Consider the following 55,216-nt stretch of genomic DNA (forward strand, 5'->3'; position numbering starts at 1 on the left):
CCGAGATCGACCGGGCGGTGCAGGACATGAGCACGGGCAAGGCGATCAAGCCCGTGCTCACCTTCTGAGCCCGTCCCGGGGGCTCAGTCCACCACCAGGACCAGCTTGCCCGTGGTCCGGCCGGTGCCGCCCAGCTCGTGCGCCTTGGCGGCATCGGCCAGCGGGAAGGTCCCCGCGACCGTGGCCCGCAGCTTCCCCTCCTCGACCAGTGCGGCGACCGCCCGCATCCCCGCCCGGTCGGCGTCCACCAGCATCCGCACCGCCCGGACCCCGAGCCGCTCGGCCTCGTCGTACAGCTCCCTGGACCCCACCGGCAGGATCGACACCAGGATCCCGCCCGGCCGCAGCACCCGCAGCGAGGCCGTCGAGGTGTCACCGCCGATGGTGTCCAGGACGACGTCGGCGTCCCGCACCGCCTCCGTGACGTCCACGGACCGGTAGTCCACCGGCTCGTCCACACCGATCTCCCGCAGGAAGTCGTGCTTGCCCGCGCTCGCCGTGCCGATCACGTACGCCCCGCGCGCCTTGGCGATCTGCACCGCCACATGCCCGACCCCGCCGGCCGCCGCGTGGATCAGCACCCGCTGCCCCGGCCGTACGCCGGCGTTCTCCACCAGCGCCTGCCAGGCCGTCAGCGACACCAGCGGCAGCGCGGCCGCCTGGACGTGGTCGATCCCGGCCGGCTTGGGCACCAGCGCGCGGGCGGGGACGGTCACGTACTCGGCGTGCGTGCCGTGCCCGTACGGGTAGGACGCCATCCCGAAGACCTCGTCACCGGGCCGGAAGGCGGCGACGCCGATCCCGGTCTCCTCGACCGTGCCGGCGACGTCCCAGCCGAGGACGAAGGGCGGCTTGCCCAGGAAGCCGCCCGTCTCCCGGTGCTTCCAGTCGGTCGGGTTGAGGCCGGCCGCCCGCACCCGGACCAGTACCTCGTTGGGGCGCGGCTTCGGCCGTGCCGTCTCGATCACCTTCAGCACCTCGGGGCCGCCGAGGACGTCCTGGCTGATCGCACGCATCGTGTTCACATCGTTCATGGTCACCCAGCCTGCCGGGACCCGCCCGGCGGGAAAATGGCAAGATGGCCAACCTTCGATGGAATCGTGCCAGCACTCCCTCCTGGCGAGGACCGGCCCCCTTCACGGCAACGGCAACGGCAACGGCAGCGAGCGGCGGGGGCGGGCAGGCGCAGAGGATCGGCGGCCGTGCCGGAGCGCTCAGCGGCTCATGTGCAGGGCGACCAGCAACTGCCAGACCTGGTCCGCCACGTCGTCCGGACCTGCGTCGAGCAGGCCGTGCAGCCAGTCGGCCAGCACCCCGGCGAAGGTGGCGGCCACCGCCGAGGCCACCAGCGGGGCGTCCGCCGCGCCCACCAGCTCCCGCTCGGCCAGGCTGCGCGCCCGCAGGTCGCGGTGCAGCACCCGGCCCAGCGGACCCCCGCCGCCCGGCGCGAGCAACTCCCGGTACAGGGCCGCGTGCGGAACCAGCCCGGCGAAGAACTCCCGCAGCGCGGGCGGCGCGTGCACCGGGTCCGGCCGGCCGCGCCAGGCGTGCAGTGCGTCCACGGCCTCCCGTACGACGTCCGCGCAGGCGTCCACCGCCAGCGCCTCCAGGCCGTCGTAGTGGACGTAGAAGGTGGCCCGGCCCACCCCGGCCCGGCGCACCACCGCGGCCACCCCGGCCTCGGCCAGCGGCCGCTCGGCGCACTCGTCGAGGAGCGCCGCCCGCAGCCGTGCCCGGGTGCGGGCGGACCGCGGGTCCTCGGCGGCCGGGCGGCCGGTCATCGGGCGGCGAGGACGGCGGCCAGGGCGAGCGCGCCGGGCAGCGCCTGCGCGAACAGGATCCGACGGTTGGCCGTGACCGCGCCGTACACCCCCGCCACCACCACGCACGACAGGAAGAACACCTGGGCCCGGAATCCCGTCGGGTCGGCCGCGACCAGCCCCCACACCAGGCCGGCCGCCAGGAAACCGTTGTAGAGGCCCTGGTTGGCGGCGAGCGGCGCGGTCCGCCGGGCCAGTTCCGCGTCGAAGCCGTGGAAGCGCATCCCAGGGCTCTTCTGCCACAGGAACATCTCCATCACCAGGATGTACGCGTGCAGCGCGGCCACCAGCCCGACCAGCACGTTCGCCAGTATGTCCATGTTCGGCGGATCCTCCCCATCTCTTGAACAGGTGTCCATCATAGCTGGACAGATGTCCAGGAGGTCCGGAGGGTGCGTCGGCTCGGACATGGGGGTGCATGTCGGGAAGTCGCGGTCAGGAATGGGTATTTGTTGATTTGCCGCCAACTGGCGGAGCGTGACGGAACCCTCACTTCCTCTGCTCGCCGAGGTTGATCCTTTCGGGTTCAAACCCGATAAGCTCCCTTCCGTCACGGCGAGTTGACGCGCCCCACGGTGGGTACGTCCCGCCGTGCGCACTCATGAGTGCGGCCTTCGCACACTGCCCCTGTTCACTGCTGTTCGATTGTGTTGCTTCTAAGGATGCAGATGGAACTCGCCACTCCGCCGCCGGCGGCGCGGGCCCCTGTCGCCTGGTACAGCTGGTGGTTGATGCCACTGGCCTTAGGGGGAGGGACGGTCGCCGCCACGTTCATGAGCTCCGAGCGAATAACCGCGGCCGTCGCCGGCGCCGCGGCCACCGTCGCGAGCTCGGTGTGCGTACGGCTCCTGATTCGCTCACAGCGTCAACTGCGCAGCGCCGAAGGGTCGTTCCGCAGCTCGCAGGCCGAGCACTCCCAGCAGTGGCAGCAGCATGTCTCGGGCCTGGAGCGCAAGTTCTCCGCCGAGCGCGCCACGCTGGAGGCCCAGCTGGGCGAGCAGTCGGCCGCGTTCGACGCCCAGCTCGGTGAGCAGGCGTCGGCCTTCGAGGGCCGGCTCGCCGACCGGACCGCCCACTACGACGCCCAACTGGCCGAACAGTCACGGGCGTACGAAGAGCGGCTCGCCGACCAGCTGAAGTCCTCCGAGGCGCAGCTCGCCGACCAGGCCGAGGTCTGGCAGGAGCAGGTCACGCACCAGCGGGCCGCGATCTCCCGGCTCGCCGACGAGCAGCTGCCCGAGGCGCTGAAGCGGCTGCGCGACGGCGACGCCATCGACGACCTGCTGCCCGTCACCGAGCAGTGCGCCAAGGTCGACAAGGACGTCCAGGCCGACCTGCGCCGCATCCTGCGCACCGCGCTGATCGGGGTGGAGGAGGAGTTCAACCGCTCCACCTCCGCGGAGCAGGCCGTGATCAGCATCGGCAACCGGATCCACGTCCTGACCAGCAAGCTGCGCGGCCGGCTGCACGAGATGCAGGGCGAGCACGGCAGGCTGCCCGCCGTGGCCCGCGGTCTGATGGAGCTCGACCAGGAACTCGGCCCCGCCGACTCGCTCGCCGGCAGCATCGGGGTGCTGGGCGGCTCGGACCGGCCCGGCCGCCAGTGGCAGGAGCCCCAGCGCCTGCTCAGCGTGGTGCGCGGCGGCATCGGCCGGATCAAGGACTTCCACCGTGTCGAGGTCCGGCATCTGCCGGAACTCGGCGTCGACGGCGGTCTGGTGGACCACCTCACGCTGATCTTCGCCCACCTGCTGGACAACGCGGCCCGCTACTCGCCGCCCACCGAGCCGGTCATCGTCTCCGGCAAGGAGGTGCCGAACGGCGTCGGCATCGAGATCCAGGACTCCGGCAAGGGCCTGAGCGAGGAGAAGAAGCGCGAGGCCGAGCACTCGCTGGCCGGCACCGGGGCCGGACCCGGCATCGGCGGTATCTCCGAGGACGCCAACATCGGCCTGCGGGTCGTCGGCACCCTCGCCCGCCGCTACGGCATCCGGGTCACCTTCGCGGACTCGCCCTGGCTCGGCACCTCGGTGGTCGTCGTGGTCCCGCACAAGTTCTTCAGCCCGCTGCCCGTGGCCGCCCCGGCCCCGGTGGCCGCGTCGGCCGCCCCCGCCGCCGCGTCCCCGGTGCAGGCACACGGCCCGGTCGCCGTCGAAACCGTCACTCAGCAGGAGTCCGGCGAGGCCCTGGACACCACCCCGGGCGGACTGCCCCGGCGGCGCAGCCGGCGCCGCGAGGAGGAGCAGCCCGAGGAGCGCACCGCCCGCACGCAGGGCACCGCGTTCCCCACGGTCCCGCCCGAGGAGTCCTTCGCGGGTCTGGCCGCCTTCGCCACCGCGGGCCGCGCGCCCGTGACGGACGAAACGGCGGACAGCGAGGCCGAGTTGACCGGAGACGAAGACGACGTGGCACCCGCGACCCCGGACGGCGCCGATGACGCCGCCGCCGGACGCGAGTCCGCCGAGCACCGCACTGAAGAGAGCGACTAGTCCACATGACGCAACAGGGAACCGACGTGAGCTGGGCGCTCCGCGATCTGGTGGAGAGCATCCCGGAGATCCGATTCGCCCTCGTGGCCTCCAGCGACGGCAAGGCCATCACCTCCTTTGGCGCCGAAGACCCCGACGACGTGGACCGCTTCGCGGCCGTGGTGGCGGGGCTCCAGGCCCTCGCCCAGCCGGTCGCCGAGCAGTTCCCCAAGTACGCGGGGCAGCTGCGGCTGGCGATGATCGAGGTCGACGGCGGTCACCTCTTCGTCGTACGGGCCGGTGTGGAGACGTATCTCGGGGTCCTCGCTCGCGAAGGACTCGACCAGGGGCTGCTCGGGCATCAGATGAGGGACCTGTCCCGGCGCATGGGCGAGCTGCTCGGCACCTCTCCGCGCCTGGAGGAGCACTCTGGATGAGTGCTCCCCGCCGGCCGTCGGATCCGTCCGGTCTCGAACGTTATTACGTCCTCACCGGGGGACGCAGCGGACCGGGCGGGGCGGCGTCGAGTCTCGACGTGGCCACGCTCGTCGTCTCCCGCACCGCCCCCGTCCCGGGGATGCAGCACGAGCACGAGGAGATAGTCCGGCGCTGCCGTGATCCGCTGTCGGTGGCCGAACTCACCGCTCATCTCGGATTGCCCTTCAACATTCTCGCGGTGCTGTTGGCGGATCTGCTGGACGCAGGCCGTATTGAAGCCCGTGATCCCATCCCGGCGCACCACGCCGGACGCGGGCCAGACCTCGCGCTCCTCCAGGAGGTACTCAGTGGACTTGAAAGGCTTTGACCATCCCGGCGACCCCGGTGCCGGGGGGACCCGCTCGGTCAAGGTGATGATCGCCGGGGGGTTCGGCACCGGTAAGACCACCATGGTCCGCTCCGTCAGCGACATCAAGCCGCTCACCACCGAGGAGACCCTGACCCAGGCGACCGTCGGCGTCGACAACCTCATCGGCGTCGCGGACAAGGCCGAGACCACGGTCAGCCTCGACTTCGGCAAGATCAGCCTCAACGAGAGCCTGATGCTGTACCTGTTCGGCACCCCCGGGCAGGAACGGTTCTGGTTCCTGTGGAACGGCCTGTTCAAGGGCGCGCTCGGCGCGATCGTCCTGGTGGACACCCGGCGGCTGGCCTCCAGCTTCCGGGCCATCGAGGAGATGGAGCGGCAGAACGTGCCCTTCGTCATCGCCCTGAACGTCTTCCCGGACTGCAAGGAACACCCCATCGAGGAGATCCGGGACGCGCTCGACATCTCCCCGCACACCCCGGTCGTGGCCTGCGACGCCCGTGACCGCGCCTCCAGCCGGGATGTGCTCGTCGCGCTCATCCAGCATCTGCAGGAACGCTCGGCCGTCGCCCTGGAGTCCCGATGAGCGCGCCGCAGGATCCGGGCGCCGGGGGCGGCTGCCCGGTGGCACACGGTGCCGGGGCCACCCGGCTGTACGGTGCCGACGCGGAGAAGGACCCGCACGGCATCTACGAGCGGCTGCGGGACGAGTACGGTGCCGTCGCCCCCATCCTGGTGGAGGGCGACGTGCCCGCCTGGCTGGTGCTCGGCTACCGGGAGAACCGGCGGGTCCTGGACAACCCCTCGCAGTTCAGCCGTGATTCGCGTATCTGGCGGGACTGGCGCGAGGGGCGGATCGGCGAGGCCTCGCCGCTGATCCAGATGGTGGGCTGGCGCCCGGACTGCGTCTCCCAGGACGGCGAACCGCACCGCCGGCTGCGTGGGGCGGTCACCGACAACCTGCTGAAGGTGGCCGGGCGGGGCATCCGCCGCCATGTCACGCACTTCGCCAACAAGCAGATCGACGCCTTCGCCGGTACCGGCCGGGCCGACCTGGTCGCGGACTTCGCCGAGTACCTGCCGATGCTGGTGCTCACCCGGGTCTTCGGACTCGCCGAGAGCGAGGGGCGTACCCTCGCCGAGTCCAGCGCCCAGGTCATCAAGGGCGGCGCGGACGCCCTCGCGCACAACGACAAGATCGTGTCCATCCTCGCCGAACTCACCGCCCGCAAGCGGTCGGAGCCCGGCTCCGACTTCACCACCGGGCTCATCGGCCACCACGCGGGTCTGGACGAGGACGAGATCGTCCAGCACCTGCGGCTGGTGCTGATCACCGCCCACACCACCACCAGCAACCTGCTCGCCCGGGTGCTGGAGGTGGTCCTCACCGACGGCGAACTGCGTTCCGGACTGGTCAGCGGGCAGCTGAACATCTCCTCCGTGGTGGAGGAGGTCATGTGGAACACCCCGCCGCTGGCCGTGCTGCCGGGCCGGTTCGCCACCTCCGACCTGGAGCTGGGCGGCTGCCCGATCAAGGAGGGCGACATGCTGCTCCTCGGCCTCGCGGCCGGCAACGTGGACCCGGTGATCCGGCCGGACATCGCGGCCTCCGTCGCCGGCAACCACTCCCATCTGGCGTTCAGCGGCGGTCCGCACGAGTGCCCGGGGCAGAACATCGGCCAGGGCATCATCGAGACGGCCGTCGACGTCCTGCTGCACCGGCTGCCCGGGCTGCGCCTCGCGGTGCCCGCCGAGGAACTCACCTCGACGGCCTCCACCTGGGAGTCCCGACTGGACAGCCTGCCGGTCGAGTTCGCGGTCTGAACGCACCGCGTCGGGCGGATCCCACCACGCGGATCACTTCACGCGGGTGGCACCACGGGTGGCATCACGGGTGGCAAACGGGGCCAACCCACGGGCCACACCCGGGTGTGGGCCCGTTGACGCGCCGTACCGGGGCCCCACACCGTTCCCGTCTCACACCGCGAGCAGGTCGTCCACCGAGCCCTGCCCGGCCCGTTCGGCCGCGACCGCCGGACCCTCCTTGGCCGCCGCGTACCGGCCCGAGGTCAGCGCCCACACGTAGTTGCCGTTGATCCAGTGCTGGATGGCCTCCACGCCCATCCGCACGCTGTCCCGCTGCCTCTCGTCGAGTTGCAGCTCGTCACACATTTGGGGCACCTGCGCCTCCAGCTCGACGTACTCGTCGAGGCAGGCGGTGGTCATCCGGTACGCCTCCTTCATGGCGTCCTCCCAGGAGCCGCCCCGCTCCCGGTGCAGCACGGCTATCAGGTTGTGGCCGTCGCCCCGGCGCCGCTCGCGTTCGAAGGAGTGGATGTCGTTCATGAACCCGATGGTGTCGGCGGCCAGATCACGCATCCGCTCCATCAGCGGGTGCGCCTGCACCTGGGCCGGCACCTCGAAGCCGCGGCTGCGCTCGCCCGCGTCGATGCTGTGGTGGATGCCGACGGTACGGCGCCGGAACTCCGCGTACTCGTCCAGGCCGAGCGTTCCGGCCAGCCCGCGCGCCGCCAGGTCGACCTCCTCGCAGTGCGCCACCAGGAACCGGCCCCAGGAGGCCGCGAACCGGGTCCGCCACGTCAGGGACATGCCATCCGAGAGATGCTGCCAGACCTCCGCCCAGGCCAGCGTGATCGGGCAGGCCACGCGGGGCCGGATACCGGCCGGGCGCAGCGGGGTCACGATCAGCTCCCGGGCCACGTCGGCGATCCGGTCGGCCCGGTCCGGCCGGTTCGCGTCGAACTGGTCGTCGAACAGGAAGGCCAGCGAGAACCAGTTCATCAGGACGACCATGTCCTCGGCCGAGGCGTACGGATAGGTCCGGGCCGCCGCCTGTGGCAGGTCCCACGACTTGTACTCCTCGAACCCGGCTTTGCTCCGCACCAGGTCCATGTCCCAGATCCAGCGCAGATGGCGGGCGCGCGCGAACTCCAGATGCTCACTGACGGGGGTCTCGAAGGGCAGGTCGAAGGTGACGTCCTGAGGCATGTGTTTCCTTTCGGGAGACAGTGCGCAGAGTCCCCCCGTCCCTGCGAACGGGTGGCCTGTCGGCCACCCGTGCACTCGAACTGGCCTTCGTGGCTCGAAAGTTGAGCCGTGGGCGCTACGAGGCTGCCCAGAGCGTAAATGATCTACGCGTGACCCGACCGTGATGTGTGTTACTGCTCACGCCTCATGAGCTGAGTACACTCGCGCGCCCCCGACGTATGTGTGCGCGACGCGTGTGTCCGCGATGCGCTCCGGGGGGCCGGCGAACGGGTCGCGGTCCAGGACCACCAGATCCGCGAGCGCCCCGGCCGCCACCCGCCCGGTGTCGTCGAGGTGGTTCACGTACGCCGAACCGGCCGTGTACGCCGTGATCGCCGCGCCGAGCCCCAGCCGTTCCCCGGGCAGGAACACCGGCGTGTCGCCGCCCGGTTCGACCCGGTTCACCGCGACATGGATGCCCTGGAGCGGGTCGGGGCTGCTCACCGGCCAGTCGCTGCCGCCCGCGAGCCGCGCCCCGGAGCGCAGCAGCGACCCGAACGGGTACTGCCATCCGGCCCGTTCGGAGCCCAGGAAGGGGATCGTCAGCTCGTCCATCTGCGGCTCGTGCGCGGCCCACAGCGGCTGGATGTTGGCGGTGGCCCCGAGCCGCGCGAAACGCGGTACGTCGGCAGGGTGTACGACCTGGAGATGCGCCAGGTGGGGCCGCGTGTCGCTCGTCCCGTTGGCCGTCCGCGCCGCCTCGACCGCGTCCAGCGCGTCCCGCACCGCCCGGTCGCCCAGCGCGTGGAAGTGGCACTGGAAGCCGAGCGCGTCCAACTCCGTCACGTACTCGGGGAGTCGAGCGGGGTCGACAAAGCTCTTGCCCCGGTTGGCCGTGGCGCAGCCGCACTTGTCCAGGTAGGGGTCGAGCAGCGCCGCCGTGCCGTTCTCGGCGACCCCGTCCAGCATCAGCTTGACCGTGCCGGCCCGGAACCGGCCGTGGCTCAACGCGGCCCGCTTCTCGACGAGTTCGGGGATCTGCTCGGCCCCGCGCGCCCGGTCCCACCACAGCGCGCCGACCACCCGCGCGGTCAGCGAACCGTCCCGGGCCGCCGTGAGATACGCCTGCGACGGGTCGTCCATGCCGAGGAACTCCCCGACCAGCGCGTCCTGCCAGGCCGTGATGCCGAGCGCGTGCAGATGCCGCTGGGCGTGCAGCAGCGCCGCGAGCCGCTCCGCCGGGCCGGCCGGCGGGGCGAGCCGGCCGACGACTTGCATCGCGCCCTCCTGGAGCGTGCCGCTCGGGGCGCCGGAGGCGTCCCGCTCGATCCGCCCGTCGGCCGGGTCCGGCGTGTCGCTTCCGATCCCGGCGAGCTCCAGCGCCCGGCTGTTGACCCACGCCCCGTGATGGTCCCGGTTGGGCAGGTACACCGGCCGGTCCGGTACGACGGCGTCCAGCAGCTCCTTCGTCGGAGTGCCGCCCGCGAACGCCTCCATGGACCAGCCGCCGCCCAGGATCCACGCCCGCTCCGGATGCGCCTCGGCGTAGGCGCGTACGGCGGCCACCGTCTCCTCGGCGGTCCGCAGCCCGGTCAGATCGCACTGGGTCAGTTCGAGGCCCGCCGGGACCGGATGAACGTGCGCGTCCTGGAACCCGGGCAGCAGCAGCCGCCCGGCGAGGTCGACCACCTCGGTGCGCGGCCCGGCCAGCTCCCGCAGCTCCCCGGCGGGGCCGACGGCGGTGATGCGCTCACCGGTGACGGCGACGGCAGCGGCCACGGGACCCTCGGGGGTGAGGACGGGGCCGCCGGTGAAGAGCAGATCTGCGTGCATGTTTCCTGTTCCTAGTGGGAGGTCGTGAGCAGTTGGGGCGCGTCGGCGTCGGTGCCCTCGCCGGTGCGGAAGTACGGCGAGCGGCGCACGTACTTCGCCCACCCGGCCGCGACGAACCCGGACACGATCATCGCCAGCGGGGTGGCCAGCAGGAACCAGCCGTTGTCCGCGCTGACCTCGAAGTGGTCGGCGGAGGTGTAGAAGGACCAGCCGAGGTAGCCGCCGAGGCCCAGCAGGGCGAGGGCGCTCAGCGCCGGCAGGACCACGGCCCGGACGCCCTGCCGCAAGTCCTCCCGGAGCAGGGTGCGGAAGCGCGCGGCGGCGGCGAGCGCGGTGAGGGCGTACGAGACGGCGACGACGATCCCGACGGCGTTCACCGTCGCCATGATCATGTCGGCGAGCCGCGGGATCACCAGGGCGAGCGCCGCGACCGCCGCGGCCAGCGCGCCGATCAGCAGCGTGCCGGCCGCCGGGGTTCCGTACCGGGCGCTGACCCTGGACCACACCGGCCCGAGGGTACGGTCCCGGCTCATCGCGAACATGCCCCGGGCCGTCGGGATCACCCCGGCCTGGAGCGAGGCCACCGCCGAGAACATCAGCGCCACCAGCGGCAGCGCGGCCCACGGCTGGGAGGCCAGCCGGTCCCCGAAGAACGCCAGCCCCTCGGCCCCGTGCCCGGCCAGCTCCTTCTCGGACAGCACCCGCTGGAACGCCACCGAGCCCAGCAGGAACAGCCCCAGCATGGTCACCAGCGTGATCAGTCCGGCCCGGGAGGCGTCCCGGGGGTCGCGGACCTCCTCGTTGACGCTGAACGCGGCCTCGAAACCCCAGTAGCAGAACACCGAAAGGAGCAGGCCCTGTGCCAGCGCCGTCGCCGACGGGATCGCGAACGGGTCGAACCAGCTCAGGCTGAAGGGGTGCGGTCCCATCAGGATGCCGTAGCCGCAGAAGCCCAGCAGGACCACGTACTCGAAGACGAGCAGCCCGGTCTGCAGGCGGGCCGCGGTGCGGATGCCGGTCACGGCGGTGAGGGTGACGGCGACCAGGACGACGATGCCCACGGCCGTGGTCTGCGCCGTGGAACCGGGGTCGAGGGCGAGCCCGCCGACGCGGTGCACTCCGGCCTCACCGGCCAGCTGGAGCAGGGCCGAGCCGGTGACCGCCGTGGTGTACGCGAGAAAGGCCACCGTCGCCACGATGTTCACCCAGCCGACCATGAAGCCGAGCCAGGGATTGAGCGAACGGCCCACCCACACGTAGCCGTTGCCCGCGTTCGGCTCCACCCGGTTCAGCCGGGAGTAGGCGCCCGCGATGCCGAGGACCGGCAGGAACGCCAGCAGCATGACGGCCGGCAGATGCAGCCCGACCACCCCGGCCGTCACCCCGAGACCGATGCCGATGCTGGTGGTGGCGGCCGTACTGGACGCGGCGACCGCGATGCCGTCGAGGACACCGAGGGATCTGCGCAACTCGGGGGGATCCGCTGTGTAGGGCTGGTCGGTCATGGCCGGCACACTCCGCTCGCACCTGGGGGCCGGACTGGTCGGCCCCGGTGACGGGACATGAAACTGCCGGTGCCCTTCACAGGTCAACAGTGTTGTCATAAGGTGCCCGACACGTCATGAGGAGGCCCCTTGAGCGAACGTGTCGTCCCGGCCGCCGCCCGGCAGCGCCGGCGTCCCACCAGACAGGGCGTGGTCCTCTCCGAGGAGCTGATAGTGGAGACCGCGATGCGGCTGATCGAGGAGCACGGCGCCGACGCCCTGTCCGTGCGCCGCCTCGGCCGCGCCCTGGGCGCCGACCCCAGCTCCCTCTACCGCTACTTCCGGCACACCGACGACCTGATGCTCGCCATCGCCGACGAGCTGATCGGCCGTACCCTGCGCGTCTGGCGGCCCACCGGCGACTGGCGCGCCGACCTGCGCGACCTCGGCCTGCGCATGCACGCCGGTGCCCTCGCCCAGCCCCGGGCGGCGGTGCTCAGCGCCCACCGGGTGACCGGGCGGACGTACGAGATCCAGGCCGTCGAGACCATCCTCGGGGTGCTGCGGAACGCCGGTTTCCCGGACGCCGAGGCGGTCCGCGTCTACCACGCCTTCGTCGACCAGGCCCTCGCCTACGGCGCCCTGGACTCGGCCACCACCGCCCTGCCGAAGCCCGCCCGCGAGGCCGAGGCGGACGTCTGGCGGGCGACCTACGCCCGGCTGCCCGCCACCACCCACCCGAACATCGCGGCCACCGCCCGCCATCTCGTGGCCTCGATGCGGGGCAGCTCCTATCCGGCCGCCCTGGACCTGCTGCTGACGGCGGCCGAGGCCCGGCTCGCGCAGATCCGCGGGGCCGCGGGCGCCTGACGGCCGCGCCGGACCCGAGGGCGGCCGACTGAATCCGGTGATCGGGGACAGACGCACCGCAAGGACCCGCCCGAGGAGGAAGCATGGCACTGGTGACCGCGGCCGTCGTGGTGCTCGACTGCGCCGAGCCCGAGAAACTCGCCCATTTCTACCGAGAGTTGCTGGACGGCGAGCCGGGTGACACGTCCACCGGCCTGGTGGAGGTCCGCCGCGCCGACGGCATCCGGATCGCCTTCCGGCGCGACGGCGTCTCGACCCCGGCCAGCTGGCCGCGCCCCGAGAACTCCCTCCAGTCCCATCTCGTCTTCCTCGTCGACGACATGGACGAGGCGGAGCGCCGGGTGGTCGGCCTCGGCGGGCTGCCCACCGAGACCCGGGACCCGACCATGCCGTACGAGGAGCGCGGCTACTCCGACCCGGCCGGACACCCCTTCACGCTGCGTCCGGCCCTGCCGGCGGCGGGCTGACCCGGTCCCGGCCGCCCTTGCGGGCCGTCGGCCACACCCCGGTGGAGCGCTCTATGGCCGTCGCGCCGGTGCGGTCCACGGCGCTGCGCACCACCGCGAAGACCGCGCCCTGGACCGCCGCGGCCAGCAGCACCTCGCCCCAGCCGCGGTCCCGGTCCAGGGCGTCCGGCGCGTCCTCCTCGCCGCGCAGCGCCTTCCAGGTCCGGCGGAAGGCCAGCGCGCCCAGCGCCCCGCCGGCCCAGCTCAGCACGAAGCCGAGGGGTGCGTAGACGAGCGGGAGTCTCAGTTTCTTCCTGCTCTTGGCCATGCCTGCCTCCGCGTTCTCAGGGCCGTCCCGCGACCGCGACCTCCTCGCCCGCCGGCACCGGGCCGGGCGGCGTCCCGTCCCCGAAGGGCCGGCCACCGAGCTCCTCCCGGTGATGGGGCGTCAGCCACCCGGCGAGATCCGGGCCGAGGGGCACGATGCGGGTCGGGTTGATCCCGGTGTGGACCTGGTAGTAGTGCCGCTTGATGTGGTCGAAGTCGACGGTGTCACCGAATCCCGGTGTCTGGTAGAGGTCCCTGGCGTACGCCCACAGCACCGGGTTCTCCGCGAGCTTGAAGCGGTTGCACTTGAAGTGGCCGTGGTAGACGGCGTCGAACCGCACCAGCGTGGTGAACAGCCGGATGTCGGCCTCCGTGAGGGTGTCCCCGACCAGGTAGCGCCGCCCGGCCAGCCGCTCGGCGAGCAGCTCCAGCCGCCGGAACACCCCCGCGCACGCCTCCTCGTACTTCTGCTGGTCGTGCGCGAACCCGGCCCGGTAGACCCCGTTGTTGACGTCCTCGTACACCTCGGCCATGACCGTGTCGATCTCGTCCCGGTGCCGTGCCGGGTACAGGTCCGGCGCCCCGTCCCGGTGCAGTGCCGTCCATTCGGTGGCCAGGTCCAGGGTGATCTGCTGGTAGTCGTTGGTGACCAGCTGGCCGCTCGGCACGTCCACGACCGCGGGCACGCTCACCCCGCCCGGGTAGTAGGCCTCCCGGCGGTCGTAGGCCTCGCTCAGGTACCGGATGCCGAGCACCGGGTCCCGGCCGCCGGGGTCGAGGGTGAAGCGCCAGCTGCGGTCGTCCTGGATCGGGTCGGTGACGGCGAGCGACAGGGCGCCCTCCAGGCCGAGCAGCCGCCGCGAGATCACCGCCCGGCTCGCCCACGGGCAGGCGCGGCTGACCACCAGCCGGTAGCGGCCGGCCGCCACCGGCCAGCCGTCCCGCCCGTCCGCGGTGATCCGGTCCGCGAAATGGCTGGGGGACCGGCTGAATGCCTTGTGTCCCAGCGCGCTGTTGCCGTCGCCGCCGCTCATGCGTCCTCCTTGTCCGGGGGCCGTCCGCGTTCGACCGGGGCCCTGCCGGAATGCGTTCCCCCTGTTTCGGCTGTTTCCGCCTCCCGCACGGAGTGATCAGTCCCTGCCGGGGCAGTCGGCGGTGATGAGCAGGACGACGTCGCACAAGCATGCGGACCGGCCGGAGGCCGACCGCAGGACACGCGTGACGGTGTTCGTGGCGCTTGCCGCCAATCTGGTGATCGCGGCCGCCAAGGCCGTCGGCGGGGTCGTCGCCGGCTCGCCCGCGCTGCTGTCGGAGGCCGCGCACTCCGTCGCCGACAGCCTGAACGAGGTGTTCCTGCTGGCCGCCCTGCGCCGCAGCCGCCGCCCGCCCGACGTCCGGCACCCCTTCGGCTACGGCAAGGAGCGCTTCTTCTGGTCGCTGCTCGCGGCCGTCGGGATCTTCGTCATGGGCGGCTGCTTCTCCTTCTTCCAGGGGATCGAGGCGCTGCGCACCGGCGCGGACGAGAAGCTCAGCGGCTATGTGACCGGCCTGATCGTGCTGGGCGTCGCCCTGCTCGCCGAGGGCGCCTCCCTGGTCCGGGCGCTGCACCAGGCGCGCCGGGAGGACCGGGGGCTGCGGGATCCGGCGCTGCGCACGGTGGTCGCCGAGGACGGTACCGCGGTGCTCGGTGTCTGCCTCGCGATCGTCGGCATGGCCCTGCACATGGTCACCGGCCAGGTCGCCTGGGAGGCGTCGGCCTCACTGGCGATCGGCGTCCTGCTGGTGTACGTCGCCTACCGGCTGGGCGCCGACGCCCGCGGCCGGCTGATCGGCGAGGCCGCGGATCCGGAGCTCAGCGGCAGGATCCGGGAGCAACTGGAGGCGGAGCCCGAGATCGACAGCGTCGAAGCGCTCTTCACGATGCAACTGGGCCTCGACTCGACCCTGGTCGCGGCCCGGGTCGACCTGGTGCCGGGCATCGACAGCGAGGAGGTCGAGGAGGTCCTGGTGGGCATCAAGGAGGCGCTCGCCGAGTCGTTCCACGAGGCCGGCCAGGTCTTCCTGGACGTGACCGACCGCTCCGCGCGGGAGGCACAGGAAAGCCCCGCCGCGACGGGGGAACGCGGCGGGGCCTGATATTCGGCTGCCCGGCGGGAAGCCGGTTCATGCCTCCCGGAAACAGATTTTTCTAAATTCCGACGGTCCCCGGCCGGAAAGAATTCCCGGAACCGTCAGTTCCCCCTACTGCGCTTCGAGCACGAATACGGGGATCTCCCGGCTGGTCTTCTTCTGGTAGTCGGCGTACGGCGGATACGCCGCGACGGCCCGCTCCCACCACTCGGCCTTCTCCGCGCCGGTGATCTCCCGGGCGGTCATGTCCTGCTTGACCGGCCCGTCCTGGAGCTCGACCAGCGGGTGTGACTTGAGGTTGAAGTACCAGACCGGATGCTTGGGCGCACCGCCCTGGGAGGCGACCACCGCGTACTTCCCGTCGTGCTCCACGCGCATCAGCGGTGTCTTGCGGATCTTCCCGCTCTTCACCCCGAGCGTGGTGAGCAGGATGACGGGCATCCCGGTGTCCATCAGGGTCGTGCCCTCCTTCCCGCCCGAGCTCTCGTACAGCTCGACCTGCTCGCGCACCCAGGCGGTCGGGCTGGGCTCGTACTCGCCCTCAAGAGGCATGAGATCCGTCCCCTCGTCTCGTCGCTTCCATGACTGACGGCATGATTCAACACCGGGAGTGCCCCGGATCATCCACACGACACCGGTGCCCTGACGGGATCTCGCCCGCGGGCGCGCGGGCGGTCAGCCGGGCGACAGCGCCATCCGGGCCGCCAGCCCCAGCATCACGCAGCTCGACAGCAGCGCCGTGACCAGGCGGCCCCGGTGGCCGGTCAGGCTCCGGCCGAGGAGCGCGCCACCGCCCGCCAGCAGCAACTGCCAGCTCGCGGACGCGGCGAAGGCCGCGAGGACGAAGACGCCCTGCTCCAGCGGCCGTACCGGATCGGCGGAACGCGTGCCGACCACCAGGGCCGCGAAGTAGATCACCGTCGTCGGGTTGAGCAGGGTGATCCCGAGAAGGCCGAGATACGCCCGCCCGGGGCCGGGTACCGGCCGCTCGGCCCGGGTCGTGAGCCGCCGCTCCCGGTACTGGCGCAGCGCGGCCGCCGCCCCGCGCACGGCGAGCGCCACCAGCACCAGCGCCGAGACCAGTCGCAGCGGCCCGAGCACCGGCAGCAGCGCCGCCGCCAGCGCGGCCCCGCCGACCGTGGCGAGCAGGGCGTACAGGCCGTCGGCGCTCGCGACACCGAGCGCGGCGCAGGCGCCGGTCCGCAGTGACGTGCGAGCCGTGAGCGACACTAGATATGTGCCGACCGCACCGACCGGGACGGCGATCCCGTACCCGGCAAGCAGGCCGGCGACGAGCGCGGCCGTCACGCGCGTGCGGGCTCGGGCCTCCGGGGACGCCCCGGCTGCTGCTGGACCCGCACCCGACGGACGGTCGCGGTGGTCAGCGGCACAACGGCGTCAGGAGTGTTCATGCGCAGATCCTGGGGCCTGCGTCGCCGCACCGGCAAGCAGATTTCGGCGCGGAATCGTCCCCCGACCGCGCGCGGTTCGGCCAGATCACCCGATTCACCGATCTGGCTGAACTTGCGGTCGTCCCATAGGTGCCCCGGGCATCTAATGAAGATCGGCACGACGTACGACATTCGTCTGCGAGGTCTTCCATGAACGAACTGACGGACGTGACGGAAACCACCGCCCCGGCCCACCCGGCCCACCAGGCCGACCCAGTGGCCTGGCCGCAGGACCGCACCTGCCCCTACCACCCGCCCACCGGCTACGACCCGCTGCGGGACGGGAGCCAGCTGTCCCGCATCCGTCTCTACGACGGCCGTACCGCCTGGGCGGTCACCGGCCACGGCGCGGCCCGGGCGCTGCTCGCCGACCCCCGGCTCTCCAGCGACCGCCGGCGGGAGGACTTCCCGATCCCGAACGCCCGGTTCGCGGTGGCCCGGGAGCGCCGCCTGACCGCCCTGCTCGGCCTCGACGACCCCGAGCACCAGGTCCAGCGCCGGATGCTGATCCCGGACTTCACCCTCAAACGGGCGACCGGGATGCGGCCGGCCATCCAGCGGATCGTCGACGACCTGCTCGACAGGATGATCGATGCGGGACCGCCGGCCGACCTGGTGAGCGCCTTCGCGCTGCCCGTGCCGTCCATGGTCATCTGCGACCTGCTCGGTGTGCCGTACGCCGACCACGAGTTCTTCGAGGCGCAGTCCCGGCGGCTGCTGCGCGGTCCTGGGCCCGCCGACTCGCTGGACGCGCGCGACCGGCTGGAGGCCTATCTGGGCGACCTGGCCGACCGCAAGAGCCGGGACGAGGTACCCGGCGACGGAGTCCTCGACGACCTCGTCCACCAGCGGCTGCGGGACGGCGCCCTGGACCGCGACGAGGTCGTCTCGCTCGCCCTCATCCTGCTGGTCGCCGGGCACGAGACCACCGCCAACATGATCTCGCTCGGCACCTTCACCCTGCTCCAGCAGCCCGAGCGGCTCGCCGAACTGCGCGCCGACCCCACGCTGGTGCCGGCCGCCGTCGAGGAACTGATGCGGATGCTGTCGATCGCCGACGGCCTGCTGCGGGTCGCCCTGGAGGACATCGAGGTGGCCGGCACCACCATCCGCAAGGGCGACGGGGTGCTCTTCGCGACCTCGGTCATCAACCGCGACGAGTCCGTGTACGACGACCCCGACACCCTCGACTGGCACCGCCCGGCCCGCCACCACGTGGCCTTCGGCTTCGGCATCCACCAGTGCCTGGGCCAGAACCTGGCCCGCACCGAGCTGGAGATCGCCCTGCGCACCCTGTGGGAGCGGCTCCCGGACCTGCGGCTCGCCGCACCGCCGGAGGAGATTCCCTTCAAACCCGGCGACACGATCCAGGGGATGCTGGAACTCCCCGTGACCTGGTAAGAGGCTCCTGCCATGCACATCGAGATCGACCAGGACGTCTGCATCGGCGCCGGGCAGTGCGCGCTGACCGCCCCGAACGTCTTCACCCAGGACGACGACGGCTTCAGCACCCTGCTCCCCGGCAAGGAGGACGGCGGCGGCGACCCGCTGGTCCGCGAGGCGGCCCGGGCCTGCCCCGTGCACGCCATCACCGTCAAGGAACCGACGGGCTAGCGGCCGTCGGGCCAGGGGCGGCCGGCACATCCAGTGCCGCAAGCTCCAGCCCGCGCAGCCGCACCGGGTCGGCGACCACCTCGTAGGCAGCCACCCGGTCGCCCTCGACGGTGACCCGCAGGACGAACCGCAGCCGTCCCCGCGGGGCGACGACGAGGCCGACCCGGCCGTCGACCAGGGCCGGTACGGCGAACCGGGCGCGCTCGCGCAGCAGCACCGTGCCCTCCGCGACCGCCCGTGCGCCCCGCAGCTCCGCCGCCGCTCCCGGCGGCAGGGCCGCGGGGTCCGCGTGCCGGACCACGTCCGGGGCCAGCAGGCCGAGCAGCGCGCCCAGGTCACCGCCCCGGGCGGCGGCCAGGAACGCCTCGACGACCCCGCGGTGCCGGTCCTGCTCGGCGGCCGGCAGCGCGGGCGTGCCCCGCACCTTGTGCCGGGCCCGGCTGGCGAGCTTCTTCGCGGCCGGCAGCGAACGGTCGGTGATCGCCGCGATCCGCTCGAACGGCACCCCGAACAAATCGTGCAGCACGAACGCCACCCGCTCGGCCGGGCTCAGCGTCTCCAGCACCACCAGCAGGGCGAGCCCCACCGACTCGGCCAGCACGGCCTCCTCCTCGGGCCCGCCGCCGGCCGCGCGCTCCGGGAGGTCCTCGCCGTACGGCTCCTCGCGGTGGGCGGCGCGGGCGCGCAGCAGGTCCAGGCAGATACGGGAGACGACCGTCGTCAGCCAGGCGGTGAGGTTGCCGATGTCGGCGCCACCCGCTCGGCTCAGCCGCAGCCAGGCCTCCTGGACCGCGTCCTCGGCGTCCCCGGCCGAGCCCAGCATGCGGTACGCGATCGCCCGCAGCCGCCCGCGCCGCGCCTCGAACTCCGCCGCCAGCTGGTCGTGCCGGTCCATGGGGTCACCTTTCCGCCGCGTGCTCCGTCACCCCGTCGACGTATCCGACCCGACCGAGGTGACCACCCCATGCTGCTGCACATCGACTCCAGCGCCGACGCGACCGCCGACTCCGTGACCAGGCGCCTCACCCAGGACTTCGCCCGGGCCTGGTGTGCCCGGCACCCGGCGGGGGAGTACCGCCACCGCGACCTGGCCACCACCCCGGTGCCCCCGCTCACCGGCGCCTACACCACCCTGGGCCGCCGGGTGGAGCGGGAGGGCTTCGTGCCGCCAGCCAAGGTGCCCGCGCTGATCGGGAGCCCGGCCGAGGCCCGCGAGTGGGAACTGACGCTGCCCCTGATCGCCGAGCTGGCCGCCGCGGACACGGTGCTGCTCGGCGTCCCCATGTACAACTTCGCGGTGCCCGCGGCCCTCAAGGCCTGGATCGACCGGGTGACCTTCCCGGGCGCCTTCGCCCACCCGGACACGGGGGAGAGCCTGCTGTCCGGCACCCGGGTGGTGGCCGTGCTGGCGCGCGGCGGCGCATACGGCCCGGACACCGGCCGGACGGCCCTGGACTTCCAGACCCCGTACCTGAAGGCCTGGACGAGCCGGCTCGGCGTCCGGCCCGAGCACCTCCACCCGGTGGCCGCCGAGCTGACCCGCGTCGACGTGCTGCCCCACCTGGCCGGCCGGGAGGAAGCGGCCGCCGCCTCCCTCGCCGGGGCTCGCGCCACGCTCTCCCGGCTCGCCGTCGTCGGCTGACCTCACCCGGCGCGCAGCAGCACCCGGGCCGCCGCGCGGGCCTCGGCCGCGGGTTCCGTGCTCCCGGTGACGCCCGCGGTGACCATCGCCCCCTCGGCGAGCAGGAACAGCGGCCCGGTGAGCGCGGCGTCCAGTCCGGCGTCGGCCACCAGCTGGGCGAGGTAGTCCCGGAACGCCCGCTTGTGGCCCCGCACCTGGGCCACCACCCGCGGGGAGGTGGCGCCCAGCTCGCCGTACGCGTTGATCCAGGCACACCCCCGGAAGTCCGGCTCGCCGAACCACCCCTCCAGCCAGTCGAAGACCGCGGGCAGCCGCTCCCGAGGGTCCTCCTGTTGCCGGACGTGCTCGGCGAGCCGCTGCCGCCAGCGCACGTCCCGCCGCTCCAGATAGGCCTCCACCAGCTGCTCCTTCGCGGGGAAGAGCTGGTAGAGCCGCTTGAGGGAGACACCGGAGGCGCCCCGTATGTCGTCCATGCCGACGGACTGCACCCCGCGCCCGTAGAACAGCCGCTCGGCGGCGTCCAGGGCCTGCTCGCGGGCGACCGCGCTGTCCATGACCACTCCTTGACGAGAGAACGTGCGTTCTCATAGGTTATCAGCGACCGGGAGAACGCTCGTTCTCCACCTGAGGAGGAAACATGGCCGACCGTCCGCCCCTGCCGCCCTTCACCCGGGGGACCGCCGTCCAGAAGGTCCAGGCCGCCGAGGACGCCTGGAACACCCGCGATCCCGAACGGGTGGCGCTCGCCTACTCCGAGGACTCGGTCTGGCGCAACCGCGGCACCTTCGTCACCGGCCGCGCCGCGATCGTCGAGTTCCTCACCGCCAAGTGGGCCCGGGAACTCGACTACGCGCTCCGCAAGGACCTCTGGGCCTTCGACGGCAACCGCATCGCGGTCCGCTTCCAGTACGAGTGCCACGACGCGGACGGCCGCTGGTGGCGGTCGTACGGCAACGAGCTCTGGGAGTTCGACGGGCACGGACTCATGACCCGGCGCGAGGCCAGCATCAACGACGTCCGGATCGAGGAGTCCGAGCGCCGGATCCACGGTCCGCGCCCGGAGTCCGAGCGGGGCCTGTCCTTCCCGCTCCGGTAGCACCCGCATAGGGTTCCCGGATGACCGACGAGCCCCGCAAGCCCTTCCTCTACCTGGTCGTCTGCGCCGCCGGCATCGCCGCGGGCGTCGGCAGACTCATCACCGCGGCCCAGGAACGCGGCTGGGAGGTCGGGGTCATCGCCACGCCCGTGGCCATGAACGGCTTCTTCGACACCGCGGAGGCGGAGGCGCGCACCGGCCGTCCGATCCGGTCGGCCTGGCGCCGCCCCTCCGATCCGCGCCCCTTCCCCGCGCCGGACGCCGTCGTCGTCGCCCCCGCCACCTTCAACACCGTCAACAAGTGGGCGGCCGGGCTGGCCGACACCCTCGCCGTCGGCACCCTGTGCGAGTCCCTGGGGCTCGGCGTCCCGATCGCCGTCCTGCCCTGCGTCGCCGGCGCGCTGGCCGCCCACCCCGCCTACCAGGAGAGCCTGGCCCGGCTGGGCGCGCTCGGCGTCCGCTTCGGCGACCCCTACGCGGGCGAGGCCGAAACGGGCGGCGGGCGCCCCGAGTTCGCCTGGGAACGCGCGCTGGACCTGCTGGACCGGCACTGACGACACCCTGCCGGCGTCCGATAACCGCCGCCACGACAGGAGACCGGACGGCCCGCCGACGTACGCTCGCCTCTGTACGACGTGATCTCGACGGTGGGAGACAACGATGGAGTACGTGAAGCTCGGCCGTACCGGCCTGGACGTGTCCCGGATCTGCCTCGGCTGCATGACCTACGGCCTGCCCGACCGCGGCACCCACGAGTGGACCCTCGACGAGGAGGCGTCCCGCCCGCTGATCCGGCAGGCGCTGGAGGCCGGCATCAACTTCTTCGACACCGCCAACGTCTACTCCGACGGCACCAGCGAGGAGATCGTCGGCAAGGCGCTGCGCGACTTCGCCCAGCGCGACGAGATCGTCCTCGCCACCAAGGTGCACGGCCGGATGCGCCCCGGCCCCAACGGCGGCGGGCTGTCCCGCAAGGCGATCCTCACGGAGATCGACCACAGCCTGAGCCGCCTCGGCACCGACTACGTCGACCTCTACCAGATCCACCGCTACGATCACGCCACGCCGGTCGAGGAGACGATGGAGGCGCTGCACGACGTCGTCAAGGCGGGCAAGGCCCGCTACATCGGGGCGAGTTCGATGTACGCCTGGGAGTTCTCCAAGGCCCAGTACACGGCCGAGCGGAACGGCTGGACCAAGTTCGTCTCCATGCAGAACCACTACAACCTCCTCTACCGCGAGGAGGAGCGCGAGATGCTGCCGCTCTGCGCCGACCAGGGCGTCGGCGTGCTGCCGTGGAGCCCGCTGGCCCGGGGCCGCCTCACCCGCGACTGGGGCACGGTCACCGAGCGCAGCTCCACGGACAACTTCGGCAACCGCCTCTACCAGGAGGGCGACCGCGCGATCGTCGAGGCGGTCACCCGCATCGCCGACGACCGGGGCGTCCCGCGTGCCCAGGTGGCCCTGTCCTGGCTCCTCCACCAGAACGCGGTGACGGCCCCGATCATCGGAGCATCGAAGCAGAACCACATCGAAGATGCGGTGGCGGCCGTCGAACTGAAGCTCAGCGACAAGGAACTGGAAGAGCTGGAGCAGCCCTACGGCCCCCATCCCATCTCCGGCCACTGAGACGCGCCCCTGTTTTTCAGGGGCGCGGGGCTGTGTCGAATTTGCGGCTCCGCCGCGTGGGCGCGACTAGCCCCCACTCACCCGCACCCGAATCACAACCGCTCAGTCCCGCACGGACCAGCCCCCTCGCTCTCCAGCAAGGGAACCCTCTCCCCACCCATGCTCAACGTCCGGTAGTACGCCCCGATCCGCTCCGCCGACCGCCCCACATAGTGCCCGATGAACGACCGTCGGCACCGCCCGGCGGAGCGATTGGGCTGTGACCCGTGCACCAGACTCCCGTTGAAGAACAGCACATCCCCCGGCCCCATATCGACCGGCACCGCCGCGAGCCCCTCCGGCGGTGCCACGTACTCCCGCGCGAACGACAGCCCCGCATCCGACTCCTCCGGACAGAACAGGTCCATCCGGTGCGTCCCCGGCACCACCTCGAGCCCGCCGTTCTCCCGGTCGATCGGTTCACAGGCGACCCACGCGGCGACGCACGTCCCCGGCTCCACCCGCAGATAGAAGTTGTCCTGATGCAGCGCCTGCCCCCGGGCCCCCGGCGGCTTGAAGTAGAACATGCTCTGCGCGGCCAGCACCTCCTCCCCGAACAGGCCCTCCAGGACGACCCGCAGCCGCGCGTCCAGCAGGAACTGCCGTGCGAGCGCGCTGATTTCATGGGGCTGCATCACCCGGGGATACCGGTGCAGCGGATCCGCCGTCGGCTTCGGCTCGAAGTGCCCCGGCACGACCCGCCCCGCCGCGTGCAGCGCCGCGAACTCCGCGCACAGCCGGTCGATCTCGTCGTACCCGAACAACCCCCGTACGACGGTGAACCCGTCCTCCTCGAACTGCCGCAGGATGGTGGTGTCGATGCCCGTGGCCGTCATGCCCGCACTCCTCGGTCCGCTGCCCTGGACCTGTCACGCTAGGCCGACGCACCCGCGGAGAGGATGCCCATGAGCGCTGCGGAGCTGCCCGGCACTGCTGCCCCGGCCCCGCCGCCGGGCATGGTCGTCACCGGCCGCTACGACGAGGGTCCCGGTTACCGGGTGAACCGCCCCGAGGGGTCGGGCAGTTGGCTGCTGACCTGGACGACGGACGGCTGCGGGCTGCTCCGGCAGGGGGCCGTGGAGACCCGTGCGCGCCCCGGTGACCTCGTCGTCCTCGCCCCCGGCGTCCCGCACGGCTACGCCGTCGGGCCGGGCGCGCCCCGCTGGCGGTTCTGGTGGGCCCACTGCGAGATCCGCCCGCACTGGACCCCGTGGCTGGGTCCCCGCGCCCTAGGCGACGGCGTGTACGCCGTCGGCGCCCCGGGCGACACCCACGCCCGGATCGAGGCGGCCTTCCGACGCGTGCTCGCCGACTCCCGCTGGACCGGCGCCGGCGCACCGCCCGCCGCGGCACCCGGTGACGCCCCCGTCGCCGTCGCGCACGGCAGCGCGGCGCGCGAACTCGCCCTGTGCGCGCTGGAGGAGGTCGTCCTGCTCGCGACCGCCGGCGCACACCGGCCGGCGCCCGGCCCGGGTGCCGGGGACGGACGGGTGCGCCGTGCCGAGGAACTGATCGCCGCCGACCCGGCCGCCCCGCACACGGTCCGCTCGCTCGCCGCGCGTGTCGCGCTGTCGCCGTCCCGGTTCGCCCACCTCTTCACCGGGCAGACCGGCGTGCCTCCGATGCGCGCGCTGCGCGAGGCGCGGCTGCGACACGCCGCCCGGCTGCTGGAGAGCACTGACCTGACCGTCGAGCGGGTCGCCGCCGCGTCCGGATTTCCCAGCCCGTTCCACTTCAACCGGGTTTTCCGAGAAAGATACGGTGTCCCGCCCGGTGCCTACCGCTCCGGTGAACGCCTCCAATAACCGGGGCTATTGGTTCACGGGCGCCGACGCCCGGGCGGCTTGTGCAGGTCGGACCATGGTTCAATGGTTCCTGTGGATACCGGGGCGGTCGGCCCTGAATCCCCGTGTCAATTGCGATGTCGATACGGCGACAATGCGCGGACCCGGCCATTGACGTTTCGTCAAATTACCGTAACCGCCGGGCGGTGCGCAAAACCCCGGTATCCCTTGTTCCGCCCTGCTGGCCTGTGCAAAGGTGTGCCGTGTCGGCATGCGGACAATTGTTTTCAACCGCCGCATGCGCGAGGCCGCTCCCGTACGCCCCCCACGCTTCAAAAGAGCTGCCGACGGCGGACGTTCGCGTGCCGAACCCCCAACAAGCCCATCCGACCTCGGTGTCGGCCGGGTCGCATACCGGTCGCATACCAGATGGTATGGACCGAATCCCGCGTTGCGTCTGGAAGGAATGCCGCCGTGAATGACGCAGGCCTGGGGAATTCCCCTACCCCCGCCCGGCCGTTCGACGTCACCGACGAGCAGCTCAGCGCCGAGCTCAAGCAGTGGACGGGCACCGCACCCGCCCTGCACCCCGTAGGTGAACTTCTCGACCGGCACTGGGAAGCGGCCTTCGCCTACGCCCGCCTGTGCACCGACGGGACGCGCGGCGCGGGAATGCTCACCACCGCCGCATTCACCAGACTCTTCGGTGAATCCCTCCGCCAGGCCGGCCCGACCGCCGCCTGGCGTCCCCAGCTCCTTGTCACCGTCCGCCGTATCGCCGCCGAATGGGACCACGACGGCCGCGGCGATCTGCTCCACCCCCAGCTGCGCGTCGGCAAGGGCGAGCGGGCCGCCTCCCGGCTGCTCCCGCCCGCGAACCGGCGGCTGCTCTCCCGCGCCTTCCAGCGGCTCACCCCGTCCTCGCGGACCGTGCTGTGGCACACCGAGGTCGAGTCCGAGCCGCTGGCGGCCCCCGCCGCACTGCTGGGCCTGGACGAGCAGGACGCGCAGGTGGAACTGCGCCGGGCCCGCGAGCGGATGCGCGAGGAGTGCCTCCAGGTGCACCGCGAACTCGCCCACGAGGACGAGTGCCAGCGCTACGTCCGGATGATCGACGTGACCTTCCGGCGCGGCGGGCTCGACATCGACCGGGACCTCCAGCAGCACCTGTCCGGCTGCAAGCACTGCCGGTACACCGCCGACCAGCTCCAGCAGTTCAACGGCGGACTCGGCATCGCCCTCGCCGAGGCCGTGCTCGGCTGGGGCGCCCGCGCCTACATGGACTCCCGGGCCGCCGGCCCGGCCGAGCAGGCCGCCGAACCCGCGGCCGTGCCCGCCGGGGGGTTCGCGGGCGGCGAGGCGTTCGTGCCGCCGGCCGCCCCGGGCAAGGACCTGATCGTGCACCCCGCCGCCTCCCGCCGCGCCAAGCAGCGGGCCGCCCGCCGGGTGCGGCGCCGCAACCTCACCGTGGCGGTGGCCACCGTGAGCGGCCTGGTCGTGCTGCCGCTGGTGCTGTGGTCGGTGCTCGGCTCCGGTGACGACGGCAGCTCGGCCGCCGCCAAGCCGTCCGCCACGCCGGCCGGCACCGCCACCTCGGGCCCGTCCTGGATCGGCACCAGCCGGACCACGCAGGGCACCCTGCGCGGCCGGCTGCACAACATCGCCTCCGGCCTCTGCATCGGCGTGGTCGGCAAGAAGGCCGTCAAGGGCGCCGAGACCGCGCTCACCGAGTGCTCCTCGGTCGCCAGCCAGCAGTGGACGTACGAGGGCGACGGACTGCTGCGCAACGCGGCCGCCCCCGAGCTGTGCCTCGACTCGCACCTCGGCTACTCCGTCCAGCTCGCCCCGTGCACGGCCGCGACCGCTTCCAAGGCCGGCAAGAGCGTCCACTACGACTTCACCCTCCAGGGCGCGCTGATACCCCGCTGGGACCAGGACCTGGCGCTCGCCCCGGCCGCCACCGACGGCGGCGGCGCCCTGGTGGTCAAGACCCGCGCGAGCGTCAGCGCACAGCGCTGGGTGATGGACACCTCCCAGCCCGACCTGCAGATGCAGATCGTCAACTGGGACGCCGACACCACCCCGACACCGACCGCGACCCCCACCCCGACCACCAAGGCCGCGAAGCCCGCCACGCCGACGCCCACCCCGTCGGCGTCGAAGACGACCGCGCAGCCGACGCCGTCGAGCACCTCCAGCTACAACCCGTGCGTCGAGTACCCGGGCTACTGCTACGGCCAGGGGGACGGCCAGTACGGCGGCGGCTGGGGTGACGGCGGCGGCTACGGCGGGGGCGGGGGCCACCACGGCGGTCACTGAGCCCGCGCGGGCTCAGGGGTGCGGCGGCGGAGGCGGCATCGTCGTCAGGTCCGGCGCCCCCTCCGGCCACACCATCAGCACCGGGCAGGGCGCGTGGTCGACGACGAACCGCGCCGCCTTGCCCAGGCTGTGCGGCCCGAGCCGGGACCGGTCGCCGTCCCGGGCCAGCACCAGCAGGCCGGCGTCACCGGCGGCGGCCACCACCTCCCGCTCGACCCGGCCGACCCGCTCCAGCCGGGTGCACGGCAGCCCCAGCCGGGCCGCGGCCGCGGCCAGCAGCTCCGCCCCCGACGTCCCGCCCAGCTCCACCAGCCGCCGCTCCGGGTCCGGTTCCGAGCCGGCCCGGCCCAGCAGCCCCGCGAAGGCGCCGTGTGCGAGCCCGGCCACCCCCGGCTCGGCCACGTGCAGCAGCACCACCTCGGACGCGCCCCGCGCGTAGTCGCGCGCCGCGTCCACACAGGCCGGCCAGGTCCCCTCGACCAGCCAGACGATCACCCGCATGTCCATGGCCTCCCAGCTAGATCCTGACCGGACACCCGACTAGATCCCGACCACCTGGAGCGCACCCCACAGTGCCACCACCGCCCCGCACAGCGCGGCCGGCACGGCGAGCAGCCCCAGCCGGGTGAACTCGCCGAGGTCCACCCCGTGGTCGTGCTGGTGCACGATCCTGCGCCACAGCAGCGTCGCGAGCGACCCGGCGTAGGTGAGGTTCGGGCCGATGTTCACCCCGAGCAGCACCGCGAGCACCGCGCCCGGACCGGCCGGCGCGGCCAGCGGCAGCAGCACCAGCACCGCGGGCAGGTTGTTGACGATGTTCGCCAGGACGGCGGCCAGCGCGGCGATGCCGAGCAGCGCCGGGAGGCCGGTCCCGCCCGGCAGCACATGACCGAGCGCGTCCGCGAGTCCGTTGTCGACGACCGCCCGCACCACGATCCCGAGCGCCAGCACGAACGCCAGGAACGCGGGCGCGGCCGCCCTCACCACCGTCACCGGGGTCGCCCGCCGCCGCAGCAGCGCCCGCCCGGCCAGCACCAGCGCACCCGCGCACGCCGCCCACGCCGGGTCGATCCCCACCGCGGAGGTGAGCACGAACCCGGCGAGCGTGCAGGCCACCGTCACCAGCGCGAACACCGGCAGCCGGGGCGGCTCGCCGGGATCCTCGGAGCCCGGGGCCGCCGAGGACAGGTCACGGGCGAAGAACCGCCGGAACACCATGTACTCCGCGCCGATCGCCACCAGCCAGGGCAGCACCATCAGCGCCGCGAACCGGGTGAAGCTCAGCCCGCTCGCCGCGAACGCCAGCAGGTTCGTCAGATTGGACACCGGCAGCAGCAGCGAGGCCGTGTTGGACAGGTGCGTACAGGCGTAGACGTGCGGCTTCGCCCGCACCCCGGACCTGGCCGCCGTCGCGAACACCACCGGCGTCAGCAGCACCACCGTCGCGTCCAGGCTGAGCACCGCCGTGATCACCGACGCCAGCGCGAACACCGCGGTCAGCAACCGCACCGGCCGCCCGCCCGACCACCGGGCCATCCATGCCCCGCAGGCCTGGAACAGGCCCTCCACGTCGCAGAAGTGGGCGAGCACCAGGACGGCGGCGAGGAAGCCGACGACCGGCCCCAGCTGCTCGGCCTCCGCCCGTGCGTGGTCGAGCGAGATCGCCCCGGTGGCGACGACGATCCCCGCCGCCGGTACGGCGAGCACCGCCTCCGGCCAGCCGCGCGGCCGGATCACGGCCCAGGCGAGGACGGCGGCGAGCAGGAGGACGGACAGGGACTCGGCGAGCGGGGTGTTCAGGGTGTGTTCCTCGGGGCGTGATCAGGTACGGCCCGCCCATGAAAGCAGATGAAGGCGGACGGACCCGGTTACGAGGTCCGGGTACCCGCCGCGCCCAGGAACTCTCCCCACCCGCCCACCGGCTCCTGCCCCGGGTTCAGCGTGCGCATCTTCCGCAGCACCGCAGGGTCCTGCGCCTCCAGCCACGCCACCAGCTGCTTGAAGGAGACGAAGCGCACGTCGTCGTACTGGGCCATCCGGCCGATCGCCTCCTCGACGGCGTCCATGTAGATGCCGCCGTTCCAGCGCTCGAAGTGGTTGCCGATGAAGAACGGCGCCCGGTTGGTGGTGTACGCCCGCTCGAAGCCCGCCACGTAGCTGTCGCGGGCCTGGGTGCGCCAGGCGTCGTACTGGGTCTTGTCGCCCAGCGGGTTACCGGCGGACTGGTTGTACATCATGTTGTAGTCCATCGACAGGACCTGGAAGGAGTGCCCGGGGAACGGTATGGACTGGAGCGGGAAGTCCCAGATGCGGTTGCCCTGCACCTTGGCCGGCCAGATCTGCAGACCGCCGGGGGAGCTGGCGTCGTACTTCCAGCCGAGCGCGGCGGCCGTGGGCAGCAGGTTGCTCTGGCCCTCCAGGCACGGGGTGCGGCCGCCGATGAGCTCCTTGCGGTAGTCGAAGGGCAGCGGCTCCAGGTCGGTGAAGCCGGTGTTGGTCTTCCACTTGGTGACGAAGTCCATGGCCTGGTCGATCTCGCTGCGCCACTCGGCGGGGGACCAGTTGCGCACGCCGTCGGAGCCGCAGAAGTGCCCGTTGAAGTGGGTGCCGATCTCGTGGCCCTCCAGCCAGGCCGCGCGCACCTGCTGGAGTGTGTTGTGGATGTGCCGGTCGGAGAGGTAGCCGATCGCGGAGGCGCCGACCGCGTGCTGCGGGGGACGGTAGAGGTCCTTCTTGGACTCGGGCAGGGTGTAGATGCCGGAGAGGAAGAACGTCATCTTCGCGCCGTGGTCCGCGGCCACCTTCCGGAACCGGGAGAACAGCTGGTTGCTGAGCTCGCCCGCGCCGTCCCAGGAGAAGACCACGAACTGCGGCGGCTTGCTGCCGGCCGCCATCCGCGTCGCCTTCGGCTGGTGCGGCTGCGCGCCGGTGTCGGCGGTGGAGCCGTCGCCGATGAGCTTCAGCGGCTTGGCCGGCGCACCGCCGTCGCCGTCCTTGACGCCGTCGGCCGAACTGCTGCCGCCCAGGTTCCAGCTGCCGTTCGAGCATGCGGAGAGAGCGCCGAGAGCCCCCGCCGTCGCGCCCGCCGCCAGCACCTGCCTGCGAGAGATGCCGCTCATGTCCGTCCCCGATTCCGTCGTCCCGGCCCCTCGCGGAGCCCCGTTGCTGTGTGGTCGACGGGTTCGATGGGCGGTCCGGCGAAAAAGATCGGAGCCGGCCGTGCGTGTTGCACGTCTGTGACAGTCGTGGCCCGGACATGACGGACCCCGCTGCCCGGGGGAGTGGCAGCGGGGTCCGGTCAGGGGGTGATCAGGCGCCGGTACCGGCGCTGAACACGTTCAGGCGCACCGTGGAGGAGTTGCCGGACACGGGGACCGGGCCGCCCTTCCAGGCCACCTTCAGCGAGTCCTTCTCGTCCGGCGGGGTGACAAGCAGCGCGGCCGGGGTCGCCGTCTTGGCACCGCTGATGTCCGGGCTCGAGAAGGTCAGCCCCGCCCAGGCGCTCTGCCCGGACTTGAGGGTGACCGTCTGGGCGGTGGTGCCGGACTCCCGCTGCGGGTCGGGGCCGAGCTGGGTGCCGGCTGCGTTCACGAAGGCGGCGCCCGGATAGCCGCGCACGGTGCAGGTGCCGGGTGACGTGTTGGTGATCACGATCGGGAAGTTCTCCTGGCCGGCCCCCGGGTTGTTGCCGCCCACCGTGATGTTCAGGTCGGAGGTGTGGCAGCGGGTGCTGCTCGCGGCGGTGGTGCCACCGCCCGTCGTGGACCCGGAGTTCCCGGAGCTCTGGGACGACGTGGAGGACGTGGACGACGTGGGGGACGTCGTGTTCGTGCCACCGGACCCGGAGCCGGTGTCCGAGGTGCCCGAACCCTGAGAGCCGTCCGTCGCGGGTGCCGCCGTGCCCGACACGGACTCCGGGGACTTGCCCGGGCTGTCATTGCCACAGGCCGTCAGGAGGCCCAGGGCCGCGACCGCGCTCGCAAGCAGGGCCGCCCCGCGCCGCAAGGACTGGGACGTGTGCGCCATGTCTTTCCACACTCCTGGTTGTTCGTGGCACGCCGTGAGGTGTACCCGGAGGCGCTCCGTGCGCCGTCACTACCATCCGATACGGAAAGCGCTGGAAAAGTTCGGGGCCACGCCGAGATTTTTTCCCTCACGTGACCTTGATCGAGCCGAGGACGGCGTCCGTGGTGGCCTTGTCGACGGCGTTCTGCCGTACCTGGACATACACCTGGGGCTGGTCGGAACCGTCGGCCGGGCCGAGGGCCGCCTCCTGGATCGAGCCGCCGGAGCCCGGGCAGGCGCTCCAGGTGCGGATCCGGCCCTTCCAGTCGCTGCTCGTGAACGCGCGGCTGCCGTCGTAGTGGCACCCGGAGTGGGACAGCTTGTCCACCTTGGCCGCCACGTCGCCGTGCTCGCTCACGCCGATGAACACGCCGTTCACCGCTTTCGTCAGGTCCTGCCACCCGGACACGTCGTCGGCGACCTCCAGACCCGGCTGCTGCCCGGAGGCCAGCCCCAGGGCCTGCGGGTTCCAGCCGGAGTTGCGCAGCTCGCCCGCCCACCCGGACGGCACCTCGGCCACCACCCGCCCGGTGGAGTCGGCGACCCGCGTCTCGTCCCCCGCCGACCCGCCCCGGTCGGCCAGCGTGACCGCGAGGGCGGTGCCCCCGGCCGCGAGGACCGCGGCGACGGTCAGGGTGACCGCGTTGAGCCGCCTGCGGACCCCGTCCAGCCGCCGGACCCGCCGCGACCGGCGGCCCGCGGTGGCCGCCGCCAGCCGGTCCAGCTCGTCCGCGAAGGCCTGCGCGGTCGGCCAGCGCCGCTGCCGGTCCGGCTCCAGGGCCCGCATCAGCGCCCGCTGAACATCGTCTCCGAGGTCCGGCCGCAGCCGCTCGGGCCGGACGACCTGCCCGGGCGCCGCCGGTACCGTGCCGGTGACCAGCTCGTAGCCCACCGCGCCCAGGGAGTAGACGTCGGCGCGGGCGTCGATGCCCTCGCCGGGCTGGGCCTGCTCCGGCGGCTGGTACCCCGCCGAACCGGCGGCCAGGGTCAGCCCCGACGCCTGCGCCAGGCTCTTCGCCAGCCCCAGGTCGGCCAGCAGCACCCGCCGGGTGCCGTCCTGCGCCGTGCGCAGCAGCACGTTCGTCGGCTTGATGTCCCGGTGCACGATCCCCGCCCCGTGCAGGTCAGCCGCGCCGCGCGCCGCCAGCGCGGTCAGCCGCAGCGCGTCGGAGACCGGCAGCGGGCCGCCGCCGAGCAGGTCGGCGAGGGTGCCCGCGTCGGCGTACTCCATCACGAAGTACGGCCGCCCGTCCGGGAGTTCGCCGATGTCGTAGACCTGCACCACACGCTTCGAGTCGGCCCGCCGCAGCAGCCGGGCCTCGGACAGGAAGCGGTCGTGGATGTCCAGGCGGTGGGACCAGTTGTCGGCGAGCACCTTGACCGCCACCGGGGCGTCCAGCTGGTCGTCGTAAGCGAGCCAGACCGTCCCGAAGGCACCGGTGCCCAGGCGCCGTTCGAGGAGATAGCGGCCGATCCGCTCCAGGGGTTGCATACGACTATCATGCCTGTCCTGAGATCGACTTAGAGGGGGACCTCCCGTGCCGGACGTCGCGCTGACCGAAGACCTCGCCCGGCGGGCCGCCGCCGGCGACCAGGTGGCCCTGAACCAGCTGCTGAGCGCGGTCTGGCCCGACGTCGTACGACGCTGCGGACGGTTCCTGCCGTGCCGGGAGGACGCCGAGGAGGCGGCCCAGGACGTGCTGCTCCAGATCTCCCGGAAGATCTCCACTTTCGAGGGCCGCAGCCGCTTCAGCACCTGGCTGTACACGGTCGTCGCCAACTGCTCCCGGCAGAAGTACCGGGACCTGAAGCGGCGGGCGGCGGAGCAGCCGGCGGCCATCGAGCCGACCGAGCACGTCGACCCGCGCACCACGAGTGTGATCGCCGGGTCCAGGATCGACCTGCTGGAGGCGCTGGACCGGCTGGAGCGGGAGCACCCGCAGCTGGTCGCGCCGCTCGTCTACCGGGACATCTGCCAGCTGGACTACGCCGAGGTCGCCGAGCGGGTGGGGATCCCGCTGGGCACGCTGAAGTCCCGGCTGCACGAGGCACGCAAGCAGGTCCGGCCCTGGCTGAGCGCGCCGTGACAGCAGAACGGGCCGCTCGGCGCGGCCCGCGGAAAACACAGAGGGCGGGGAGTTCTTCCACTCCCTGCCCTTCTTAACGTATAGCGCACCGGGGGGCTTGCGGCAAGGCCCCCCTCGTCCCGCAGAATCGCAGGCCGAAGCCAGGAACTGCGGTATTTGGGGGATGCGCTGCATGCGTGTGCTTTTGATGGGATACGGGTCGCGCGGCGATGTCGAACCGCTGGTGGGACTCGCCGTGGCGCTGCGGGAACTCGGCGCCCAGGCGCGGGTGTGCGCCCCGCCCGACGAGGAGTTCGCGGCGCTGCTGGCACGGGCGGGCGTACCGCACGTGCCGTTCGGGCCGTCGGTGCGCGCGCTGGTGACCCGGCCGAAGCCGGCGCCCGAGGACGCGTTCAAGCTCGCGCCCGAGCTGGTCGCCGCGTACTTTGACACGGTCGGCCCCGCGGCCGAGGGATGCGACGCGCTGGTGGCGAGCGGCCTGATGCCGGCCGGCGCCCGGTCGGTGGCCGAGAAGCTGGGCATCCGCTACCGGCCGGCCTTCTTCCAGCCGTTCGGGCTGCCGTCCTCGCACTTCCCGCCGCCGGGCAGGCCGGGCGGCCCGTTCCCCGCCGACGCCGACCTGCGGACGCTGTGGAAGGTGGACGCCGAGCGGGTGAACGCGCTGTACGGCGAGGCGCTCAACACCCACCGGGCCGCGCTCGGTCTGCCGCCGGTGGACAACGTCCGGGACCATGTCCTCACCGACCGGGGATGGCTGGCGGCCGACCCGGTGCTGGCCCCGTGGCAGGACCTGACGGATCTCGACCTCGTGCAGACCGGCGCCTGGCTGCTCGCGGACGAACGCCCGCTCCCGGCGGAACTGGTGGCCTTCCTGGAGGCCGGCGCACCGCCGGTGTACGTCGGCTTCGGCAGCATGGCCATGCGCGGCGCACCGGACGCCGCCCGGGTGGCCGTCGAGGCGGTCCGCGCCCAGGGCCGCCGGGTGCTGATCGGCCGCGGCTGGGCGGATCTCGCACCGGTCGACTGCAGCGCCGACTGCTTCGCCGTCGGCGAGGTCAACCACCAGGCGCTGTTCCGCCGGGTGGCCGCCGTCGTCCACCACGGGGGCGCGGGCACCACGACCACGGCCGCGGTGGCCGGTGCGCCACAGGTGGTCGTACCCCAGATCGTGGACCAGCCGTACTGGGCCGCCCGGGTGGCCGAGCTGGGCATCGGCGCGGCCCACGACGGCCCCGTTCCGGACTTCGAGTCCCTGTCGGCCGCGCTCGCGACCGCCCTCACCCCCGAGACCCGCACCCGTGCCGCCGCCGTGGCCGGCGCGATGCGCACCGACGGAGCGACCGTGGCCGCCCGGCTGCTCCTCGACGGCGCCTGAGCCGCACGCCGGCCCCACGCGGCCCATCGAACACCCGGACACCCGGACACCCCCACCCGTACACCCCGCCACTCGCACACCGCCGCGACCCGAACCGGCGATTGTCCCGGTGCGCACGTCGGACGGAGCACTGCCCGTCCCGGCCACCAGAGCCGTCCCGCCGGTCCGGACGCCCCGCCGTGCCCGCCTCCGGCGCCCGGCCTCCCCACGGAGCTGATGCATTGAACCCCCTGAACACCAGGACCACAAGGACCACCAGCGCCTTCGAACTGCCCGAAGGCCTCTCCGCCAAGGCCGACCCCGCCCTGATCGCCGCCGACGAGCGGCACCTGGCCGCCGTCGCCGAGTGCCTCGCCCAGTCCATCGCCGAGCTGTCCGACCGCCTCGACGCCGAGCTCAGGGCGCCGGGCGGCACCGGCCGGGCGGCGATGGACCGGGACATCGAGGTGCACCGGCTGACCGGACGGCTGCGCACCCTGCGCCGCTTCGGACTGGACCTCTGCCTGGGCCGCATGGTCGGCGCCGACGACCCCGAGCCCGTGTACATCGGCCGGCTCGGCCTCACCGACGGCGAGGGTCGCCGGCTGCTGATCGACTGGCGGTCGCCCGCGGCCGAGCCGTTCTTCGCGGCCACCCACGCCGATCCGATGGGGCTGCGCAGCCGCCGCAGATACCGCTGGACGGACGGCAGGATCAGCGACTACTGGGACGAGGTGTTCACCGCCGACGGACTCGACGGGCACGCCGCGCTCGACGACCAGTCCGCGTTCATCGCCAGCCTGGGCGCCGACCGGTCGGAGCGGATGCGGGACGTGCTCGCCACGATCCAGGCCGACCAGGACGCGATCATCCGCGCGGGTTCGCGCGGCGCCCTGGTCGTCGACGGCGGCCCGGGCACCGGCAAGACGGTCGTCGCCCTGCACCGCACGGCCCACCTCCTGTACTCCGACCCGCGGCTGGGCCACCGGCGGGGCGGGGTGCTGTTCGTCGGCCCGCACCGGCCCTACCTGAACTACGTCTCCGACGTCCTCCCGAGCCTCGGCGAGGAGGGCGTGCAGACCTGCGTCCTGCGCGACCTCGTCGAGGAGGGGGCCGCCGCGACGGCCGAGGCCGACCCCGAGGCGGCCCGCCTGAAGTCGTCCGCGGACCTGGTCCGGGCGATCGAGACGGGCGTCTCCTTCTACGAGGAGCCGCCGGCCGCGGGGATGACGGTCACGACCGACTGGGCCACCCTCCGGCTGACCGCCGACGACTGGGCCGACGCGTTCCGGGCACCGGCCCCCGGCACCCCGCACAACGAGGCACGCGAGCAGATCTGGGAGGAACTGGCCGCCATCCTGCTGGACAAGTACGACGGCGACGACGTCACGCCCGAGGAGTTCCGCGAGTCGCTCCAGCAGGACCGGGACCTGGTCGACACACTCGACCGGGCCTGGCCGCTGCTGACGGCGACCGACCTGGTCGGGGACCTCTGGTCGGTGCCCGCCTACCTCAGGCTGTGCGCCCCCTGGCTGGACCGCGACGAGGTACGCAGGCTCCAGCGCGCCGACGCCCAGGCCTGGACGGTGTCCGACCTGCCGCTGCTCGACGCGGCCCGGCAGCGGCTCGGCGACCCGGAGGCCGACCGGCGCAAGCGGCGGCAGGCGGCCGTGCTCGCCGCCCAGCGCGAGCGCATGGCCCAGGTCGTCGACAACCTGATCGGGGCCGCCGCCGACTCCGGTGCCGACGGGGACGACGGCGAGGGGCTGGTGAGGATGCTCCGCGGCGCGGACGCCAAGGTCAGCCTGGTCGACGAGTCCGAGCTGTCCGTCCTCGCCCCGGACCTGCTGGCCGGCCCGTTCGCGCACATCGTCGTCGACGAGGCCCAGGAACTCACCGACGCGGAGTGGCAGATGCTGCTGGGGCGCTGCCCGTCCCGGAGCTTCACCATCGTCGGGGACCGCGCCCAGGCCCGGCACGGGTTCCCGGAGACCTGGCGGGAACGCCTGGCACGGGTCGGGTTCGACCGCGTCGACCTGGCCTCGCTCAGCATCAACTACCGCACCCCGGAAGAGATCATGGCGGAGGCCGAGCCGGTCATCAGGGCCGTGCTCCCGGACGCCAACGTGCCGACCTCGATCCGCGCCAGTGGCCTGCCCGTGGTCCACGGATCCGTGGCGGAGCTGGACGAGATCCTCGGCACCTGGCTCGCCGCCCACGCCGAGGGCGTCGCCTGCGTCATCGGCGACCCCCGCTTCACGCCGACGCCCCGGGTCGCCTCCCTCACTCCCGAGCTGTCGAAGGGGCTCGAATTCGACCTGGTCGTCCTCGTCGACCCGGAGAGTTTCGGCACGGGCGTCCCGGGCGGCGTCGACCGCTACGTCGCGATGACCCGCGCGACCCGGCAGCTGGTCGTCCTGACGAGCTAGGGGATGTCGTCCTCGAAGAGGGACAGCTCGGCCCAGATCGTCTTGCCCTCCGCGGTGTGCCTGGTGCCCCAGCGCCGGGTGAGCTGGGCCACCAGCAGCAGGCCCCGGCCGCCCTCGTCCCAGGTCTTGGCCCGGCGCAGGTGCGGGGCCGTGTGGCTGGTGTCGGAGACCTCGCAGATCAGGGTGGTCGTGTCGTGGATCAGCCGGAGCCGGATGGGGTGGGCGCCGTAGCGGATGGCGTTGGTGACCAGCTCGCTGACCACCAGCTCCGCCGTGAAGGCGGCCATGCTCAGGTCCCACACGTCGAGCTGTTCCACGGCCTGCTTGCGGATCGGCGCGACCAGGGCGGGGTCGGCGGGGATGTCCCAGGACGCCACCCGGGCCGCCGGCAGGCTCTGGGTGCGGGCCAGCAGCAGGGCCACGTCGTCGGCCGCGCCGCCCGACGGCAGCAGGGCGTGCAGGATCCGGTCGCAGGTCTCGTCCAGGGAGTCGCTGTACGCCGCCAGCGCCTCGTGGAGGAGCCGGCGGCCGGTGTCCGGGTCGCGGTGCCGGGAGGTGATCAGCCCGTCCGTGAACATCGCCAGGACCGTGCCCTCGGGCAGGGTCACCTCGGCCGACTCGAACGGCAGCCCGCCCAGGCCCAGCGGGGGACCGGCGGGCAGGTCAAGGCGCTGGGGACGGTGGCCGGGCCGGAGCAGCACGGGCGGCGGGTGTCCGGCGCGGGCCAGCGTGCAGCGCCGGGACACCGGGTCGTAGACGGCGTACAGGCAGGTCGCGCCGACCTCGCCGGGGCTGCCCTCGCCGCCGTGCTCCGCCGAGAGCCGGAGCACCAGGTCGTCGAGGTGGGTGAGCAGCTCGTCCGGGGCCAGATCGATGTCGGCCAGGGTGCGCACGGCGGTCCGCAGCCGCCCCATGGTCGCGGAGGCCTGCACACCGTGGCCGACGACGTCCCCGACGACCATGGCGACCCGCAGCCCGGACAGCGGGATCACGTCGAACCAGTCGCCGCCCACCCCGGCCCGCGCCGCCGGCAGGTAGCGGGAGGCGGCCTGGAGGGCTGCGGTGCGCGGCAGCGTCCGGGGCAGCAGGCTGCGCTGGAGGGCCAGGGCGGTCTCACGCTCGCGCGAGTACCGGCGGGCGTTGTCGATGCAGACGGCGGCCCGGGCCGTGATCTCCTCGGCGAGCAGCACGTCGTCCGGGCTGAACGGGTCGAGCCGCCGGTGCCGCCTGAACACCGCGACCCCCAGGGTGGTGCCGCGGGCCTGGATCGGCACGGACATCGAGGAGTGCACGCCGAACTCGCGCACCCGCTCCGCGCGTGGCTTGTTCCAGGTCAGCCACTCGTCGAGCTCGCCGGACGCCACCGAGGCCACGATCGTGTGCCCCGCGGCCAGCGAGTCGGCCTGCGGCGAGGTGGCCGGGTAGACCTCGGTGTGCCCGGGCTTGAGGATCGCCTCGGGGATGCCGGGCAGCACGGACTGGTGCGCGGTGCGGCGCAGGGTGACCGGCGCGGTCAGCCGGGTCGGCAGATCACCGCCGTTCTCCGGCGGGTCCAGCAGGTCGACGGTGACGAAGTCGGCGAGCGCGGGCACACAGACGTCCGCCAGCTCCTGAGCCGTACGGGTGACGTCGAGGGTGCTGCCGATGCGCACGCTCGCCGCGTTGACCAGCTGGAGCCGCTCCCTGGACAGGTAGTTCTCGGTGAAGTCGTGGGCGGCCAGGCTCACGCCCCGCACCCGCCCGGCGGCGTCGGTCACCGGCGCCATCCGGGCCAGCCAGGCGTGCGCCCGGTCCTCGCCGCCGGTGCGCATGTACGTCTGCACGTCCAGCGGCCGGCCGGAGGCCAGCACCCGGAGCATGTGCTGCTCCAGGTCGGCGCTCTCCGACTTGCCGCCGATCTCGGTGATCCTGAGCCCCCGGATCCGCTCCTCGGGCAGTCCGATGACCTCGGCCATCGCGTCGTTCACCCGGTGCAGCCTGAGCTGGTCGTCGTAGACCGCGAGGGCGCACGGCGACTGGGTCAGCACGGCCGTCGTCAGCGGATCGTCCAGGGTGCGGGGGCCGCCGCCGTCCAGCGGGGAGACCACCAGCCAGTGGCCCGGCTGTTCGTCGAGTGCCGTGTTGTGGTGGGCGAGCCGCCAGACCGGGACCGTACGGCCGTCCCGGTGGCGGAGTTGGACGGTGCCGTCCCAGCGGGTGCCGACGGGTGCGCGCGGGGTGTCGTCCCCGGCGAGCAGGAGCACGGCGGGCCGGCCCACGACCTCTTCGGCCGGGTGGCCGAGGAGCTGCCGCGCGCCCTCGTTCCACTCGGTCAGTGTGCCGTCCTCGTCGATGACAGCCCGGGCCGTCGCCGCATCGTCGAACGGATAGACCCGGCTCATCTCGCCACTCCCAGCGCACACTCACAGTCAACAGGTGCACCACTCGTGTTCAGGGTAGTGCTTCGGACCCGCTCTCGACCGGCAAGCGGCGGCAGCCGTTCGATCGAGGCCGGCGGTCTGTCCGGGGTGCCGAACGGGGACCGGCCGTCGGGACGAAAGGAGGGGGAGGAGGCTTCCGGACCCTTGACGGGCACATGTGTCACCCCGTCAGAATCTGTTTGTTGTCGATCAGTTGTGAGTAGTTCTGGGCCCTGATGAGGGAGAGCCGCACCATGACGGTCACACGCAGATCGGTTCTGGCAGCCGCCACGGCAGCCCCGACGGCCGGAGCGCTGCTCGGCGCCCCGGGCGCCTGGGCGGCTCCGGAGGCGGGTACGTCCACACAGGTCACCGGCCGCCGCACCGTCGCCCTGCGGGACGGCTGGCGGTTCGCGCTGGTCAACCCGGGCGGGATCACCGACCCGACCGGCGCCTACGCGGCCGCCGCCGACCCCGGGTACGACGACTCGGCCTGGCGGCAGGTCGCGGCACCGCACGACTGGAGCATCGAGCAGGCCCCCACCACGGACCACGGCACCACCAGCGGCACCGGCTTCTTCCCGGGCGGCCTCGGCTGGTACCGGCTCGCCTTCACGCTGCCGCCCGGCTGCGCCGGCAAGCGGATCTCGGTCGAGTTCGACGGCGTCTACATGGACTCCTACGTCTACTGCAACGGCACCGAGGTCGGCCGTCACCCCTACGGGTACACCGGCTTCGCCTTCGATCTCACCGACCTGCTGCACACCGACGGCAGCACCCCGAACGTCCTCGCGGTCAAGGTGCAGAACCAGCTGCCCAGCAGCCGCTGGTACTCGGGCAGCGGCATCTACCGCGAGGCCCGGCTGGTGGTGACCGATCCCGTGCACGTGGCGCGGTGGGGGACGTATGTCACCACCCCGGACGTCACCGCGGAGCGGGCCGTGGTGCGGGTGCGTACGGCCGTCGTCGACGAGTCCGGCGCGGGCACGGACGTGACGGTCCTGTCCCGGATCGCCGACCCGGACGGCCGTACGGTCGCCCGGACGTCCTCCACGGTCACCGTCAGCGGCTCGGGCGCGACCACCGCGACCCATGAACTGACCGTCGGCAAGCCGAAGTCGTGGGGCATCGAGACCCCGCACCGCTACACCCTGCACACCGAACTCCGGGTCGGCGGCACCACCACCGACACCTTCCAGACGGTCTTCGGCATCCGCAGCTACCGCTTCGACCCCGACGAGGGGTTCTCCCTCAACGGCGTGCCCACCAAGATCAGGGGCGTCGACCTCCACCACGACCAGGGCGCCCTCGGCACGGCGATCAGCGCCGACGCGGTGCGCAGACAGATGACCGTCATGAAGTCGATGGGCGTCAACGCCTTCCGCACCTCGCACAACCCGCCCTCGCCGCAGATGATCGAGGTCTGCGAGGAACTGGGCATCGTGATGATGGTGGAGGCCTTCGACTGCTGGCGGACCGGCAAGACCAAGTACGACTACGGCCGGTTCTTCGACGAGTGGTGCGAGAGCGACGCCACCGAGATGGTCCTCGCCGCCCGCAACTCGCCCGCCGTCGTCCTGTGGTCGATCGGCAACGAGATCCCCGACTCCACCTCCACCGCCGGGCTCGCCATGGCCGACCGGATCATCGCCGCCATCAGGGCCGCCGACGACACCCGCCCCCTGGTCATCGGCTCCGACAAGTACCGCGGCGTCCCGAAGCAGGGCTCCGCCGCCGACCTGATGCTCGCCAAGCTCGACGGCCTCGGCCTCAACTACAACACCGCCAAGTCCGTGGACGCGCTGCACGCGGCCTACCCGCACCTCTTCCTCTTCGAGTCCGAGTCCTCCTCGGAGACTTCGACCCGCGGCACGTACCAGGAGCCGGAGCACCTCAACACGGGGGAGAACCAGACCCCCGGCCGCCGGGCGACCTCGTCCTACGACAACAACCTCGCCTCCTGGACGATGAGCGGTGAGTACGGCCACAAGAAGGACCGGGACCGGAAGTGGTTCGCGGGCCAGTTCCTGTGGTCGGGCATCGACTACATCGGCGAGCCGACGCCGTACGACGTGTTCCCGGTGAAGTCGTCCTTCTTCGGCGCGGTCGACACGGCCGGCTTCCCCAAGGACATGTACCACCTCTTCCGCAGCCAGTGGGTGAGCGAGCCGATGGTGCACCTGCTGCCGATGAGCTGGAACCACGAGGAGGGGGACACGGTCGAGGTGTGGGCGTACGCCAACGTGCCCTCTGTCGAGCTGCTGCTGAACGGGGAGTCCCTCGGGGTGCGGGAGTTCGACACCAAGACGACCACCGACGGCCGCACCTACCTGGAGACCACCGAGGCCACCGGCGACGACAAGACCTTCACCACCGGCCCCTACCCGGGCAGTTACACCAGCCCCAACGGCAGCGCGGGCAAACTGCACCTGACCTGGAAAGTGCCCTACCGGCCGGGCGAGTTGAAGGCGGTGGCCCGGCGCGACGGCAGGGTGGTCGCGACCGACGTCCTGCGCACCGCCGGCGCCCCGCACGCCGTGCGCCTCACCCCCGACCGCAGGTCCCTGTCCGCCGACGGGCGTTCACTGGTCTTCGTCACCGCCGAGATCGTCGACGCGCACGGCGTGCCGGTGCCCGACGCCGAGCACCTGATCTCCTTCGCTGTGACCGGCGGCTCGCTCGCCGGGCTCGACAACGGCCGTGAGGAGAGCGCCGAGCGCTACCAGGCGAGCACCCGGACCGCCTTCCACGGCAAGGCACTTGCCATCGTCCGCTCCGGTACGAAGCCGGGTGCCCTCAAGGTGACCGCGAGGGTGGCCGGGCTGCGCGCGGACACCGCCACCGTGCACACCACCCCCGCCGGTACCGTGGCGAGCACTCCGGCCCCCGCCTTCGGCCCGGACTGTCCGGCCCCGCCGGACCACCCCTCCGCGGACGCCGGTTACTCCGGCCGTCCGGACACCCTCCCCGCCGCCATGCTCGACGGCGACCCGGCCACCGGCTGGTCCAACGCCTTCGCCAAGTCGGCCACGGCCCTGCTGCCCGCGTTCGGCGGCGCCCGGACCGCGGACTGGGTGTCGGTCGACTTCGGACGCACCCGCACCTTCGACCGGGTGGACGTCTCCTTCACCGTGGACGCGACCCACGCCCTCCCCGCGTCGGTCGAGGTGGCCGTCTGGGACGGCACGGCGTACCGGGCGGTGCGGGACACGGCGGTGGACTGGGCCACCGCCTCGGACACCCCGACCGCCATCACCTTCACCCCGGCCCGCGGCTCCCGCGTCCGGCTCACCCTGACCAGCGCCCACCCGGGGGAGACCACGGGCGCGCTACGGATCAGCCGCCTCGACATCTAGCCACGGCGGAGCGGTCCGGACGGCGTCCTTCGCGGCGGACCGGGGCCGCTACCGCAGGGCCGGATCGCGTCACACCCCGACGTGGACGTGCGCGGCCCACCGCATGGGGTCGCCCGGATGCGCGTCCCGCCTTGCCACCGTGGCGCGGTGCAGGGCGCGGGCCGCCCGGGCGGGCGACGGCGGCTCGTCCCCGCCACCGGTGAGCGCCGTGTAGAACGCGTCGGTGAGGGAGGCCGCTTCCCGGTCGACCACGGGCCACAGGGTGCCCACCACGTTGGCGTATCCCGCCAGGAGGAACGCCGAGGTCAGGTGGAGTGTCTCGTCGACCCGGTCGGGGGGTGCGCTCGTGGTGCTGCACGCCGACAGGCAGGCGAGACCGCCGTGCAGACGAAGACCGGAAAGCGCTCCGAGGGTCAACGGGTTCGTCAGGTGATCGTGGAGGATGAGACGGCTGTCCCGGGGCCGGGTCCAGTCGCTTTCCGCGTGGCAGGCGAAATGCACCACGTCGTGATGCGGCAGCCTGGCGAGCACGGTGTCGCGAACTGCGTCCGATCCCGTCAGCACCTGCGCGTCGGGAACCAGTTCGGTCAGTCGGCGGACCTCCTCCTCCACCCAGGGAAGTCGATGTGCCCCGGGTGTCTCCGGCAGCGCGACGACAAGGGTGCGGTCACGGCCGTGCCCGGCCTTCTCGGCGAGGTGTTCGGCGTACGCCTGCCGCGCGTGGGCCAGCGCTTTGAGAGTCGGCGTGTATGACGAGACCACCCGGTCGATGACGGTCTCCGGAGCCCTCCGCTCGGCAGGGCGAGTGCCGTGGTGGCGGCCTGCCGCATGCAACGGGAAGTAGGCCATCACTCCGGTCGGGCACCACCACAGGCGCGGCGGCTCGCCGTCCGTGGCCAGCGCTCCGGCCGTTTCCAAGGCGGTGAGCACAGGGTGCGCGACTTTGTCCCACAGCCAGGCGAGCACCTCGCGCGGTACTTTCAGCGCGCGCTGGCGCTCCGCGACCGTGGTGGCCGTGCCCGGGTTCCGCAGCCGGTTCACCTCGTGCGGGATCGCCGCCGCATCGAGGTCGGGGAGCGGGATCACCAACAGTCCGGCACATGTGAGCGCGAGGGCGTCGCACCGTGTCGGGGACGCGTTGACGTAGACCACGGGGCCTTCGTCGGCGAGTGGGCGCAGCTCCTCCCAGGCGGGCGGGAGGAAGAAGCCTTGGAAGCCTGGCAGGGACCTGATCGTGCGCAGCAGTTGGTCCCACTCCCCACCCAGGTCGGCCCGCTGAGCGACGATCCGCTGCCGATGGCCGCCGTCGTGATCCTGCGTGCCCCGCGCCGACTTCGCGAGCTGCGCGAAGCGCGCGGGTGCGGCGCTGACGCTGTCGAGGGCGCGGGCCCGCGCCCGCAGCGCGTCGAGCGCATCGGCCAGCTCCGGCTGGCCGAGACGCAGCCGGCCCAGGTCGCCCCGGGCGTCGACGGTCTCCGCCATCAGGACCCCGCGGGTCTGTTCCAGCAGTTCCACGGCTCGTTCCGGTCGCCCGGCGTCGAGTGCGGCGGCAGCGGCGTCCGCGGCGAGGCCTGTGATCCGTCCGAGGTGATGTTCTCGGTCCTCGCGTTCCAGGGACCGGGGGACCAGGTCCGTCAGCAGCGTCACCGCGTACTCGTACGCGGTCAGAGCCTCGTCGGCCCTGCCGGCCGCCTGTGCCCATCGCCCCCACTGCCAGGCCGCGCGCACCCGGTCAATGGCAGGGGACGCGGGTGAACCCGCGGCGGTTCGGAGCGCGGCGAAGGCCTCTTCGAGCAGACCGGCCCGCGGGTCGCGCTGATGAAGGTGCCAGAGCACGACGCCGCGGGTCGTCTGGAGATTGGCACGAATCGGACTGTCCGCACCGGCCAGTTCGAGCCCCTCGGCGGTTGCCCGGTCCGCTTCGTCCAGGAAGGAGCTGTCGCCCGTGTCGTCGTACCGGTCGATGCCGAGCTGGGCCAGGTTGAGCAGGCCCACGGGCCGTGAAGACAGGGCGGACTGTGCCGCCGCGGTGCGCAGCAGATGCGCGGCTTCCTCGCCGTGAGCGGGCTCCGGGGTGAGCGCGTGGCTCCTCCTGAGCGCCAGGCCGAGTTGCATGAGGATCGGCGCGCGGCTCACGTCGTCGTCGGGGGTGATCTCAAGGGCCGTTCTGCTCGCGGAGACCGCGGTGGCAAGGGCATCCCTGTCGCCCGTGCGGTCATGGAAGCGCAGTGCGGCGGAACCGAGTGTCGACTGGAGCGCCCCATGCCAGTGATCCTCGGGCCGGGAGGTGTGGACGGCTCGTTCCATGATCGCCACGCTCTCCTCCAGCGGCGCCAGATCCCCCGTCACGTGGTACAGGACGGCCAGGACCTCGCTGAGATTGCTGAGGTACAAGGAGTGGTCGACGTGATCGGGGGACGTGGCCGCCACCGACTTGCGCTGGCGCTTCACCGACTCCAGCAGGAGGGTGGTGTCGCCGGTGAGGCGGTAGCCGAGTTCCGCCACCGTGGCGAGGTTGTTCCAGCCTGCTGCGTGGTCGCCGTCATGGTCCAGTGCACGGAGACCCACTGCTTCTGCCTCCTCCAGTGCGCTCCGGTCACCCGTGACCAGGTACAGACTGGTGAGGGACTGGCACAGATTGGTCCAGGGCTGAGCGATGAACACCATGTGCTCGTCGGAGACGGAGGACCGGCCGGCCGCCACGGCGTCCTGAAGCACAGCAAGGTCACCGGTCACGTGGTACTGGGTGTGCAGAACGTAGGACAGCCTGGACAGGATCCGGGCTCGATTGGAGTCGTGCCCCGGCGCCCGGGCGGCGGACTGCCGGGCCAGGTCCACGGCCTCCCGTAGCTGCCGTACGTCGTGGTTGTGCAGGTAGGTGTCGTGCAATGCCACGGCCAGGCCCGACAGCAGGGCCGCCGTGTGACGATTTCGCGGGGGGTGAGGGCCGAGCGCAACCCGATGGACCGCGACCGCCTCGGCGAGGAGGTTCACCTCGCCGGTCACGTCGTACCAGTCGTGAAGGATCGCGCCCAGTTCGAAGCCCACGATGCTGTTGGTCTCCGGTGTCCCGGGCAGCGCCGTCCGGAGCCTCTCGGCCGCTTCGCGCAGACTTCCGATGTCGTGCGACCAGCAGTACCGCGCGTGCAGAGTCTGCCCGAAACGCATCAGGCACTCGTCGTACCAAGGACCGCGGACACCTGCCCCGAGACACCGGCGCAGGTCGTCCGCGACTTCCATGACGAGGTCCGCCGCGCCGAAGCGCTCATGCCTGAACAGCACGACCCGCGCCCGCACCGCCTGGTGCTCCAGCAGATCGGGATCATCGCCGGGGGAGAGCGAGGTGGCCTCCCGGGCGGCGGCGACCGCCTCCTGGAACAACGGCCGGTCCGTGCTGAAGGGGGCGAGGACGGCGGCGGCCGCCACACCCGACCACAGCGCCGCCGGACTGGCCGGTACCTGTTGCCGTGCCAGCGAAAGGAGTTCCCGGGCGGCGGCCGTCGCCTCGGGCAGGGTGGCGGTGTCGCCGGTCTTGTCGATGGTCAGATACAGGTTGTCGCACAGGGCCCGCAACCACGCCGGCCGGGCCGGGTCCCCGGATGGCCTCACGGCCACCACCTCCCTGCACAGTCCAGTGGTGCGCCGGAGCAACTCCGGTGTCGTTCCCCTGCGTTCCGCGGAGTTCCGCAGCAGATCGTGGAGCACCAGCCGGCTCCGCAGTCCGATGTCCGAGTCCGCGTCGGTCGCCCGCACGGATCGCTCGGCCGTGGCCACGGCCTCTTCGAGCAGTTCGGCGGAGTCACCGAGGAGATACAGCTGGGCCAGGACGTCGGCCAGATCCGTGAGATCGGAGGTGCTCGCGTCCTCGGGTCCCGTGGTGGCCAGGACACGCCGCAGCAGTTCCGCCCTTTCCCGGAGCGAAGCCTCGGTGGGTTCCACGTGCCCGAGCACCACCAGCAGATTCCGCTGTCTCGCAACGCCTTTCTCGCTGTCCGGCAGGTCGCGGACCAGCGCCCGCGCGATGTCGACGGCTTCGGTCAACGCCCCTGAATCACCCGCCAGCCTGTGTCGGAGCAGGAGACAGCCGCCCAGATTGTGCAGCGTGTCGGGGCGCAGCGGATCGGCCTCCGGTCGCAGCGCGACCGCGGCCCGCAGGGCCGCGACCGCCTCGTCCAACGGCGCCAGGTCCTGTGTCGCCCGCGCCACCTCGTACAACGTCACAGCCAGCCGGTCCAGCGTGTAAGCGCGCCCTCGGCTGTCGGCGGGTCTCACCGCGGCCACAGCCGCACGGCGCCGTTCCAGCAGCTTCGCCGGACCGGCCTCCCCGGTCAGCCGGTCGAGTGCGGCGAGCTGATCGGCGGTGTGCGAGATGAACTGTGCGCGTCCTGACGCGTCGTCCGGCAGCGTCTCATAGGCGCATTCCAGTAGCTCCACTCCCGCGCGCAGCGCGTCCGGTTCGCCGGTGGCCTCGTACACGGACAGAAGCCGCTCGGCCCTCTGGCGCCACAGAGTGTGGTTCCCCGGTGGGAGACAGGCGCGCAACAGCTCGGCCCGCGGTCCGGCAGGCAAAGCGTCGGCGGCCGGTCCGCGCACGGGACGCAGCAGGGACACTGCGAGGAACCGCTCGGCGCTCGGTTTCCAGCCCCTGCGAGCGATGTGCCGGCACCAGACGTACAGGCCCACCGCGAGCCGTACCTCAAGATCGTCCTCCACCCCCTCCCCGGCGATGCGCAGCAGCTCCAGCATCTCGCGGCGCGCATCGCGTGAGAACAAGAGCCTGCGGTCGTGGCTCTCCGCCCAGCGGCGCACGCGGTCCTCCAGGGCCGCCAGCAGCTCCCGTCGCCGAGCGGCCCCGGCATCGTCACCGGCGCTCGTCTCCGTGGGTATGTCCCTCACGCCTCTCCCCCCCGTACCGAACGGCGTGATGTGAAGTGACGAGCAGAATGCTCTGGTTCGTGCTCGCGGACAAGGGCGCTCGGCGCTTGCCAGGCACGGGAAACGCGCCGTGCGCGCGCCCTTACCGAGTGGCGGGCGGCGCGTCAGGATTGAGGGCTCGCCGGTGGAAGCACGCGCACGGGGGAACCCTTGACGGACCAGCAGACAGCGCTCGGAACGAACGACGACTCCCTTGGCGACGAACACCCGGCGCCGCCGGGAGCGGCCGCGGACCACGACGGCCTCCCCGGTCGCCTGCCGGACCTCGGCGACCTCCTCGAGCCACCGGCGGAGCAGGCAGGCGATCCCGCGGCGGTGCGATGCCGTCTGGACTTCCCGTCGAACGTCACCGTCCAAGCGATCGCGGAGCTCCTCGACGTGGTTCTCGTGCGGGATCCGGATGCCGCACGCTGGTCCCTGGCCGTCGCCGGCACCATGCTCGGCACGACATCCCGCCGGCATCTCAAGACGCTGCTGGACCCGCCGACCCGCGACGGCGGCTCACTGGGCGACGCTGAACAGGCCTGGCTCCCGGGCGAGTCCAACCGGTACGAGGCGCTGCGCTTCGTCTGCGACACCGTCGGCTGCACGTATCGTGTCTGGCGCACGCACCTGGACCTCCGTGACCCACCCCGCTGCGCCGAGCCGGGCCACGGGGAGCTGCGGCTGGTGACCTGACATGGGGTCGGTGGCCCAGCCGGTCACGGCGATGCTCACGGGACGCTTTTTCGTGACCGGCTTCCTTCCGGTCTTCCTGGTCGCGGGCTATGTCTGGCTGTTGGTGTCGGCCGGTGCCGCCTCCGGGCGGCCGGACTTCTCCGTGCCATGGCACCGCATGTCGTCTCTCACCCTCGCGCAGGCCGCGGTCGGCCTCGTCGCCGTCGTTGTCGTGGCCGTGCTTCTCACCCCCTTGCAGGCGGGGACGACTCGCCTGCTGGAGGGAGACCTGCCGAGGCCACTCGCGGCGGCCGGGCGGGCTTGGCAGCGACGGCTCAGGGCACGGCGGCTCGTGGTGCTCGGGCAACTCCTCGACGGCGCCGGCGATCCGGATCACGCGGCGGTCCAGCGAGCGGGCCGGCTGGGCGACCGGCTCCGACGGCGTTACCCGGCGGAACCGACCGAGCTCCGGCCGACCGCGCTCGGCAACACGCTGGCGGCCATGGAGGACTCCGCCGGAAGCCAGTACGGCTACGACGCCGTCGTGGCCTGGCCCAGGCTCTACCCGGTACTGGACCCGGCCACTCGCGTCCTCGTGGACGACAGGAGAACCGCGCTCGACGCCTGCGCGCGTCTGTGCACGGCCTTCGCGGTCGCTGCGGTCGTCTCGGCCGGACTGCTCGCGGACGACGGCCCATGGCTCACCCTCGCCCTGGCTCCCTCGGGTCTGGCGTGGCTCAGCTATGTCTCCGCCGTCCGCTCGGCCGAGGCCTACGCGGTCGCCGTCGAGGTCGCCTTCGACCTCAATCGCTTCGCCCTCTACGACGCGCTGCGGCTGCCTCAGCCCGAGAACGCGACCGCCGAACGCGAACTGAACCGGCGGCTGTGCCGGCAGTGGCGGCAGGGCGTGCCGGCCGACGTCACCTACCGCTCGTTCGGCTCACCCTGACGACTCCCCGCCGCTGCCCCGCCTGCTCTCCGGAGGTACCTTGGTGAGCCTCTCCTGACCTGCGGGTATTTACGGTGGAGTACCCGCGCGGTACCGTGAAGGGCATGCCAGCTCTCAACGTGGAGTTCAGCGACCGCGAACTTGAGGACCTGAGGCAGATAGCCAAGGAGCGCGGTACGTCCATGAAGGCCCTTGTCCGTGACGCGGCCGCCGCCGACATCGCCCGGCACCGGGCCCTGCAGGAAGGGGCGGAGGAGTTCCGCCGTTTCTTCGCGGCCCATGCCGCCGAGTTCGCCGCCGCGTTCCCGGACGACGAGCCGCCCGCGAAGGGCGAGGCCGCCTGACTCATGCCGCCGGTCATCCACATCGACGTGCCCTGGCTGCTCCAGCGCCATGAGGAAGTCATGCCGGAGCAGCCCACCATCAACGACTTCTCCGCGCTGGTCGCCGCCGTCGCCCGGCACCGGGTCGACCCGCCCCGGCTCGGCGTGGACTCGGACCCGGCCTGGCGGGCCGCCGCGCTGCTGCACACCCTCGCCCTGCTCAAGCCGCTGCCCGCGGCCAACGCCCGGTTCGCCTGCGCGACCGCCGTGGCCTACATGTACGTCAGCGGGGCCGGCATCGACCCGCCCTACGGCGCCCTCGTCGACCTGGCCCGCGACCTGATGAGCGGCAAGGCCGACGTCTACGCGGCGGCGGACCGGCTCCGTTCCTGGCAGCTCTGACCCGCCCGGACGTGCAGGAGAGCTGCCCGGCTCCTCGGGGCCGCCGGCCGAGGGCGGGAGGAACGGGGCCGGCGGCCTGTTTCGCGCGGGAAGAGCCGCCGTTCCGCGCGGGGCCTCGTGAGGAGGGCCGGTGGTCAGTGGACCACCTGTGCGGGCGCGCCGGGAGTGTGCGCGCGGGGCCGGTGCGGGTGCGCGGTTCACACGGGGCGCGCGGAATGGTGAATGCGGCCATGAAGGGGCAATAGCCACCGCTGCCTTTCTGACTTTCTGTCAACGCTGTCGATGTTGTACAGGTGCCCTGTTGCTTGTGTGAGACTTGTGCGAGGGTGAATGCCCGCGCGGGGGGGTAATGGCCGGGTCCGAATAGCCGGTTGAGGAACACGACCGACACCGCGTCGGCGAATTCCCGCTCCCGCAGGCGCACCGAAGAGGTACGCACCACCGCACCAAAGGAATCCGCTCCGTGCCCACCCCCCTCCCGCCTCGCCCCCCCTTTCCGCCGCCGGGCGGTGGCACAGGGGAGTCCGACGAGTCCCTCGCCGCCCCGCTGCGAGCCGGATCCGACATCGAGGCCTCCCGGTCCGCCGCGTTGCTCATGGCCCGGCACTGGCGGCCCGTCCAGGAGTACGCGGTCATCTGCCTGGCCGCCTCCGGGCCCATCGCGCACATGGTCGCGGCGGCCGCCTTCCACCAGGTCCTGGACCGGGTGGCCCTCGGCGAGACGGCCGACGCGATCCGGCCGCGCCTGCTGGTCTCCGTCCGCGACACGGTCGCCAACTGGTCCGCGGAGGACCGAATAGCCGAGGTTCTTCCCGACCTCGGGAAACCGGCCGGCGGTCGCGGTATGCGTGCCACGAAGTCCCTGACGCCGGAAAACCGCACCCTCGCGGAGCGTTCATTCCTGGGCCTTCCGGCACTCGCCCAGAGCCTGCTCTGGCATGCCGAGGTGGAGGCGGAACCGATAACCGTACCCGCCGGTCTGTTGGGCATGGACACGGCAACTGCGTCGGCGGCTCTCGAAGACGCCCAGGAGAAATTCCGCGAGGGCTGTGTCCGCGCCCACCGGGATCTCGCCCCCTCCCAGGAGTGCCGCTACTACAACCGGCTCCTCGACGTGCCGATCCGCCGCGGCGGCGGACTGCTGCCGGACGTCCAGGAGCATCTGGCGCAGTGCCCGTACTGCCGGGCCGCCGCCGAGCAACTCGGCCATGTCGACGGCGGCTTGGGCGTGCTCCTCGTCGAGGCGGTGCTCGGCTGGGGAGCCCGTCGCTACCTCGACTCGCGCCCGGGACGCAAGGGCGGCGAGGAAGTTCCCCGCACCCGCGCGGCCGCCCGGCACGGCGGAGGGGGCGGGCGACGGCGTGCGTCCGCGGGGACCCGGATCCTCGCCCGCATCCCCGTGGCGGTGCGCCGCCCGCCCGGCTCCTGGTCGTCGAAGACGCTGCTGACCAGTGTCGGCGTGGCCGGTGCGGGGCTGCTCGCCTCCGTCCTCGCCGTCAGCACGCTGTCCGGCGGCGGTGACGGCAGCGACGCCGTGGCCACCGCAGGCCTGGTGCCCGGCGACACCGAGCCCGATGCCACGCCCACCTCCGGGCCCACCTCCGGCACGGCCGGGCTGCCCGCCGCCGACCACGCGACCCGGCTGCGCAACGCCGCCGCCCAGCTCTGCCTGGACATCAACGGCGAGCCGAAGGCCGGGGCGAGCGTCGTGCTCGCGGTGTGCTCCTCCGCCTCGACCCAGCAGTGGACCTACGAGAGCGACGGCGAGCTGCGCAGTACGGCCGGCAAGGACCTGTGCCTGGACTCGCACGCGGACGCCGGGGTGGTCATCCTCGGCACCTGCGCCGAGGAGGGCGCCGAGCGCGGCAAGGACGTGCGCTACGACCTCACCGTCCAGGGCGAGTTGCTGCCCCGCTGGGACGAGACCCTCGCCCTCGGCACGGGCGGTGTGGACCCCGGCTCCGACATCGTGGTCAAGGTCCGCGACCACACCAGCGGCCAGCACTGGCTGACCGACACCCCGACACCGTCGCAGAGCCGCGGCTCCCTCTCCATCGCCGGGACCGGCGGGCCCTCGGCACAGCCGGCGGAACTGGCCGGCCACTAGGCGCTCCGCTGGAATTGCCGCGATGCGACTTCGTTCGTCCGCGGCGCGCCGTCGTGGGTGGTCGCGCCCACGCGGCGGTAGCCGCACTGCAATACAGCCCCGCGCCTCTTCGGGGCGCTGCCGGGCGACAGAGGACTTCACTCGACCTGCTTGGCGGCACCGTAGGGGCGGCGCGTCGGTCGTCGCGGGCCGGGGGTCCGGACAGTCGGCCTCAGTCCTGGTCGGTGTCCGGTCCCTGGGCCCGGACGCGCTCGACGTGCTCCAGGGAATCCCGCAGTTCGGTCAGCCAGTCGTCGGTGTGCCGCTGGACCAGCCGCACGCACCAGGCCAGCGCCTCGCTGCGGCTGCGGGCCACCCCGCCGGCGATCAGCGTGTCCAGCACCTGGCGCTCGGGCTGGCGGAGCCGGGTCATCACCGGCGCGGCCACATGCGTGAACAGCGCCCGCTGCCCGGCGCACTCCACGCCCCAGGAGACCTTGTGCCCGAACCGGTGCTCCGCCTCGCGGGCCACGGCCATCCTGCTCTCCCGGGTGCGCTCCCGGAACTCCTGGATCCGGCCCTGTACGGCCGCCTCCCGCTCGGCGTCCGACGCGTCGTCCGCCAGCTTGGGGCCGGGGATGCGCCCGATGACGGTGACCTCCTCGCGGTCGGCCGTCACCTCCACCAGTTCCTCGAAGAGGTCGTCGGGCAGACGGCCGGCGAACCAGCCGCGGAGCTTGTCTCGTTGCTCTTGAGTAATCATGTAATGACGATTACTCCGTTGCAGAACAAAGGCAAGGGCTTGCCGCGAAGTCCGCCGACAGCGGAAGCGGAATGTTTCAGGACGATTAACGAGGCGGTGGGATCCGGCCATCCGGCCGCTTCGGACGATCAAGAACCGCTCTGTTGAGCGGTCGACGCGTTCGAATTCCGTGACTTCACGCCACTGATTCAATACGCAAGGTTACTGAAACCTGTGGGTTCGATGTGTGTTTCGGCGGCGGACTCGGCAGAGTGGCGCCCGCCGCCCCGGCACCCACCGGGCCGAGGGCGGCACTCGTCGAATCGAGCGGAAGGATGCACACAATGCGAACCACCGCGCGCTGGGCAGCGACCCTCGGCCTTACGGCCGCCGCCGTCTGCGGACCCCTGACGGGGGCCGCCGTCGCCGCCCCGAGCTCGCTCTACGCGCCGTCGGCCCTGGTGCTCACCACCGGCCACGGCACGGACGCGGCCACCGCCACGCCCGAGCGCGCCGTCACCCTCAACTGCGCCCCGAGCGCCTCCGGCACCCACCCGGCCGCCGCCGAGGCCTGCGCCGAACTGCGCGGCGCCGGCGGTGACCTCGACGCCCTGGCACCCAGGGCCGATGTGTGGTGCACCAAGCTCTACGACCCCGTCGTGGTCACGGTCGAGGGCGTCTGGCAGGGCAAGCGCGTCTCGTACGAGCACACCTTCGGCAACCAGTGCATGAGGGACGCCTACGGGACGAACGTCTTCGCCTTCTGAGACCCGGGATCGCACGGTCCTCGTGACTGCCGGACAGGTCCGTAACTGGGGAGTGCGGCCCCTGGAGCGGGGAACCTGCGATCTCGCCCCGGGGGTCGGACGGGTGGTGTGGGGCTGCCCGTCCGACCCCCGGCATCACCGCCGCTCCTCGGCGTTCCCGTCCCGGGGAATGCCGGGGAGCGGCGGAAAACGTCCCATCAGCCCCGCCGCCCGTAACAGCCGCGGAATCCGGGGCCCTTCGCACACCAGCCGCAGCCGCCCGCCCCGCTCCCTGGCCCGCGCCTCGGCCCGGCACAGCACCCGCAGCCCCGAACAGTCGAGAAAGTCCAGCCGCCGCAGATCGACGAGCACATCGGGCTCGGGTCCGGCGGTCGCCGCGAGCAGATGCTCGGCGAGCAGCTCCTCGGTGGCGATGTCCACCTCGCCGTGGACCTCGACGACGAGATACACCCCGCTACGGCGGCTGCGCGCACAGGAGTTGGCGGTGGGCAACCCGGGGTCGACGGCTTCCGGCGTCATCTCAGCGCTCCACCTCGCCGGGGCGGGTACGGGCCCGGTTGTTACCCGCCGGCAGCCCCTGCCATCCCTGACGAGGGCGGCGCAAGATCAGGTTCACTCGGCGGCGTGAATTTCGGCAAATGAGCTTGACTCTGCGCCCCTTTAGGGGCGCGGGCCGGTGTTGATGTGCGGCTCCGCCGCGTGGGCGCGACCGGCCACAACGCACCCGCGGACGACAACGGCGAGGGGCCACCGCCTCCCTGCTGACGGCGACCCCTCGGTCCCTGCGGCTCTGCGGAATGTCACATGTGGACAACCGGCGCCGCGTCCGCGTCCTGCTGCGGCACCCCCTTGCGGAACAGCAGGAAGGCGATCACCGCACCGGCCGCGAACATCCCGGCCGACCACCAGAACGCGGTGGTGTAGCTCTCGATCGTCGCCTGCGCCTGCACCAGCTTGCTGGTGACGTCCTTCCCGGCCAGGTAGTCCGTCGCCGCGCTCGCCGCGAGCGTGTTGAGCAGCGCCGTACCGATCGAACCGCCCACCTGCTGCATGGCGTTGACCGTCGCCGAGGCGACACCCGCCTCATCGGCCGTCACGCCGCCCGTGGCCAGCTGCATGGACGCCGGCATGACCAGGCCGAGGCCGAGGCCGGTGATGATCAGCTGCGGGAGCACCGCGCTGACGTAGCTGGAGCCGACGCCGATCCCGGTCAGCCAGGCCATGCCGACCGCGGAGACCGCGAAGCCCAGCGGGACGACCGCCTTCGGGCCGATCCGCGGCACCAGGACCTGGGTGCCGACCTGTGCCGTCACCATCAGGGCGCCGATCATCGGCAGGAACGCCACACCGGTCTTCGTCGGGCTGAAGCCGAGGTTCAGCTGCAGGTAGTAGGTGAGGAAGAGGAAGACGCCGAACATGCCGCCCGCGGAGATCAGCACGGCGAGGAACGAGGCCGCCCGGTTGCGGTCCAGCAGGATGCCCAGCGGCAGCAGCGGGAACTTGGCCTTGGTCTGCCACCAGGCGAAGGCCGCAAGGAGCACGACGCCGGCGAACAGGAAGCCCCAGGTCAGCGGCGAACCCCAGTCGTGCGACTCGGCGTTGGAGAAGCCGTAGACCAGCGAGAACAGACCGGCCGCGACCAGGACCGTGCCCGGCACGTCCAGCTTGGAGTTGCCGGCGTCGCGGTGGTTGTGCAGCAGCGCCATGCCGCCCGCGAAGGCGACGACGGCGATCGCGACGTTCACGTACAGGGTCGAGCGCCAGTCGAACGTGTCGGTGAGGACACCGCCGAGCAGCAGGCCCACCGCACCGCCGGCGCCGGCGATGGCGCCGTAGACGCTGAACGCCCGGGCCCGCTCACGGGCGTCGGTGAACGTGGTGTTGAGCAGTGAGAGCGCGGTCGGGGCGAGCAGCGCGCCG

Annotated in this window: 51 protein-coding genes (2 of these 51 cut by a window edge); 27 read left to right on the plus strand and 24 right to left on the minus strand. The window is 72.5% G+C overall.

Annotated features, from left to right (window positions below; genetic code table 11):
- Positions 1-68: the 3' portion of an NAD(P)-dependent alcohol dehydrogenase gene (locus tag ACWGKQ_RS03085; protein ID WP_453290110.1), read on the plus strand. Its footprint begins 1,039 nt before the window's first position; the window shows 68 of its 1,107 coding nt (coding positions 1,040-1,107); its start codon lies beyond the left edge, outside the window; it ends in the stop codon at positions 66-68.
- 15 nt (positions 69-83) lie between these two features.
- Here ACWGKQ_RS03085 and ACWGKQ_RS03090 read toward each other — a convergent pair whose 3' ends face one another.
- From ACWGKQ_RS03090 to ACWGKQ_RS03100, 3 genes are all read right to left on the minus strand, one after another.
- On the minus strand, positions 84-1,034 hold the full coding sequence (locus ACWGKQ_RS03090) for an NADP-dependent oxidoreductase (protein WP_453290111.1): 951 nt from the start codon (positions 1,032-1,034) through the stop codon (positions 84-86).
- Positions 1,035-1,214: 180 nt separating this feature from the next.
- Positions 1,215-1,781, minus strand: a complete 567-nt coding sequence (locus tag ACWGKQ_RS03095) for a TetR/AcrR family transcriptional regulator (RefSeq protein WP_453290112.1) — start codon at positions 1,779-1,781, stop codon at positions 1,215-1,217.
- Positions 1,778-2,140, minus strand: coding sequence for a DUF1304 domain-containing protein (locus ACWGKQ_RS03100; RefSeq protein WP_453290113.1), 363 nt, complete (start codon positions 2,138-2,140; stop codon positions 1,778-1,780). Before ACWGKQ_RS03100 ends, ACWGKQ_RS03095 begins: the two co-directional genes overlap by 4 nt.
- A gap of 348 nt (positions 2,141-2,488) precedes the next feature.
- Here ACWGKQ_RS03100 and ACWGKQ_RS03105 point away from each other — a divergent pair, with 348 nt between their 5' ends.
- The 5 genes from ACWGKQ_RS03105 to ACWGKQ_RS03125 are packed head-to-tail and all read left to right on the plus strand — an operon-like array spanning position 2,489 to position 6,917.
- Positions 2,489-4,309 (plus strand): ATP-binding protein, encoded by a 1,821-nt coding sequence (locus ACWGKQ_RS03105; RefSeq protein WP_453290114.1) that lies wholly within the window; start codon positions 2,489-2,491, stop codon positions 4,307-4,309.
- 5 nt (positions 4,310-4,314) lie between these two features.
- Positions 4,315-4,725 (plus strand): roadblock/LC7 domain-containing protein, encoded by a 411-nt coding sequence (locus tag ACWGKQ_RS03110; RefSeq protein ID WP_046733906.1) that lies wholly within the window; start codon positions 4,315-4,317, stop codon positions 4,723-4,725.
- Positions 4,722-5,093, plus strand: a complete 372-nt coding sequence (locus ACWGKQ_RS03115; protein WP_453290115.1) for a DUF742 domain-containing protein — start codon at positions 4,722-4,724, stop codon at positions 5,091-5,093. The genes ACWGKQ_RS03110 and ACWGKQ_RS03115 overlap by 4 nt, the downstream gene beginning before the upstream one ends.
- Complete coding sequence (locus tag ACWGKQ_RS03120; protein ID WP_453290116.1) at positions 5,074-5,679, plus strand: GTP-binding protein; 606 nt, start codon at positions 5,074-5,076, stop codon at positions 5,677-5,679. The genes ACWGKQ_RS03115 and ACWGKQ_RS03120 overlap by 20 nt, the downstream gene beginning before the upstream one ends.
- Complete coding sequence (locus ACWGKQ_RS03125; protein ID WP_453290117.1) at positions 5,676-6,917, plus strand: cytochrome P450; 1,242 nt, start codon at positions 5,676-5,678, stop codon at positions 6,915-6,917. Before ACWGKQ_RS03120 ends, ACWGKQ_RS03125 begins: the two co-directional genes overlap by 4 nt.
- Before the next feature lie 153 nt (positions 6,918-7,070).
- Here the strand turns inward: ACWGKQ_RS03125 and ACWGKQ_RS03130 are convergent, their stop codons facing one another.
- From ACWGKQ_RS03130 to ACWGKQ_RS03140, 3 genes are all read right to left on the minus strand, one after another.
- The gene (locus tag ACWGKQ_RS03130) at positions 7,071-8,102 is read right to left on the minus strand and encodes a 7-epi-alpha-eudesmol synthase (protein WP_453290118.1); all 1,032 of its coding nucleotides are present in this window, start codon (positions 8,100-8,102) and stop codon (positions 7,071-7,073) included.
- A 177-nt stretch (positions 8,103-8,279) separates the two neighbouring features.
- Complete coding sequence (locus ACWGKQ_RS03135) at positions 8,280-9,914, minus strand: amidohydrolase (RefSeq protein ID WP_453290119.1); 1,635 nt, start codon at positions 9,912-9,914, stop codon at positions 8,280-8,282.
- Positions 9,915-9,925: 11 nt separating this feature from the next.
- Complete coding sequence (locus tag ACWGKQ_RS03140) at positions 9,926-11,419, minus strand: APC family permease (RefSeq protein ID WP_453290120.1); 1,494 nt, start codon at positions 11,417-11,419, stop codon at positions 9,926-9,928.
- A 129-nt stretch (positions 11,420-11,548) separates the two neighbouring features.
- Between ACWGKQ_RS03140 and ACWGKQ_RS03145 the strand changes: the two genes are divergently transcribed.
- Entirely contained in the window at positions 11,549-12,268 is a 720-nt protein-coding gene (locus ACWGKQ_RS03145) for a helix-turn-helix domain-containing protein (RefSeq protein ID WP_453290121.1), read from the plus strand.
- A gap of 83 nt (positions 12,269-12,351) precedes the next feature.
- Positions 12,352-12,735, plus strand: coding sequence for a VOC family protein (locus tag ACWGKQ_RS03150; RefSeq protein ID WP_453290122.1), 384 nt, complete (start codon positions 12,352-12,354; stop codon positions 12,733-12,735).
- Here the strand turns inward: ACWGKQ_RS03150 and ACWGKQ_RS03155 are convergent.
- Both ACWGKQ_RS03155 and ACWGKQ_RS03160 read right to left on the minus strand, forming a co-directional pair.
- Positions 12,701-13,042 carry a DUF4235 domain-containing protein gene (locus ACWGKQ_RS03155; RefSeq protein ID WP_453290123.1) on the minus strand — a complete coding sequence of 114 codons (342 nt, stop codon included), beginning with the start codon at positions 13,040-13,042 and terminating at the stop codon, positions 12,701-12,703. The genes ACWGKQ_RS03150 and ACWGKQ_RS03155 overlap by 35 nt on opposite strands.
- Before the next feature lie 16 nt (positions 13,043-13,058).
- Entirely contained in the window at positions 13,059-14,075 is a 1,017-nt protein-coding gene (locus tag ACWGKQ_RS03160) for a glutathione S-transferase family protein (RefSeq protein ID WP_453290124.1), read from the minus strand.
- Between the two features lie 124 nt (positions 14,076-14,199).
- Between ACWGKQ_RS03160 and ACWGKQ_RS03165 the strand changes: the two genes are divergently transcribed.
- The gene (locus tag ACWGKQ_RS03165) at positions 14,200-15,177 is read left to right on the plus strand and encodes a cation diffusion facilitator family transporter (RefSeq protein WP_453290125.1); all 978 of its coding nucleotides are present in this window, start codon (positions 14,200-14,202) and stop codon (positions 15,175-15,177) included.
- A gap of 105 nt (positions 15,178-15,282) precedes the next feature.
- On the opposite strand, the gene ACWGKQ_RS03170 is transcribed toward ACWGKQ_RS03165, so the two are convergent.
- The 3 genes from ACWGKQ_RS03170 to ACWGKQ_RS03180 all read right to left on the minus strand — a co-directional run bounded on the left by ACWGKQ_RS03170 (position 15,283) and on the right by ACWGKQ_RS03180 (position 16,754).
- On the minus strand, positions 15,283-15,723 hold the full coding sequence (locus ACWGKQ_RS03170) for a nitroreductase family deazaflavin-dependent oxidoreductase (RefSeq protein ID WP_453290126.1): 441 nt from the start codon (positions 15,721-15,723) through the stop codon (positions 15,283-15,285).
- 123 nt (positions 15,724-15,846) lie between these two features.
- Positions 15,847-16,479: a LysE family transporter gene (locus ACWGKQ_RS03175; protein ID WP_453290127.1), complete on the minus strand. Its 633-nt coding sequence runs from the start codon at positions 16,477-16,479 to the stop codon at positions 15,847-15,849.
- Positions 16,476-16,754, minus strand: a complete 279-nt coding sequence (locus ACWGKQ_RS03180; RefSeq protein ID WP_453290128.1) for a hypothetical protein — start codon at positions 16,752-16,754, stop codon at positions 16,476-16,478. The genes ACWGKQ_RS03175 and ACWGKQ_RS03180 overlap by 4 nt, the downstream gene beginning before the upstream one ends.
- 18 nt (positions 16,755-16,772) lie before the next feature.
- On the opposite strand from ACWGKQ_RS03180, the gene ACWGKQ_RS03185 reads away from it, so the two are divergent.
- Positions 16,773-18,023 carry a cytochrome P450 gene (locus ACWGKQ_RS03185; RefSeq protein ID WP_453290129.1) on the plus strand — a complete coding sequence of 417 codons (1,251 nt, stop codon included), beginning with the start codon at positions 16,773-16,775 and terminating at the stop codon, positions 18,021-18,023.
- 12 nt (positions 18,024-18,035) lie between these two features.
- Positions 18,036-18,236: a ferredoxin gene (locus ACWGKQ_RS03190; RefSeq protein ID WP_453290130.1), complete on the plus strand. Its 201-nt coding sequence runs from the start codon at positions 18,036-18,038 to the stop codon at positions 18,234-18,236.
- Here ACWGKQ_RS03190 and ACWGKQ_RS03195 read toward each other — a convergent pair.
- A complete protein-coding gene (locus ACWGKQ_RS03195) occupies positions 18,217-19,131 on the minus strand; it encodes a sigma-70 family RNA polymerase sigma factor (protein ID WP_453290131.1) in 915 nt (304 codons plus the stop codon). The two genes, ACWGKQ_RS03190 and ACWGKQ_RS03195, sit on opposite strands and share 20 nt — an antisense overlap.
- Positions 19,132-19,200: 69 nt before the next feature.
- Between ACWGKQ_RS03195 and ACWGKQ_RS03200 the strand changes: the two genes are divergently transcribed.
- Entirely contained in the window at positions 19,201-19,878 is a 678-nt protein-coding gene (locus tag ACWGKQ_RS03200) for an FMN-dependent NADH-azoreductase (protein ID WP_453290132.1), read from the plus strand.
- A gap of 2 nt (positions 19,879-19,880) precedes the next feature.
- Here the strand turns inward: ACWGKQ_RS03200 and ACWGKQ_RS03205 are convergent, their stop codons facing one another.
- A complete protein-coding gene (locus ACWGKQ_RS03205) occupies positions 19,881-20,432 on the minus strand; it encodes a TetR/AcrR family transcriptional regulator (protein WP_453290133.1) in 552 nt (183 codons plus the stop codon).
- Positions 20,433-20,515: 83 nt separating this feature from the next.
- Here ACWGKQ_RS03205 and ACWGKQ_RS03210 point away from each other — a divergent pair, with 83 nt between their 5' ends.
- From ACWGKQ_RS03210 to ACWGKQ_RS03220, 3 genes are all read left to right on the plus strand, one after another.
- A complete protein-coding gene (locus ACWGKQ_RS03210; RefSeq protein ID WP_453290134.1) occupies positions 20,516-20,974 on the plus strand; it encodes a nuclear transport factor 2 family protein in 459 nt (152 codons plus the stop codon).
- A 20-nt stretch (positions 20,975-20,994) separates the two neighbouring features.
- Entirely contained in the window at positions 20,995-21,528 is a 534-nt protein-coding gene (locus ACWGKQ_RS03215) for a flavoprotein (protein WP_453290135.1), read from the plus strand.
- Positions 21,529-21,634: 106 nt separating this feature from the next.
- Positions 21,635-22,603 (plus strand): aldo/keto reductase, encoded by a 969-nt coding sequence (locus ACWGKQ_RS03220; protein WP_453290136.1) that lies wholly within the window; start codon positions 21,635-21,637, stop codon positions 22,601-22,603.
- A 92-nt stretch (positions 22,604-22,695) separates the two neighbouring features.
- On the opposite strand, the gene ACWGKQ_RS03225 is transcribed toward ACWGKQ_RS03220, so the two are convergent.
- Positions 22,696-23,478, minus strand: a complete 783-nt coding sequence (locus ACWGKQ_RS03225; RefSeq protein ID WP_453290137.1) for a phytanoyl-CoA dioxygenase family protein — start codon at positions 23,476-23,478, stop codon at positions 22,696-22,698.
- 69 nt (positions 23,479-23,547) lie between these two features.
- On the opposite strand from ACWGKQ_RS03225, the gene ACWGKQ_RS03230 reads away from it, so the two are divergent.
- The gene (locus ACWGKQ_RS03230) at positions 23,548-24,447 is read left to right on the plus strand and encodes a helix-turn-helix domain-containing protein (protein WP_453290138.1); all 900 of its coding nucleotides are present in this window, start codon (positions 23,548-23,550) and stop codon (positions 24,445-24,447) included.
- Positions 24,448-24,900: 453 nt separating this feature from the next.
- Entirely contained in the window at positions 24,901-26,745 is a 1,845-nt protein-coding gene (locus ACWGKQ_RS03235) for an RICIN domain-containing protein (RefSeq protein WP_453290139.1), read from the plus strand.
- Between the two features lie 12 nt (positions 26,746-26,757).
- On the opposite strand, the gene ACWGKQ_RS03240 is transcribed toward ACWGKQ_RS03235, so the two are convergent.
- The 5 genes from ACWGKQ_RS03240 to ACWGKQ_RS03260 form a co-directional block, all read right to left on the minus strand.
- Positions 26,758-27,246 (minus strand): universal stress protein, encoded by a 489-nt coding sequence (locus ACWGKQ_RS03240; protein WP_453290272.1) that lies wholly within the window; start codon positions 27,244-27,246, stop codon positions 26,758-26,760.
- A gap of 39 nt (positions 27,247-27,285) precedes the next feature.
- Positions 27,286-28,545, minus strand: coding sequence for an arsenic transporter (locus ACWGKQ_RS03245; RefSeq protein ID WP_453290273.1), 1,260 nt, complete (start codon positions 28,543-28,545; stop codon positions 27,286-27,288).
- Between the two features lie 68 nt (positions 28,546-28,613).
- Complete coding sequence (locus tag ACWGKQ_RS03250; protein WP_453290140.1) at positions 28,614-29,864, minus strand: hypothetical protein; 1,251 nt, start codon at positions 29,862-29,864, stop codon at positions 28,614-28,616.
- A gap of 190 nt (positions 29,865-30,054) precedes the next feature.
- Positions 30,055-30,771, minus strand: a complete 717-nt coding sequence (locus ACWGKQ_RS03255; RefSeq protein WP_453290141.1) for a DUF4232 domain-containing protein — start codon at positions 30,769-30,771, stop codon at positions 30,055-30,057.
- Positions 30,772-30,898: 127 nt separating this feature from the next.
- On the minus strand, positions 30,899-32,302 hold the full coding sequence (locus ACWGKQ_RS03260; RefSeq protein ID WP_453290142.1) for a serine/threonine-protein kinase: 1,404 nt from the start codon (positions 32,300-32,302) through the stop codon (positions 30,899-30,901).
- Positions 32,303-32,348: 46 nt separating this feature from the next.
- Here ACWGKQ_RS03260 and ACWGKQ_RS03265 point away from each other — a divergent pair, with 46 nt between their 5' ends.
- The 3 genes from ACWGKQ_RS03265 to helR all read left to right on the plus strand — a co-directional run bounded on the left by ACWGKQ_RS03265 (position 32,349) and on the right by helR (position 36,680).
- Entirely contained in the window at positions 32,349-32,897 is a 549-nt protein-coding gene (locus tag ACWGKQ_RS03265; RefSeq protein WP_453290143.1) for an RNA polymerase sigma factor, read from the plus strand.
- Between the two features lie 172 nt (positions 32,898-33,069).
- A complete protein-coding gene (locus ACWGKQ_RS03270; RefSeq protein ID WP_453290144.1) occupies positions 33,070-34,272 on the plus strand; it encodes a glycosyltransferase in 1,203 nt (400 codons plus the stop codon).
- A gap of 221 nt (positions 34,273-34,493) precedes the next feature.
- The gene (gene helR, locus ACWGKQ_RS03275; protein WP_453290145.1) at positions 34,494-36,680 is read left to right on the plus strand and encodes an RNA polymerase recycling motor ATPase HelR; all 2,187 of its coding nucleotides are present in this window, start codon (positions 34,494-34,496) and stop codon (positions 36,678-36,680) included.
- On the opposite strand, the gene ACWGKQ_RS03280 is transcribed toward helR, so the two are convergent.
- Entirely contained in the window at positions 36,677-39,061 is a 2,385-nt protein-coding gene (locus tag ACWGKQ_RS03280) for a SpoIIE family protein phosphatase (RefSeq protein ID WP_453290146.1), read from the minus strand. The genes helR and ACWGKQ_RS03280 overlap by 4 nt on opposite strands.
- 272 nt (positions 39,062-39,333) lie before the next feature.
- Between ACWGKQ_RS03280 and ACWGKQ_RS03285 the strand changes: the two genes are divergently transcribed.
- Positions 39,334-42,435, plus strand: coding sequence for a glycoside hydrolase family 2 TIM barrel-domain containing protein (locus ACWGKQ_RS03285; RefSeq protein ID WP_453290147.1), 3,102 nt, complete (start codon positions 39,334-39,336; stop codon positions 42,433-42,435).
- A gap of 69 nt (positions 42,436-42,504) precedes the next feature.
- Here ACWGKQ_RS03285 and ACWGKQ_RS03290 read toward each other — a convergent pair whose 3' ends face one another.
- Positions 42,505-47,331, minus strand: a complete 4,827-nt coding sequence (locus ACWGKQ_RS03290) for a CHAT domain-containing protein (protein WP_453290148.1) — start codon at positions 47,329-47,331, stop codon at positions 42,505-42,507.
- A gap of 189 nt (positions 47,332-47,520) precedes the next feature.
- Between ACWGKQ_RS03290 and ACWGKQ_RS03295 the strand changes: the two genes are divergently transcribed.
- The 5 genes from ACWGKQ_RS03295 (at position 47,521) to ACWGKQ_RS03315 (ending at position 51,808) form a co-directional block, all read left to right on the plus strand.
- Positions 47,521-48,048, plus strand: coding sequence for a hypothetical protein (locus ACWGKQ_RS03295; protein WP_453290149.1), 528 nt, complete (start codon positions 47,521-47,523; stop codon positions 48,046-48,048).
- Positions 48,049-48,100: 52 nt separating this feature from the next.
- On the plus strand, positions 48,101-48,976 hold the full coding sequence (locus ACWGKQ_RS03300; RefSeq protein ID WP_453290150.1) for a hypothetical protein: 876 nt from the start codon (positions 48,101-48,103) through the stop codon (positions 48,974-48,976).
- A gap of 104 nt (positions 48,977-49,080) precedes the next feature.
- Positions 49,081-49,320 (plus strand): hypothetical protein, encoded by a 240-nt coding sequence (locus ACWGKQ_RS03305; protein WP_089103774.1) that lies wholly within the window; start codon positions 49,081-49,083, stop codon positions 49,318-49,320.
- 3 nt (positions 49,321-49,323) lie between these two features.
- Entirely contained in the window at positions 49,324-49,701 is a 378-nt protein-coding gene (locus ACWGKQ_RS03310) for a toxin Doc (protein ID WP_453290151.1), read from the plus strand.
- Between the two features lie 463 nt (positions 49,702-50,164).
- Positions 50,165-51,808, plus strand: a complete 1,644-nt coding sequence (locus ACWGKQ_RS03315) for an RICIN domain-containing protein (RefSeq protein ID WP_453290152.1) — start codon at positions 50,165-50,167, stop codon at positions 51,806-51,808.
- A 211-nt stretch (positions 51,809-52,019) separates the two neighbouring features.
- On the opposite strand, the gene ACWGKQ_RS03320 is transcribed toward ACWGKQ_RS03315, so the two are convergent.
- Positions 52,020-52,550: a hypothetical protein gene (locus tag ACWGKQ_RS03320; protein ID WP_453290153.1), complete on the minus strand. Its 531-nt coding sequence runs from the start codon at positions 52,548-52,550 to the stop codon at positions 52,020-52,022.
- 323 nt (positions 52,551-52,873) lie between these two features.
- Here ACWGKQ_RS03320 and ACWGKQ_RS03325 point away from each other — a divergent pair, with 323 nt between their 5' ends.
- On the plus strand, positions 52,874-53,296 hold the full coding sequence (locus ACWGKQ_RS03325; protein ID WP_453290154.1) for a subtilase-type protease inhibitor: 423 nt from the start codon (positions 52,874-52,876) through the stop codon (positions 53,294-53,296).
- A 135-nt stretch (positions 53,297-53,431) separates the two neighbouring features.
- Here ACWGKQ_RS03325 and ACWGKQ_RS03330 read toward each other — a convergent pair whose 3' ends face one another.
- Both ACWGKQ_RS03330 and ACWGKQ_RS03335 read right to left on the minus strand, forming a co-directional pair.
- Entirely contained in the window at positions 53,432-53,815 is a 384-nt protein-coding gene (locus ACWGKQ_RS03330; RefSeq protein ID WP_453290155.1) for an STAS domain-containing protein, read from the minus strand.
- Between the two features lie 281 nt (positions 53,816-54,096).
- A protein-coding gene (locus tag ACWGKQ_RS03335; RefSeq protein WP_453290156.1) for an MFS transporter crosses the window boundary here: on the minus strand, positions 54,097-55,216 show its 3' portion. 383 nt of this gene lie beyond the right edge of the window; 1,120 of the gene's 1,503 nt are visible here — the last part of the coding sequence; the start codon falls outside the window, past its right edge; its stop codon occupies positions 54,097-54,099.

The organism is Streptomyces sp. NPDC054770 (assembly GCF_053611985.1).

What these genes read in the sequence shown, in the direction of transcription:
- ACWGKQ_RS03325 (WP_453290154.1), top strand. Translation starts at nt 52,874, where the DNA reads ATGCGAACCACCGCGCGCTGGGCAGCGACCCTCGGCCTTACGGCCGCC.
- ACWGKQ_RS03255 (WP_453290141.1), bottom strand. Translation starts at nt 30,771, where the DNA reads ATGGCGCACACGTCCCAGTCCTTGCGGCGCGGGGCGGCCCTGCTTGCG.
- ACWGKQ_RS03195 (WP_453290131.1), bottom strand. Translation starts at nt 19,131, where the DNA reads ATGGACCGGCACGACCAGCTGGCGGCGGAGTTCGAGGCGCGGCGCGGG.
- ACWGKQ_RS03215 (WP_453290135.1), top strand. Translation starts at nt 20,995, where the DNA reads ATGACCGACGAGCCCCGCAAGCCCTTCCTCTACCTGGTCGTCTGCGCC.
- ACWGKQ_RS03150 (WP_453290122.1), top strand. Translation starts at nt 12,352, where the DNA reads ATGGCACTGGTGACCGCGGCCGTCGTGGTGCTCGACTGCGCCGAGCCC.
- ACWGKQ_RS03230 (WP_453290138.1), top strand. Translation starts at nt 23,548, where the DNA reads ATGAGCGCTGCGGAGCTGCCCGGCACTGCTGCCCCGGCCCCGCCGCCG.
- ACWGKQ_RS03165 (WP_453290125.1), top strand. Translation starts at nt 14,200, where the DNA reads ATGAGCAGGACGACGTCGCACAAGCATGCGGACCGGCCGGAGGCCGAC.
- ACWGKQ_RS03135 (WP_453290119.1), bottom strand. Translation starts at nt 9,914, where the DNA reads ATGCACGCAGATCTGCTCTTCACCGGCGGCCCCGTCCTCACCCCCGAG.
- ACWGKQ_RS03330 (WP_453290155.1), bottom strand. Translation starts at nt 53,815, where the DNA reads ATGACGCCGGAAGCCGTCGACCCCGGGTTGCCCACCGCCAACTCCTGT.
- ACWGKQ_RS03320 (WP_453290153.1), bottom strand. Translation starts at nt 52,550, where the DNA reads ATGATTACTCAAGAGCAACGAGACAAGCTCCGCGGCTGGTTCGCCGGC.
- ACWGKQ_RS03100 (WP_453290113.1), bottom strand. Translation starts at nt 2,140, where the DNA reads ATGGACATACTGGCGAACGTGCTGGTCGGGCTGGTGGCCGCGCTGCAC.
- ACWGKQ_RS03130 (WP_453290118.1), bottom strand. Translation starts at nt 8,102, where the DNA reads ATGCCTCAGGACGTCACCTTCGACCTGCCCTTCGAGACCCCCGTCAGT.
- ACWGKQ_RS03160 (WP_453290124.1), bottom strand. Translation starts at nt 14,075, where the DNA reads ATGAGCGGCGGCGACGGCAACAGCGCGCTGGGACACAAGGCATTCAGC.
- ACWGKQ_RS03240 (WP_453290272.1), bottom strand. Translation starts at nt 27,246, where the DNA reads ATGCGGGTGATCGTCTGGCTGGTCGAGGGGACCTGGCCGGCCTGTGTG.
- ACWGKQ_RS03280 (WP_453290146.1), bottom strand. Translation starts at nt 39,061, where the DNA reads ATGAGCCGGGTCTATCCGTTCGACGATGCGGCGACGGCCCGGGCTGTC.
- ACWGKQ_RS03095 (WP_453290112.1), bottom strand. Translation starts at nt 1,781, where the DNA reads ATGACCGGCCGCCCGGCCGCCGAGGACCCGCGGTCCGCCCGCACCCGG.
- ACWGKQ_RS03260 (WP_453290142.1), bottom strand. Translation starts at nt 32,302, where the DNA reads ATGCAACCCCTGGAGCGGATCGGCCGCTATCTCCTCGAACGGCGCCTG.
- ACWGKQ_RS03090 (WP_453290111.1), bottom strand. Translation starts at nt 1,034, where the DNA reads ATGAACGATGTGAACACGATGCGTGCGATCAGCCAGGACGTCCTCGGC.
- ACWGKQ_RS03140 (WP_453290120.1), bottom strand. Translation starts at nt 11,419, where the DNA reads ATGACCGACCAGCCCTACACAGCGGATCCCCCCGAGTTGCGCAGATCC.
- ACWGKQ_RS03270 (WP_453290144.1), top strand. Translation starts at nt 33,070, where the DNA reads ATGCGTGTGCTTTTGATGGGATACGGGTCGCGCGGCGATGTCGAACCG.
- ACWGKQ_RS03220 (WP_453290136.1), top strand. Translation starts at nt 21,635, where the DNA reads ATGGAGTACGTGAAGCTCGGCCGTACCGGCCTGGACGTGTCCCGGATC.
- ACWGKQ_RS03190 (WP_453290130.1), top strand. Translation starts at nt 18,036, where the DNA reads ATGCACATCGAGATCGACCAGGACGTCTGCATCGGCGCCGGGCAGTGC.
- ACWGKQ_RS03180 (WP_453290128.1), bottom strand. Translation starts at nt 16,754, where the DNA reads ATGTCGTACGTCGTGCCGATCTTCATTAGATGCCCGGGGCACCTATGG.
- ACWGKQ_RS03210 (WP_453290134.1), top strand. Translation starts at nt 20,516, where the DNA reads ATGGCCGACCGTCCGCCCCTGCCGCCCTTCACCCGGGGGACCGCCGTC.
- ACWGKQ_RS03155 (WP_453290123.1), bottom strand. Translation starts at nt 13,042, where the DNA reads ATGGCCAAGAGCAGGAAGAAACTGAGACTCCCGCTCGTCTACGCACCC.
- ACWGKQ_RS03185 (WP_453290129.1), top strand. Translation starts at nt 16,773, where the DNA reads ATGAACGAACTGACGGACGTGACGGAAACCACCGCCCCGGCCCACCCG.
- ACWGKQ_RS03285 (WP_453290147.1), top strand. Translation starts at nt 39,334, where the DNA reads ATGACGGTCACACGCAGATCGGTTCTGGCAGCCGCCACGGCAGCCCCG.
- ACWGKQ_RS03110 (WP_046733906.1), top strand. Translation starts at nt 4,315, where the DNA reads ATGACGCAACAGGGAACCGACGTGAGCTGGGCGCTCCGCGATCTGGTG.
- ACWGKQ_RS03310 (WP_453290151.1), top strand. Translation starts at nt 49,324, where the DNA reads ATGCCGCCGGTCATCCACATCGACGTGCCCTGGCTGCTCCAGCGCCAT.
- ACWGKQ_RS03250 (WP_453290140.1), bottom strand. Translation starts at nt 29,864, where the DNA reads ATGAGCGGCATCTCTCGCAGGCAGGTGCTGGCGGCGGGCGCGACGGCG.
- ACWGKQ_RS03225 (WP_453290137.1), bottom strand. Translation starts at nt 23,478, where the DNA reads ATGACGGCCACGGGCATCGACACCACCATCCTGCGGCAGTTCGAGGAG.
- ACWGKQ_RS03125 (WP_453290117.1), top strand. Translation starts at nt 5,676, where the DNA reads ATGAGCGCGCCGCAGGATCCGGGCGCCGGGGGCGGCTGCCCGGTGGCA.
- ACWGKQ_RS03170 (WP_453290126.1), bottom strand. Translation starts at nt 15,723, where the DNA reads ATGCCTCTTGAGGGCGAGTACGAGCCCAGCCCGACCGCCTGGGTGCGC.
- ACWGKQ_RS03105 (WP_453290114.1), top strand. Translation starts at nt 2,489, where the DNA reads ATGGAACTCGCCACTCCGCCGCCGGCGGCGCGGGCCCCTGTCGCCTGG.
- ACWGKQ_RS03200 (WP_453290132.1), top strand. Translation starts at nt 19,201, where the DNA reads ATGCTGCTGCACATCGACTCCAGCGCCGACGCGACCGCCGACTCCGTG.
- ACWGKQ_RS03205 (WP_453290133.1), bottom strand. Translation starts at nt 20,432, where the DNA reads ATGGACAGCGCGGTCGCCCGCGAGCAGGCCCTGGACGCCGCCGAGCGG.
- ACWGKQ_RS03115 (WP_453290115.1), top strand. Translation starts at nt 4,722, where the DNA reads ATGAGTGCTCCCCGCCGGCCGTCGGATCCGTCCGGTCTCGAACGTTAT.
- ACWGKQ_RS03305 (WP_089103774.1), top strand. Translation starts at nt 49,081, where the DNA reads ATGCCAGCTCTCAACGTGGAGTTCAGCGACCGCGAACTTGAGGACCTG.